Here is a 54,224-nt window from a genome sequence, read left to right as displayed (position 1 = left end):
CGGCACCACACCCAACCCCGGGCCCTCCGCCACCTCCACCGCACCGGCCTCCCGCTCCGGCGCCTCCTCCACGATCACATGCGCATTCGTCCCGCTGATCCCGAACGACGACACGCCCGCCCGCCGCGGGCGCCCGTTCCGTTCCCACGCCACCGGCTCGGTCAGCAACTCCACCGCGCCCGCCGACCAGTCGATCCGTGGCGACGGCTCGTCCACATGCAGCGTCTTGGGCAGCAGGCCATGGCGTATGGCCATCACCATCTTGATGACGCCCGCCACACCCGCGGCCGCCTGCGTATGCCCGATGTTCGACTTGATGGAGCCCAGCCACAACGGCCGGCTCTCGCCTCGGTCCTGCCCATAGGTCGCCAGCAACGCCTGCGCCTCGATCGGATCGCCCAGCGCCGTCCCCGTACCGTGCGCCTCCACCGCGTCCACGTCCCCCACCGACAGCCGCGCGTTCGCCAGCGCCTGCCGGATCACCCGCTGCTGCGACGGACCATTCGGCGCCGTCAAACCATTCGACGCACCGTCCTGGTTGGTAGCGCTGCCCCGCACCACCGCCAGCACACGGTGACCATTCCGCTGAGCATCCGACAGCCGCTCCACCAGCAGCATGCCCACGCCCTCGGACATGGCGAGGCCGTCCGCGGCTGCTGAGAACGCCTTGCTCCGCCCGTCGGGAGCGAGTCCGCGTTGGCGGCTGAAGGTGACGAACTCCCCCGGGCTGGACATGACGGTGACGCCGCCGACCAGGGCGAGCGAGCAGTCGCCGTTGCGCAGCGCCTGCACCGCAAGGTGCAGCGCCACCAGCGACGAGGAACAGGCGGTGTCGACGGAGACGGCGGGGCCTTCGAGGCCAAGGGTGTAAGCCACGCGCCCGGAGAGCACGCTGGCCGAACTGCCCGTCGAGAAGTGGCCTTCGAGCTCGTCAGGGATCTTCGGGAGGGTGGAGCCGTGGTCCACGAGGTTGAATCCGATGAAGGAACCGGTCTTGGTGCCCTTCAGCGTGGCCGGGTCGATGCCGGCGCTTTCGAGCACCTCCCAGGAGGATTCCAGGATGAGCCGCTGCTGCGGATCCATCGCCAACGCCTCGCGCGGCGAAATCTCGAAGAAGTCGGCGTCGAATTCGCCCGCGTTCTTGAGGAAGCCGCCTTCCCTGGTGTACGAGGTCCCGGGACGGTCGGGATCCGGGTCGAAGAGACTCGCCATATCCCAGCCACGATCGTCGGGGAACGACGAAATCGCGTCCCGCCCGTCGTGCACGAGTTGCCACAGTTCCTCGGGAGATTCCACACCACCCGGAAAACGGCATGCCATTCCCACGATGGCAATCGGCTCGCGTGCCGACTCCTCCACTTCCTGGAGACGCTGGCGGGTTTCGTACAGTTCCGCAGAAGCCCACTTCAGGTAATCGCGAAGAGTCTTTTCGTTCGAAACGGGATCGTTCGACATGGCGGCTGGGCTCCTCCGTCGTCACATCCTCTATGCCAGCGGACCCTATAAGGGACTTGGCGTCGTGGACGACACCCCTGGCCGCGATCAGGGGTCCAATAGAGGAATTCCCCAGCCCCTCCGGAGCGCTATAGGGGTTGACCGATGCACCCTAGGGGTTGACGGCTACGAGGGGTAACGAGTAATGCCTTGACCGGGGGAGGTGAAACCGCAATCGCGAGAATCTCGCACCTCGGCGAAGCGCAGGGAGCGGCCATCGACTCCGCCTCGGAGGAAAGCGCCACAATGCACTGGAGGATTCAGCCACTCACCCGTCTCGAATCTTCCGCTTCTTCACCTTATCCCAATTCTCTGGCGTCGATGGTGAGGGGCGGCGGCCCTCGCCCGGATATGGGACGTGAGGCCCGCCGCCCCGTGTCGCCGTCCAGCGGGCGGCGGAAGCAGTGGCTGAGGCGGGTCGGCGGTTCCTCGCGGAGCCCGCGAGGAACCGCGTCGCGTCAGGCGGGCAGATCCCGACGCCGGACTCCGGCGAGCCCCACCGCGATGAGCGCCGCGGCGATAAGGGTGAGCGTGCCCAACGTCAGCGCGCTTGGCGGGCCGAAGAAGGGCAGTACGTGGGCGAAGGGGGAGAACGTCTCGAACACCCAGTCCGGCATGCCCGCGTGCCGACCGAGCTCGACGGTCAGGGCGACCACCAGCGCGCCCCAGCCCACGATCACGCCGCCGCGGCCGATCAGGCCGTAGGCCGCCATGGCGATCCCCACGATCACCCATACAGCAGGAATCAGGCCGGCGTTGGTGGTCACCATGTCGCCGACGTCATCGCTGCCGACGCCGAAGCACAGGCCGACGGCGAGCAGCAAGACCGCCGGCATGGCCAGGGCGACCAGCAGGTGGCCCACGACCCAGCGGACGCGGCTGACCGGGGTGCTCAGCAACAGTTCGGCATGTCCGTCGGTCTCCTCTTCACTCAGCCGCAGCAGCGTCATGAGGGCGTAGGCGGCGATGGGGAAGCACATCATGAAGGCGATGTAGGCGAAGAACGCCTCACCTGTGTTGTTCGCGCCCATCGCGTCGGCCCATGCGCGGAACTGCTCGCTGTCGGAGTACTCCTCCATGGCGTCCGCGCCGACGAATCCCGTGGGCAGGCTGATGGCGATGGCACCCACCAGCCAGACCGCCGCCATACCGCGGTGGAGCCGCCAGGTCAGCGCGCTCGAACTGCGCAGTCCGGGGGCGGCCCGGGCCGGGCCGGGCCGGGCGGACATCATGCCGGCACCCAGGTCGCGGCGGGCGGCGAGGCGTCCGGCGGTCCACAGCAGTGCGCCGACGAGCAACGCCACGAGCAGGAAGGGCCACCAGCGCTCCTCGGCGAAGGGGCGGGAGCGTTGCAGCCAGCCGTTGGGGGTCAGCCAGCCCAGCCACCTCACGAAGCCGTCACCCATGTCGGCCGCGCCCCGGGCGAAGTGAAGGCCGATGAAGAGCGCGAACGCGCCGATGGTGGCGGCCCGCGCGTTCTCTGTCAGCTGGGCGGCGACGGCCGCCATGCCGGCCGCTAGCCAGACCGCGCCCATCATGACCAGGCCGAAGGCGAGCGACCCGGCGCCCGGCATGCCCGCGCTGGACATCCCGGCGGCCGAGAAGAGCGCGATGATCACGCCGGAGCCGAGCACGACGGTAAGGGCGGCGCCGAGCTGAGCATGCCGACCCACCGCCGTGGATCCCACCAGTTCGCTCCGGCCGGCCTGTTCCTCGCCCCGGGTGTGCCGGACGACGAAGATCACCGCGCCGAGGGCTGCGATCAGGGTGGCGCCACCGATCGCCTCCTGGGCGACCAGGGCGTTGATGTCCATCCCATACGCCGGCCCCTGGAAGAGCTTGAACATGGGGACGTCGTGCATGACCTCGTTGTACCGGTCCTGGACCGCCTGAGCGTCGGGGAAAGTGGTCTCCCTGGCGTTCGCCCGGCTCGTCACGATGCCGAGGGTCACCACCAGCCACACGGGCAGCCAGACCCGGTCACGGCGCAGGATGAGGCGGATCAGCCGCGGCACGCCGGTCAGAGGGCCCGACGCCACGGCCTTCGCCGGAGCCGGCCTGGGCAGCGTGGCGGCCGGGGCGCTCATCGCGCCACCGCCGCGGAGTCGCCGGCACCGACGTCCGTGGTCCGGTAGTGCCGGATGAACAGCTCCTCCAGGGTCGGCGGCTGGGTGGTGATGTCGCGCAGACCGAGCGTGCCGAGATACCCGACGACGTCGCCGATGTTCTCGGAGTCGACCTGGCACCGCACCCGGTCGCCGTCGGTGGTGAGGTCGTGCACTCCTGGCCGGGAGGCCAGGTCGGCGGAGGAGGAGGTCACCAGGGCGGTGACGGAGACCCGGGTGAGGTGACGCAACTCGGCCAGGGAGCCGGTCTCCACGATCCGGCCGGCCCGGATGATGCTCACGCGGTCGCAGAGCGCCTCGACCTCGGAGAGGATGTGACTGGAGAGCAGGATGGTGCGCCCTTTGGCCTTCTCGTCCGCGATGCACTCGCGGAAGACGGCGTCCATCAGCGGATCGAGCCCTGAGGTGGGCTCGTCCAGCAGCAGCAATTCGACGTCGGAGACGAGGGTCGCGATCAGTACGACCTTCTGCCGGTTGCCCTTGGAGTAGGTGCGGGACTTCTTGGTCGGGTCCAGCTGGAAGCGCTCGATCAGGGCGTCCTTGCGCTGACGCTGCTCGGCGGTGCCGCGCAGGCGGCCCAGCAGGTCGATGACCTCGCCGCCGGTGAGATTGGGCCACAGGGTCACGTCGCCGGGCACGTAGGCCAGCCGGCGGTGCAACTCGACCGCCTTCTCCCACGGATCATCGCCGAGCAGCCGGACCGTCCCGGCGTCCGAGTTCATCAGACCCAGCAGGACCCGGAGGGTCGTCGTCTTCCCGGCGCCATTCGGCCCGAGGAAGCCGTGGACTTCACCGGTTCGCACGGTCATATCGAGGCCGTCGAGCGCTCGGGTACGCCCGAACGTCTTGATCAGGCCCTCGATTTGAATCGCCTCACTCATCATCTCGTCCATTCGTCGAGGAGGGGGATGACTGGTTACTGCGCTTCTCGTGGCTGTCCACCGCGCTGCGAATGCCGTCACCGACGCTCGACGCGGCGAACTCGGCCATGGCCGTGTAGATGTCGAGCATGGCCACGCCGATGCGGTGCGAGCTCTGCGGGGCGAGGATGTCGTCGCCCATCCGGCGGGAGAGGTGGTCGTGCAGCACGAGCGTCGCCATGTGCATCGCGGCCATGACGGCCGCGGCGTCGCTCGCCTGGGACGACCCGGCGGGAAACCTCTCGGGTGCGATACCGGTGAGGAACTCCTCGGCGACCGTCGCGCCGGTGTCGAACAACGCGGACGCCACGGGGGAACCGTCGACCATGGCGCGGGCCATGTAGCGAATGACGAGCGAGCTCTTCGCCAGGAGCTCCTCCATGAAGTCCGACTTGGTGATCTCGCCGCTGTTCAGACCGAACCGGTCCAGCCCGTCGAACGCCTCGACCACGTACGCGTCACACGCCTCTTGCAGCGCGCTCTTCGACCCGAAGTGATGCTGAAGCAGCCCTGGGGACACCCCAGCCGCCTCGGCGATGCCCTTGATCGTCGCTCCCTTGGTGCCGTGTTCGGCGAACTGCGCCAAGGCCGCGTCTCTGATCCGTGCCCGGCTGGTCAGATCCTCAGCCGGCCGGTCACGCCACTCGGAACCTGGATGCATGACCAGGATGCTATACATCCGCATCGGAAGCTGAAAGGCCGTATGGTGCCGTCTTATCGCGATCCTGACGTGCGGTCAGTGGGCCCCAGCTACCGTCGCGCGGTGCCCTGTTCACCCCACTGAGCTCGGCGCCAACCGCCCCGAGGGGCGGGTCGGTTGCTGTGGATGTGCGCACATCTGACCACCGCCGCCCACGCGGCTGAGGTCGTGCCGGAACTGACGCGCGCCGCAGCGGCGCGTGGAGTCACCAGCCCCGACTGGACCGTCACCGGCAGGCCCCGGCACAGCCGCCTCCCGGAAAGACCGTCATCGTCGACCATCAGGGACCGCCAACACAGCACGAGGCGGCCCAGGAGCCACCGCGCCCCGGCCGGGGCCGTACTCCGGCCGGGCACGCGCGAGATGTCGCGTCTTCGTTCAGGTCTCGCTGGCCTCGACCCAGCCGTGAGCCAGGGCCGCCTCGGCGAGGCGCGTCCGCACCCGGTGGATCTGCGCGGCCGTCAGCGTCCCGTCCGCGTTGATGAGGATCTCGGTCACCTCGCCGCGGAAGTCGGCGAGAGACAGGACATCACAGGTGGGTTCGTCGTCCTGTCCATCCTGCGAGGCCGCCGGGGTCGCCGGTGCCGGGGCCGAGGGGGGCGGCACCTCTTCCAGATAGCGGCGGGCGGGCGGTGAGGGGTCCGATGCCGCGGCCGGCGTGACGAGACGGATCTCCGACGCTTTCGGCCCCTTGCCGCCCTCCTCGATGAAGAACTCCACACGCCGCCCCGCCTGGTAGAGGTATTCCTCGGCCAGCAGGTCGTTGGCATGCATGAAGACATCCTCCTGCCCCTCGTCGGGGGCGATGAACCCATAGCCCCGGGACTCGTCGAACCGCAGAATCCTGCCCGTCATCAACACCTTGAAGCTCCCATCAACACCGCAGGCCACGCGTGCCCCTGTGCACGCGCTGTCATCATCCTGGTCATCGTCCTACGCTTCCATCCATGCCCAAGGCCGCTTGCCCGGCCCTGCCTGCCGCTGCCGAACGGGTGCCGGCCGAAGGCACTCCGCCGTCACGCTATGTCCTCGACTTCGAATTGCAGTTCCAGCGGCAGCTGCTCACGGCCGCAGATCTTGAACTTCCGGTAGACGCCGGTGAGGTGCTGCTCAACGGTGCTGATCGTGACGGAGAGGCGGGAGGAGATGTCGCGGTTCGTGTATCCGCACGCGGCCAGCACGGCCACCCGCCTCTCGGAGCTGCTGAGCCGCACCGTGCTGACATCGACGGCGGTGCTCCCCATCCCGCCGCTGTTCCTATGGTCTTCACCGTGTTCGAGGTGCCCTCCGGAGCAGAGCGGCTCGGCTCCGCACTCCCTGGCCAGCTGCCAGGCACGGCGGGAGGCCATCGCGGCCTGGGCCGTCTCGCCGAGTCGCCTGTACACGTCGGCGAGGTCGTACAACGTGCGGGCCAGTTCAAGTCGGTCACCGGCGCCGTGCAGTAACGACATCGAGCGTGCCAGGATCGGAAGACGCCTGTCCGGCGGAGCGGTTGCCGCGAGCAGGCGCAAGGTCATGCCCCGGGCTCTGCCGCAGTTGTCGGCGATCCTGGCCTCCTGCTCCACGACCAGCCGCTCGGCCTCCTCCCGCTGTCCGAGCCGGAGCAGCACTTCGGCCGTGTCACCCCGCCAGGGCAGCCAGGCCGGAATGTCGGTGCCCCAGCGGCGTGCCAACTGTCCGACGGACATGAAGTCGTCGAGCGCGTCGTCGAGCCGGTCGGTGGCCAGGTGATAGTGGCCTCGTGCCCGGATGTACGTCAGCCCGTGGGTGCTACCGAGCAGGGACTCGGGCGTTGGCTGGTTCAACATGCGTGCGCCTGCCTCATAGTCACCCATGACCGTCTCGCTCATGATCTGGGCGGCCAGCAGCGAGCAGGCGAGAAGGCTCCTGTTGGGCCCGGATATCCGCTCGAGACCGAGTCGGGCCAGATCCCTCGCTCGCCGTATGTCGCCCTGGTGGTAGGCGCCTTCCGCTTGGAGTCCCGCGAAATGCGCGGACCAGCCCGATGCGCCGCGGCGGTCCGCCTCCTTCAGAAGGACCCCGCTCCAGTACTGGGCCCTGTCGGCTCCTCCCCCGTATGTCAGGCACTTGATGGCGCTGCTGATGGCTTCCACCGTCGAATCCGTGAGGACGCACCGCTGGAGCAGTTCCTGAGCCGCGGCGGTGATCTCGTCCCCGGCGGCGGGGACGGGCCCGGCCCAGGGCACCACCTCGTACCCCGTCGTCGTGCCCGGTCCGGGGACCGAGCCCTGGTACGAGGATCCGTCGTCGCCGGGCCTCTCGCCCACGTCTTCGCTCACCCAGGGGTGGTGCCGCCCGCCGACCAGGGCCCGCGGGCCGGCCGCCCAGTCGACGGGAACGGGAGACTCTCCCTCGCCCAGCCTTCGCAGCGTGCCGAAGACCTCCCCGGCATCCTCGATCCGGCCTTGCCCGGTGAGGACATTGGCCAGCTTCGCGCGGTGCTGTGCGGTGAGCTCCCCGGTCCGCAGACTCAGCAGCAGTTCATCGCCCAGCCTCTCCGCGGCCCAAGGATCGCCGCGCTGGAGGATGACGGCGGACCTGAGGCGGATCTCGACGCGCTGCCGCGCATCGGGGCAGAAGCGGTAGGCCAGGTCCAGATAGGCGATCGCCAACGTGTCCCGGTCGTCGGCCAGCACCTCTTCCGCGGCCTCCTGGAGCACGGGCACCCCCCACGGTTCCTCGACACGTTCCGCGTTCCGCAGATGCGCTGCGATGCTCACCACGGAGGCGCCGTCCGCGTACAGGAGTGCCGCTGCACGGCTGTGCAGTTCCCGTCGGCGTCCCGGGTCCATACCGTCGAGGACGGCTGTCCGTGCGGCGGAATGCCGGAACCCGAAGTCCTCGGTCACGCCCGTGGCCCGGAGTACGCGGGTGCCGAGCTCGGCCACGGCCAGAGGAAGCCGGCAGAGCCGCCGGAGGAGGTCCAGGCCGGCGGCGTCGCCCAGGACGGCGAGCCCCTCGGCCACGCGTGCGGCCACGGGCCCGCTGCGGTCCACGCAGGTCAGAATGGCGTGGGCGAACACCTCGCCCCCCGTGAGCACTTTCAGCCGCTCCGACGGATCGGGCACCGCGCTCGCCGTCAGATGGTCTTCCAGGAGCGCTCGGATCAGCAGGGGATTCCCGCCGGTGGCGGCGTGGAGACCGTCCACCAGCAGGTCGTCGACGGCCATGCGAGCGTGCTCGTTCACGAGCGACGTGACGCCGTCCGGGTCCAGGCTGGTGAGCCGCATGCGCCGGTACTCGGGCTGCTGAAGGAACACGTCACGGTACGCGGTGCTCCACTGCCGGTGGTGCAGGACCTCGGTGAAGACCATCATGAGTCCCGTCGCCCTGGCACGCGCGGCGATGTACAGCAGGCGTCGCAGGGACCTGTCGTCCGCATGGTGCGCGTCGTCGACGCCGATGACGACGGGGCGCTCATGGGCGACGGCACGCAGATCCGCGCAGGCCCTGAACATTTCTCCCGCGTGGGCCCGTCCAGGAGTCACGGCATCGGGCGGATCGCCTGAACCCATGTCGCCCGCCGATAGGGCAGCCAGACACCGCCCGATGTCGTCCGAGGCCGGCGCGCTCTCGGCCAGTTGTCGCATCACCGACAGGGGCAGGTCCCGCTCCGAGCTCAGCGCGGCCGCCCTGAGGACGACCGCTCCCTCCGCCGACGCCTGCTCCATCAGCGCGTCGAGCAGTGCGGTCTTGCCGCAGCCGGCGGGGCCCTCCAGGACGGTGACGTTGGGTCTTCCCGACAGGCAGTCGGCGAGCGCTGACTTGAGCTTGTAGAGTTCCGCTTCTCTGGCGAATATCGGCATGCAGATCCACCCTCGACCACTGTACGCAATCGGATCAAATCAGCGCTGAATCGCGCGAGTATTTCGCATTCCCCTGCTCACGGCAGCAGCAGACGGATTCCGGCAGTGCCCATCTCCACCCGATCCGGCACACTTCGCGAGTGAAAAGCACAATCGAGGGCACGTCGGTCATCCACCGCGCAGTCCTGCGGCGTCAGGCGACCCCACCTAATTCGAACGGTATGTCGAGCGGGAGCTGCCGGCGGCCCCTGATGTCGAGCTTCCGGTATACGCGGGTGAGGTGCTGCTCCACCGTACTCACGGTGATATGAAGCCTCGCGGAGATGTCTCGGTTGCTGAAGCCGCTGGCCGCCAGCACGGCCACCTTCCTCTCGGAGTCGCTGAGCCTCGTCGCCCAGGCGTCAGCGGCGCCCCGCACCTCGTCCTCCTGCCGCCCCAGCGACTCGTCGTTCTCCTGCCGCAACCGCGCGCACAGCGGCTCGGCTCCGCACTCCCTCGCGAGCTGCCAGGCCCGCCGCGTGGCCACGTCGGCCCGAGTCGTCTCGCCGAGACACCGATGGGCCTCGCCGAGGTCCAGCAGCGCCCGTGCCAGTTCCAGCCGGTCTCCGGCCACTTGCAACTTGCGGACGGCGCGAGTGAGCAGGGACAGCCGTCCCTGTGGTTCGGTGGCCGCGCCGAGCAGCCGGAGGGACATGCCGCGGACTCGCGTCCGTCGGCGCCCGGTCATCGCCAACTGCTCGACCACCAGCCGCTCGGCTTCCGCTCGGTGGCCGAGCAGTAAGCACGCCTCGGCGGCGTCACCGCGCCACGGCAGCCAGGCCGGATCGTCGACGGACCAGCGGATGGCCAGCCTTCCCGCGGTCAGGAAGTCGTCGAGCGCGACGTGCGGACGACGGGTGGCCAGGCTGTGCAGCCCTCGCGCCCGTAGATAGATCAGCCCGTAGCCGCTGCCGAGCAGCGACTCGGCCGGTGGCCGGTTCAGCTCCCTCGCGCTCGCCTCGTAATGGCCCAGAGCGGTCTGGGCCATCACCTGAAGGCCGATCAGTCCGCCCGCGAGAACACCACCTTTGCGCTCGGAAAGGCGGCTCAGGGCGTCTTGGGTGATGGCCTCGGCGTCAGTCGGCTTTCCGAGATGCAAAGCGATGTCGGCCCGCAGCAGGGAGAGCAGGGCATACCAGCCGTCGGCCTTCCGCCGAAGGGATTCACTCAGGAACAGGTCGCACCAGTGCCGCGCCGTTTCGGTTCTCCCGTCATGCAGGAGATATCTGAGTGCGGTGATGATCGGCTCGAGTGTCGAGTCGTTCAGTGCCGAGCGGCGCAGTGTCGCCTCGGATGCGGTCACGACGTCTTCGGTACTCGTCTCCGCGACCGGTGATTCCGGCCGTGCACCGTGGCGATGATGGCGCGCCGGCAGCAGGATGCGTCCGCTGTGAGGTCCTCCGCGGAGCGGGCGCACGACCACGCGCTTGTACGGGAGCGTGGCATGGGCGTCGTAGGAGGCGAGTGTCCGGGCGTCCGCGGTGAGAGCCGGCGCGGAAGCGTCCTCGCCCCTGAGTTCCGACTCCACTCGCATCACCTCGTCCAGCTCCGCGAAGCGGAAATGCCTACGGAACAGGTCGGCGACCGCTTGGCACTGGTCGAGCGCTACCCGGCCGGACCGCAGGTCCCGGAGCAGTTCCTCGGCGACTCGTTCCCCGGCCAGTGGGTTGGTGCGGCACAGAACGATGGCCGTCCGGAGGCGGATCGATGTGCGCTGCCGTTCATCGGAGCTCAGGCGGTGGGCCAGTTCCAGGTACTGGAGCGCCGCGTGGTGCCCACCTTCGACGAGGACTTCCTCGGCCGCCTCTCGCAGAACCGTGACGTCCCACGGCTCCGGGACGCGCCCGGCGGCCACCACGTGCGGAGCGATGGCGGCAGCTGCCGCGCCCTCGGCGCGTAGGAGGACCGCTGCCGACCGGTGCAGTTGCCTTCGGCGCTCCGGATCCATCCACTCCAGGACGCTCTCCCGCGCCATGGGATGACGGAATCGGCCATGAAGGATGATGCCGGCGGCTTCGAGCGCACGCACCCCCCGGTCCGTCGATGCGTAGGAAGTTCCACAGAGTTGGCTCAACGCCCCGACCGAGCCGACCTCGAGAACAGCCAGCCCGTCGGCCGCCACCGACGCGGCCGGGCCGCTGTTGGCCAGACAGGTGAGCACGGCCTCCGGGAAGGCGCCGGTGTGCGAGGCCTGGGGCGGCGTCCCCCGCGAAGACGACATGGACACGGCCGTCTTCTCCGCGAGAAGTGCCCTCAGCAGAAGGGGATTCCCGCCGGTGAGCGCGTGATACCGCCGGACCGTCGTCTCATCGGGCTCCGCGTGGAGATGCTCGGCGATGAGGCCGGCCACCTCCGGGCGTTCGAGACAGCCGACGCGGAGACGCCGTAGGTGCGACAGTCGCAGGAACTCGGTGCGGCAGGCATGGTCCTGCTGGTGACAGTACGGAGTCTCCGTGGCAACCATCATCAACCGGGTGCCTCGCGAGCGGCCGGCGATGTACAGCAGATACCGCAACGAGGTGGCGTCCATGTACTGGAGGCCGTCGACGCAGATCAGCAGGGGTTGCGTCGCCATCAGGTCGCGCAGCGCGGTCCAGAGTCGCTGCATCTCGGAGGTGCCTCCCCGCGGACTCGCAGCGGAGCGGAGGAGGGGGGCTCCCGCCTCGTCCAGCAAGGCGCGAAGTCGCCTTCCGGTCTCCTCGGAGAGCGACGGGTTGTCGAGCAACTGGCGCATGAGACTCAGCGGCAGCGAGGTCTCGGACGGCAGGGCCTGAGCCCAGAGCACGAACACCCCGACCGACGCGGCGTGCTGCGAGAAGTCACAGAGGAGCTCCGTCTTCCCGCATCCTGCTGGACCTTCCAGGATTACTATTCCACCTCTGCTTGAGGCGGATTCATCAAGGGCAAGTTTCAACGTTGTAAGATGCGGGTGCGCCATAGGAAAGTCTCAATCCCCCGTTCCATCTAAGGCTTTGCCGCAGGAACTTGGTAGGCGGCTCACGCCGACTACCGGAGCCCGGGACGGATGAGCTGGTCAAGGTCATCTCGTCACTACGGGCTAGCGATCGCGCTGATGGTCAGCTCCGATGAAACCCGGTGCCAGACCCCATGTCAACAGGTGCCCCGCAGGTACCAACGCGATCGAAACCAGGGGTGTATTTGTTGCGTTAGGGATCTGCGCATCTATTGATGTTCATAATTCCACGCGGTATTCTCCCCTCGGCTGACTGCGGCCCAATGCCCTGCTGTGGCCGGCACAGTTCCCCGCACGACGTTCGGCCACCTCATCAGGGTGATCCAGTACGTTCCATGGGTGCGGTGCGGGGCGCGCCGATCACCCGGAGCGGTCGGCCTGCCTGCGCCAACTCATGACAGTCCCTGCCTGTTCACCGCTGCGCAGCCATGCCGGAAGCCGACTCACGACCTCGGAAGAAGGAGGTCGACCGGTCCGTGCTGGGGAGCACCCACCACCGCCCCAGCAGGTCGGGCAATTCCTGGCCGTCCGGGAGAACAGCGAAGCGTCTCGGGTACAGACGTTGTGGAGCCGTGCGGTGTTCAGGTGCCGAGTGACGTCGCCGTGCCGGATTCGTACCCGCGCGCTCTCAGCATGCTTTCCGTCATGCGCCTCGGTTCACCTTCGAGACTTCACCCGCTGAAGGCGGGAGCCGCGGCCATGAGGGCCAATTCGCCGTGCCGATTCGCGACAAGTATGGACCCGGTCACCGCGTCATCGTCATGGTTACGGCCACTATGACCGGCATAGGAGTGGATCCATTTCCACCTCCGTGATGTCGTTCGGGACGATCCAGCGGAACGTCACCTCGAACAGCACCTGATCCCGGGATTCTCAACACAGCACCAGGAACAACTCACGCCACGGCATACACCTCTCCCACCAACGTGGCGATCTCCTTCGGGGCTTCTTCGAAGAGCAGGTGGCCCCGGCCTCCGAAGACACGCAGGTCACTTCCGAGGTGGCGTCGCGTCGCAGGCCCGAGCCGCGCCGGCGGCAACAGGATGTCGTCACTCCCCGCCGCCACCACGCTGGCGCGTGCGCGCCGACGGTCCAGCATCGCCGACGGGAGCGGTCCGGGTGTGAGGGTGCTGTGACAGAACCGGGCGACCACCGTCATCCACTCGGCCAGTCCGGTGGGCACCGGGCTGTCGGGCCCCACCATGTGTCCGAGAAGGTTCGTCGAGCGGTGGAGGGTTGGCCGTGCGAGCCAGGCGACGGTCGTGGCCACCACAGGGGGACTGGCCACGAGCCGCGAGAGCCCCGCGGGGGAGATGAGGACCTGTCCGGCGATCTGTAAGGACGGGCAGGCCAGAATCGCGGCGCCCCCGAGGGAGTGCCCGACGGCCACCGCCGGTCCCGGAACGGTCTGTTCGATGGCTTCGGCGAGCCACTGGCCGTACCACCAGTTCCTCCCCCGACGCGGTCGCTCGTCGCCGCTGAGGCCGGGCTGCCCGGGAATGTCCAGCACGACGGTCGGCCAGCGCGCCGCCAACTCACCCGCGCTCGCCAGACATACCGCCGCGCTCATGTTCGTGCCGGGCACCAGGACCACGGTCGGTGTGTCGCGACTGGGCCGCGGTCCGGCGATCAACGCACTGGTGAGGCCGGCGCAGGTGAGTATCTGCCAGCGCTCGCTGACGACATCCCAGGCATCGATCCGCTGCAGACACCAGTCACGGATCTCCCGCTGTCCTCGCGCGCTTCTGTAGACCGACGCCATCGTCATTTCCTCCCCCCATCGAGGCACCAGCACGGTCAACACTCACTGCGCGGTTCCGGCAGCTCCGCCGGCGCGCTCCTGATCACCGGAGCGGCGAGCACGATCAGCAGCGTCGTCACCGATGCCCCCGGAGCCCATCAGCCACTTCCTCCCCGGCCGGGGCCCGCACGCTCTCGTCCGCACGGCCACGCTGGTAGATGTCCGGGATGCCGTCGCCATCCTCGTCACGTGTCTCCTCCTCCCACAGGCGGCGGTAGACGCCATTGCGCTGCCTGACCAGCACAGCGGCGACCACCGCGGCAAGCAGGGAGGCGACCAGCACGGCTGCCTTGATCTGCTCGACCACCTCCGGGTCGGCGAAGGCCAGTTCACCCATGAGCAGCGCGACCGTGAACCCGATCCCCGCCAGGACCGCGATAGCCAGCACATCGGCCCAGGCCAGATCGGGGTTCAGCCGGGCGCGCGTGAAACGGGCGGCGAGGTAGGTGGCGGCGAAGATGCCGACCGTCTTCCCCACCACCAGGCCGAGCAGCACCCCCAGTGGCTCGGGACGGGTGAAGACCTCACCCAGCGCCGAACCGGAAATGCTCACCCCCGCGGCGAACAGCGCGAACAGCGGCACGGCGACACCCGCCGACACCGGCCGCAGCACGTGCTCCGTCCGCTCCCCCGGCGAAGCAGCCTCCGCCGCACGCCCGTCACCGCCCTCGTCGCGGCGGGTGCGCAGGATCAGCCCGATCGCCACTCCGGCCACGGTGGCGTGCACCCCGCCGTTGTACATCAGCGCCCACGCCGCCACTCCGAGCGGCACGTACCACCACCAGCCGGTGACCCGGAACCGCTGCAGCACATGGATGACGACGAGGGCCACGAGGGCACCGCCCAGGGCCACGATGTCGAGGCTGCTCGTGAAGAAGACCGCGATGACCAGAATCGCGCCCAGGTCGTCGACGACCGCCAGGGTCAGCAGGAAGGCGCGCAACGCGGCGGGAAGGTGGGTACTGAGCACGGCCAGTACGGCGAGGGCGAAGGCGATGTCGGTCGCCATCGGCACTGCCCAGCCGTCCGGCCTGCCGCCACCCGCCGAGGTCGTCAACAGATAGAGGGCAGCTGGAACGACCATGCCGGAGACCGCCGCCACCACCGGCAGGAGCGCGGTGGCCGGGGTGCGCAGCTCGCCCACCACCAGCTCACGTTTCAGCTCGATGCCGGCGACGAGGAAGAAGAGCGTGAGCAGGCCGTCGGCGGTCCAGTGCTGCACCGACAGATCCAGGCCCAGGGACGGAATTCCGAAGTGGAAGTCCCGCAGCGACTCGTAGGCCTCGCGCGCCGGGCTGTTCGCCCAGACCAGGGCGACCACCGCCGCCGCCAGCAGGACCAGACCGCCGACCGTCTCCGTCCGCAGCGCTCGCGTCACGGCCCTGTGCTCAGGCAGCGGAAGTATCCCGAACAGCGGGGGCCGAGGCCGTGGGGGGACGTACATGTGAACGGCTCCGGGAGATCGACGGAAGGACACAGAGTCCTTTTCTTCGCCGACCAGACTTCCCGGCACACCGCGCGCCATGTTGACGCGTTCTTTACACCCTATCGGCTGAACGCCGGAGCCACCAGGCCTCTGGGAACCCTCGGATCGTCCCCAGCCCCTGGCGGAAGCCGGTGCGCCGCTCGGCCGTCACGACGATCACCAGTCCTCGGGCGCGGGCGTCGCTCGCGGATGGACCTGGGTGCGCAGCCCGCCGCGGGACCTGCCGGGAGCGTGGTCGGGGGCTCGCCCCAGTCAGGCAGACGGCCCAGGACCCCAGGTGGCCAGTTCCGTCGTGCTGTTCGCATGGTGCGCTGTGACGTCGCTCTCGCTAAGGTGGGCGAACGTGCCGTTGGGCACGGGGTGTGCCGGGAAGTCTGGTCGGCGTCGGGGGCAGTTGTGCCCGCTGATACCGCCGTTCCGAAGAGGCACTCATGACACATGATCCTGTTGCTCTGGACCCCGAGGTGCTGGTACGGCTGCTGCGTGCTGTGGAACAGACCGTGAACCGTCTCACGGTCCATGACAGCATTCACTCCCGCCGCGGTTCCATCCTTGCGACGGGCCGCGCGAGCCGGGCCGAGGAAGAAGCCAGTTACCAGCACGTTCGGCAAGCGCTGAGAGAATTGCGTGAGGCCGGGCGAGAACTCCGTGACCACCTTCCACCGGACTTTCCCGAAGCCACGCGGGACGGGGGAAGTCACAGCTGATCGGATCGGAGGGGCGGATGACAGGCCGCGGTGCCTGGCGGTGCCCATCTGGTCGCGGTGCAACACGGGAACTTCCGCACTGCGCATCCTGGGCTGGGCACGGAGGCTGCCGGTCCTCTCGGCCAGATGGATCCGGAGTCGCCGGTTCTCCCCACGCCAAACCGTGTCGCCATGCCCGAAGGCCAGCCACCACGCAGGCCTCCGGCTGGAGCGTGCTGGCCTATGTACCGCTGAGTGGCCGGCTGATCGTCGAGCAGGACCACGACCACCAGGGCAACGTCGGCCAGGGACCCATTCTGGTCTTCGACGCCTGCCATGACCGACCTCATGGACCGCCGCCTCAGATTGCGGCTGCGGCCGGGGGCCGCTGTCTCCGGCCGTTCGGTGGCGAGCGGGCAGGGACACCGAAGCGGCCATGATCGTCCCAGAAGGCAGGGCATCACAGGACTCCCCTGCGGTGAGGGTTGGGGAGGATCCGGGGAGTTTCGGCTGACGACGCCCGCCAACAGGTTCCCCCGCCGAGCAGTGCGTCGATGGCGCTGCGCCCTCTGTCGGCACCCCGATCGACACCCGCATCGGGGACACGGCCGTCCTCTACCTCCCCCCAGGAGACCAGGACGGCTACCTCCCCACCTCGGTCCGCACCACCCTGGGCTGGCCACCCGCCCACTGACCGGCCCGCGGTACCGGAACCACGGAGGGCTGGGTGTGCCGCGCGGCTTCGGCATCGTTCCTTTGACCGGCTCGCGGGAGGTCGGGCAGGCGCCACAGCAGAAGGGCGCTGGCGGACTGGGCGCTGCGCAGTTCGCGCTGGGCGACGGCCCGGTGCGTCAGCGGTACCGGGTCGGCGTGGTCGATGGTGGCGGCCAGGGCAGGCCAGCCGGGTTCGGTCAGGACCCGCTCGGCGCCTTTCGGGTGGGCCGCGCGCAGGGCGGCGGCGTGCGCGCGGAGGTGGACGCCCTGCGCGTGCCAGGTGGCCATCGGCCTCGCGGCGGCGATGCCGTAGGTGGCTCGCAGGTGCTGCGCGGAGTGCTGCTGGTGGGCGCGGGCGGCGTGCCAGCAAGATGAGCGCGGACAGGACCATGGCGGTGGCCGCGCCGTCCTGGCCCCGGCCGAGCGCCGGTCCGGCGCGGGTGCGGGAGGCTCTTTCGAACGCCCGGGCCGCCGCGGCGATCCGCGCGCGGGTGGGTCCGGTGGTGGTGGCGGCGAGGGCGTCGAGGACCTCGTCGGCGACATCCGGCGCTGGGTGAAGAAGAACAAGATCGAGGCGCACCAACCACCGGCCTTGCACGCCTACCTGCGTTGACGCGAGGCCAACGCCCGTCACCGCGACGTCCTGGCCGCGGAGCGCAAGGAACGCGCTCGCATCCGAAGCGAGAGGGGCATCCGCTGGGGCGGACGCCAACGGGCAAGGCATGCGCCGGGAAGGCCGACCGCCCGTCATCATGGCCCTCATTCCGGCGACGTGAGCATCTCCAGAAGGATGCGCCGCAGTTCGGTGCGGTCATGCGGGGTAATCCTCGCCAGCCTGCGGTCGAACTCCGCCGCGAGCGCTGCGAGCGCGCGGTCCCGCGCCGCCTCGCCCTCGGCAGTCACGACGAGCCGATGCCGCCTCAGGTCCTCGTCGTCGATCTCGCGCCGCATGAACCCCTTCGCGACGAGGTTGCGGACGTAGACCGTCACGCTCGCTTTAGGGATCATCAGCGCCGCCGCGAGCTCGGCAGGGTACGGCGACGCGGCCACCTCGGCCAGCACGAAGAACTCCTTCGTCTCCAGCCCGAGTTCGGCCAGTTCAGCGGTGCAGGCATCCATCACGACGCTCAGCAGACGCTGGTTCAGCGTCCACAGCTGCGCCCCATCAACCGCCACGCAAGCCCCTCCATCCGTCCAGGTGGTACAGTTCTGAATTAGTTCCAAAATGTATCAGATGGTTTTCGTACCACACGGTTATGGAACAAAACCTACCCGAAAGGCGCCATCAGATGCTTCAGCACATCACGATCCCGCGCGTACCGATCGATCTCGCGGCCGACCTCTACCTGCCCGACGGCATCGACGATGCGGTGCCGCTGCGCGCCGTGGTGCTCTCCACGCCCGGCAGCAGCGTGAAGGAGCAGATCGGCGCGAACTACGCATCCCGTCTCGCCAAGTGCGGCGTCGCGGCCCTCGTGTTCGACCCCGCCCATCAAGGTCAGAGCGGCGGAGAGCCCCGCGACCTCGAAGACCCCTACCGCCGCGGCGAGGACATCTCCTACGCGATCGACGCGCTCAGCACGATCCCCGGCATCGCCCCGGAACGCATCGGCGTCCTCGGCATCTGCGCCGGCGGAGGCTACGCAGTGCACACCGCCCGCACGGACCATCGCATCAAGGCGGTCGGCACGGTCGTCCCCGGCAACATGGGCACGTCGTTCCGCAGCTTCCAGCCGGATGGCGCCGCCGCCGCACTCGACACCATGGCCGACGCGCGCATCCAAGAGACCCGCTCCGGCGAGCTGACTCGCGTGAACTGGCTGCCCGACACCCTGGAAGAAGCCACAGCAGTCGGGCTGACCGATATCGACACGACCCAGGCAGTCACCTACTACCGCACCGAGCGGGGCAGGAACCCGCACTCCACGAACCGCCGCCTCGCGCGCGGCGACTCGCTACTGCTGGGCTACGACGCCTATCACCTGGTCGACCAGCTCATGACCCAACCGCTGCAGGTCATCCTCGCCGGACGCATCGGCAACACCGGCTCCTACGAGTCCGGCATGCGGTTGTGGAAGCTGGCACCCAACCCGGTCGACCTCATGGTGATCGACGGCGCCGGCCACTACGAGATGTACGACGAGCCCGAGTACGTCGACGCCGCCGTCGACCGGCTCGTCAACTTCTACCTGAACAACCTGTAAATGATCCAACCCGGCGAACCTATGCGGTCACGGCACTGGACACGACCCTCGGGCCGAGGCGCGTTACCCGCCCCGGACGGCGCCCTTCGGGAACGGCGCGCACCGGGTCATCGAGGAGCCGGGCCGGCGCTTGTGGGGGTCCGGGGTCATGGCGCGACCGCCGGGTGGATGATCCGGAAGACCTCCGAAAATTATCGGAGTGGAAAGCTGGGGATCTTGAGGGTTCACGCGAGCTCTACGCGGGAAGCAGGGCGCTGAACTGGTGTGATGGGGTCGAAAGGGGCGTATGACAGGAGCGTTTTTCCCGTAAACCTTGCGGAAACAGTTGACAACTCCGAGGGACCACAACAGCATGGGCATGACATCGGCAGCTCTTCCGCCGCATCCCCACGTCGCACTGTCGATCCGGGCACCCCCGCGCGATCTGGCCCTCCGGTCGTGAGCCGCACGCCGACCGGCCAGCTCCCGCTTTGCTACGACAAAAGCCGGCGATCCGTCGGCGACCTCGCCCTGGTCGTCGACGGAACTGTCGAGTCGTCTCACGCTCTCTGGCCTCCGCCAGCCCTACAAGGAGGAAGCATGACCATGGAAGACAACCCCGCGCCGATGCTCGGCCGCAGGGGTCTGATCGGCGGCGCGCTGGCCCTCGGTGGCGCTGCCTCGCTGATGCTGCCCGGGACCGCCAGGGCCCAGCAGACCATCACCACCAACCAGACCGGCAACCACAACGGGTACTTCTACTCGTTCTGGACCGACAGCCAGGGCCGGGCCTCGATGACGCTCAACTCCGGTGGCGGCTTCAGCACCCAGTTCAACAACCCGAACAACGTCGTCTGTGGCAAGGGCTGGAGCAACGGCAGCCGCCGGACCGTGAACTACAACGGCTGGGTCAACCACGGCAGCAACGGCTACCTGGCGCTCTACGGCTGGACCTCCAACCCGCTGGTGGAGTACTACATCGTGGAGTCCCACGGACCGTACAACCCCAGCAGCGGCGGCGAGACGCGCGGCACGTTCAGCGCCGACGGCAGCAACTACACCATCGTCCATTCCATGCGGTACAACGCCCCGTCGGTGGAGGGCACCAAGACCTTCCCGCAGTTCTGGAGCGTCCGGCAGAACCTCCGGAGCAGCGGCAGCCTCAACACCGGCACCCACTTCGACGCGTGGTCCCGCGCAGGCATGAACCTCGGCAGCTTCAACTACTACATGATCATGGCGGTGGAGGGCTACCAGAGCAGCGGCAGCTCGAACATCAGCATGAGCTGACGACCGCGTCCCCTGCCCCCGCGGGGACAGCAGTCAGTCCAACGTCCAGCGGAACCGGGTAGAAATCCGGGGCTGTGGAGGACCGCCTCTGCCGGCCACCTCCACAGCCCCGGTCCCAGCTCGTACCCGATCCCCCGGCTTCGGACAGCGTTCCGTACGTGATCCCTCGCGCACCACCAGGGTCGGCAGCGTGCTCCGGCGGCAGCGCGGCGAGGATCGCCTTGCCCGCGGCGGTGGCGTGCGCGGGCAGCACCATGCCGACGCGCGGCCCGACGCGGATCACCCGCGGGATCTGAACGCCGTCGACGAATCGGGCACTGTTGCCCTCCACGACCACCAGCGTGCACGGTCTCGCCGGTGTCCTCGGCCGGGGTGCGAAGGTGCGGCCCGGTTGTTTGGCGGATGTCGAGCCGAAAGTTCGCCCGCAAGCCGATGCCGACCAGGATGGGTGCCGAAGCCTGGCGGCGGGGCCGGGGAACCTCGCGCGGCGATCACGACGTCCTTGCCACAAGCGGTTGATCCGCTCGTTGCGTCCGGGATCCGGCGATGGGGTGGGACGGCATGGCCAACAATGGGGAAGAACAGGGCGGTTTACCCGCCTATCCGGGCATGGGGGCTTTCGTCGACGCCCTTCAGGAGCTCATCAGGCAGCCCCGGCGGCGGCGTGGCTGGCTGCCGGTGGTGCTCCTGCGCGATCCGGAGGGCGGCAGCGCGGAGTGCGCGCGCCTCGGGCCCGCGCTGCGTGACTGGCTCGGCGGCCAGGACGCGCCGCTGGCGCGCCATGCCTACCTGGAGCGTGTGCCGGAAGGAGCCGGTTCGCTGGCACCGTTCACGGCTCTGGACCGGCAGCTCAAGGAGACGAGCAGGAGGTGCGGGGAGGGCAGGCTGCGTCTGCCTGCCCTGTGGCTGCTGATGACGGTGGCGCGCGCCCGCCCGGAGCTTCGGACGGATCACTTGCGCCCGCGGGCTCTGCGCGACCACTGCTACGCGGAGTTCCGCACGACGTCCATGCTCGCGCGGATCTTGTGGGACTTGGGTGGCCACGCCCGTGAATCGGACGGCGGCGGCAACGTCCTCGGCCTGATCTGGCACGCGCTCAGCGCCTGGCTCTTCCAATGGCTGCCGCGCTGGTGGTTCGGCGTGGTCATGCGGCGCCGGCTGCGGTGGTTCACCCGCTGGGGGAAGGACCAGCTCGGCAGGGCGCAGCAGGGCCCGTTCAGCCTGTTCGCCTACGCGCAGGAGCTGGTGCCGGGCGAGACGGAAGCGGACGGAGCCCAGGAGCGGCAGAAGGCGTTGTACCGTGTGCTGGCCCAGGCGCTCCTCCAGGATCTCGAACAGGCTGTGGCTCGGCGGCCGTTGAACCCGTGGCGGCGGCGTCGGCGGAACCGGTTCGTGCTGCTGTTCGTCGGGGTGGGGGACAAGGATTCGCGGGAGCAGCAGCTGGTTCGTGAGCTGCGGACCTGGGCCGGGCGGAGGGGCTGCACCTCCGCGCTGGTCGTCGCGACCGGGGTCACCTCGCTGGCGGAGCGCGTCCAGGACCTCACCGTGCCGGACTTCACCGGAGCCGCCACCGCGCTGCGGGATTCGATGCGCCGCGCCCCGGAGGCCAGCGGCATGGTGGTGAGGGTCCCGGCCGGTCCGGCGGCCGATGAAAGCGCCCGTTACGAGCTGGGGCTGCGGCCCAGACTCGTCGTGCCGGTGCCCCGTTACGGGCCGGCGACCGAGCTGGCGGGCGGCATGGCCGGGGCGGCACTGGCCTGCGCGGGGATCGCCGCCGCCGCTGTCCTGGGGCCGCTGCCGCTGGGCGAGGACGACCCATGCCGGGGAAGCACCTTCCTCGGCGCGGACGGCTCGTGCGTCGGCGTTCAGGACACCCAGGTGGTGAAGAACGCGAAGGTGCGCGACGTGCTCGACCAGATCGAGCGGGAGAACGCGGACATCGAAGAGGCCACGGCGGACTGGTCGGGAGACGATCCGCGTCCGTTGCCACGCACCGTCGTCTACGTGGGCACCCTCAGCGGCGCCGAGCACGAGCTGGACCCGGTGCTCGGCGGCACGCTCGCGGAGCTGCGGGGCATCCTGCTGGCCCAGCGGCTCACCAACGACCAGGCACTCGAAGGCGAGGAACGGGTGCCGCTGCGCCTGGTGGTGGCCGACGCGGGCCAGCGGTTCCAGGACGCGCCCGAGGTGGCGCACAGCATCGTCGAGCTGGCGGAACGCGATCCCTCGATCGTCGGCGTGATCGGCATGGGACAGAGCCGGGACACCACGTACGCCGCGCTGGAAACGCTGAGCACCGCGGGACTACCCGTGATCGGCACCTCGGGCACCGCCGACGAGCTGCTGGAACACGGCAACCACTACTACCAGATCGCCCCGACGAACAGCCGGGCCGGTGCGGCGATGGCGGAGTTCGCCGCGAACGCGGAGATGGTCACGGTGGAGGAGGGCAGCGTCCGGGCACGGCAGTCGTTGCTCGTGGTCGATCCCGACGACTCCTACAGCAGCAGCCTGGGCCTGGCCTTCACGAACGGCTACAGCGCCGAACGCACCAGAACACTGCTCTACAGCCCGGTCGACGGGAATCCCGACGACGACGTCCCGCCCATCGAGGGGGAGTCACAGGCCAGTCTGCAGAACCTCGCCCGCGAGGTCTGCTCGGAGCTGTCCCGGGAGCCCCGTACGGCCGTGGTGTGGACGGCACGCGGCAGTGAGATCGTCCCGTTCCTCGACGAGATGGACCGGCTGTCGCGGCAGTGCCCCAGGTTGACCATGCTGGGCGGCGACGAGGTGACCAATGTGCGGATCAGCGAGAGCCATCCATGGGACGCCTTCGACAGGCTGTCCCTGTACTTCGTGGTGGGAGGCGCGGGCCCGCTGCTTGAGAAGATCGCCGGGACCGAGGAGGTCAGCGTCGAGGGCAGGGACTTCTACCAGGCGTATCACAGCGCCTACGACGAGACCGACGACGCGGTCACCCGGGCACTCGCCTCGGACGCGCACCCGGCGCTGGCCTGGGACGCGCTGCGCTACCTGTCCTCGGCGGTCGACCAGGCGTGGGTGACCACCGGGCTCAGCAACCGGCGCCTCGACCGCGACCTCGTGCAAGGCGTGCTGTACCAGGGGCTCGGCGACGGCGGTTTCGAGGGGGCGACGGGCTGGATCGACTCCTCGGGCGTGGAGAACGACCGCCGGACCGGGGACAAGCTGATCGTCATCGTACGGGCCAATCGGGAGGCGCCAACGGAAGAGGTGATGGCCTGTGGCATCCTCACCAGGGACGACAACCGCCAACGCTGGGGCGAGAACGAGGAGTTCCCCTGCCCCGCACCGGACCGTCCCTAGCGCTGTGACCGCATGGGTACGCCGGGACGAGTCAGGCCGTCCGCCTCGCCGCCCTGGCCGGGTGGGTCGCCAACCGGCCGACCGTCGCCGTCATGTGGGGGGACGGGGTCGGTAGGCCGTGACCGTGCCTGGTGCACCGGTGATCTCGCCCCGCAGCAGGGCGATGAAGGTGTCAGCGAACGTCAGCAGGAGGCCCGTTTCCAGGTCTCTGTCGAAGGACTCGCTTTCGCCGCCGGTCCCGAACCCGTTGACGACGTCCTTGGGAATCGCCGGTGCCCACCGCAGCAGCCGCTCGCGGACCCGCTCCGACAGCGCGAGGACGGCGGCCACTCTGTCCGGGGCAACTCCGAGGTGCTGGTCCAGGCATGAGGAGACGCAGCCCATGAAGCCCGTTGTCGCTTGGACGCGCCAGTCCTCCTGTGCCGCGTCGAGCCAGGCAGGACGCTCGGTGACTGAGGCGACGGCTTCCTCGGACAGGAGGTAGAGCCACACCTCGGCCCGGACATCACGAGCCCAGAAGCCGTGCTCGCGGTAGGCCATGTAGGAGCTTCCCATGGGGGCCAGTAGACCAGCTCGCCGCACCGGCGGTCTTCTCGTCGATGCCGAAGGCAAGGGAGAGGCGGAACGGGTCGGGAGCCGTTCCGGGGTGGTACCGGCTGGATCTCGTCGAGACAGGTCCACGCGGTCTGCCGGGCACGGGGCTCGGACCTGGGCCCGCCGTCGAGCGGGGTTCGGGCCCAGGACTCGACCTCGGTGCGGATGCCCGGGCCCGGCACACGTCGCTCCGTCGACTGTCCCTGGGCGGGCCATCGGAGCGGGCCGGGCAGAGGTCAGCCATCCTTGGTGGGGTCGAGATGGCGGGTGTCGCCGAGGCTGACGACCTGGCGGTTGTGGAAGAAGTCGTCCTCGCGCAGCGTGGTGATGCTGCCGGAGGGTGCCCGGAAGCTCGCATAGCCGACCGACTGGATCGGCATCCTGATCCAGGACGCCACGACGAACGTCAGGGAGCCGCCGTGGGTCACGATGATCTGGTGTTCGCACGGGCGTTGAAGGATCTCGTCCATGGCCGCGTAGATGCGCTTCACCCACGCCGCCTTGGTTTCGGCACCCTCCACGCCCTCGTCGTGTTCCAGCCGTTCCCCCACGGCCGGCGGCGGGACGAACCTTCGGTCCAGCCACTCCTGCGGCCTTCCCCCCGCCTTCCCATAGGACTTCTCCCGCAGCCTGCGATCCAGGACCGGTCTCACGCCGAACAGCTCGGCGACCTCCTCGGCCGTCCGCCGGGTGCGCCGCAGATCGGAGGAGAACAGCTCCACCTCGGCGCCGTCCGGGACCTGGGCTCGCAGTGTCTGGGCAATGGAGGCCGCCGCGCGGACGCCGGCGGGTGTCAGCTGCGCATCATGCCATCCGCCGACGACACCCTCGACGTGGTGCGTCGCCTCCGGGTGAGTGACGACGTAAAGAGTGCGCATGAGGGCGTGCCCTTCCTGTAGGTCGCGTCCCGCCTGACGTGGGCTCGGGTGTCACATTCGCGGGCCCGGTGGTGTCTTCATGCCCAACAGGCACACGTCCAAGGAGAACACCATGGCGCTACGCGTACCGAAGGCCGAGCTCCCCGCCGAGCTCCGCGAGAAACTGATCAAGCAGCTCGGTTCCGTGCCCGAGCCCAACGAGGTGCTGTGGAACAACCCCAAGCTCGCCGAGGCCAACCAGGAGTTCTCAGCCAGGGTGGGCGAGTGGGACGCGGCCGACGCGGACCTCAAGACGTTCGCCCACATGGCCGTCGCGGCACAGATCGGCTGCAGCTGGTGCCTCGACGTCAACTACTTCCAGGCGCTGCACCAGAACCTGGACCTGGCCAAGGCGAGCCAGGTGCCACGCTGGCGGGAGTCGGAGGTGTTCACGCCGTTGGAGCGTGAGGTGATGGAGTACGCCGAGGCCATGACGAACACGCCGCCGACCGTCACCGATGAGCTGTCGGCGAGTCTGCTCGGCCGGCTCGGCCCGGCGGCGCTGGTCGAGCTGACCGTGTTCATCGGCTTCGCCAACCTGGCGGCCAGGTGCAACACGGCGCACGGGATCACCTCGCAGGGCTACTCCGATGCCTGCGAGATCCCGCTGGCCGCGCGTCCCGAGACGTCCGGCGTAGCGTCGACGGCATGACCGAGGACCCGTTCGTCGCCCATCGCGGCCTGCTGTTCACGGTCGCCTACGAGATGCTCGGCTCCGCGGCCGACGCGGAGGACGTGCTCCAGGAGTCCTGGCTGCGGTGGGCCGGGGTCGACCAGTCGCGGTTGAGCGACGCGCGGGCGTACCTCGTCAGGACCGTCACGCGGCAGGCGCTCAACCGCCTGCGGACGTTGGCGCGCAGCCGCGAGGACTATGTCGGCGAGTGGTTGCCGGAACCGTTGCTGACCAGCCCTGATGTCGCCGAGGACGTGGAGCTCGCGGAGAGCGTCTCGATCGCGATGCTGACCGTCCTCGAAACGCTCGGGCCGACGGAGCGGGCGGTGTTCGTGCTCCGCGAGGTCTTCGAGCTGCCGTACGGCGAGATCGCCGAGGCCATCGGGAAGTCCGCGGCCGCGGTGCGGCAGATCGCGCGGCGGGCACGCGAGCATGTGGCGGCCCGGCGGCCGCGGGTGCGGGTGAGCCGGGCGGAGCAGCAGGCCGTGGTGGAGCAGTTCCTGGTCGCGTTGCGAACCGGGCGGTTGCGGGAGCTGGTGGAGGTCATGGCGCCGGACGTGGTCCTGATCGCCGATGGTGGCGGACTCGCGGCCGCCGCTCTGGCTCCGATCCACGGGGTCGAGCTCGTGGCGAAGGTGCTCGCACGCACGAACCGGCTGGAAGGGGCCGCGCTCGCGACGACGGCCGTGTGGCTCAATGGCGCACCTGCGGGCCGGATCGACATCGACGGCGAGCTGGCCACGGCGGTGAGCCTCGTGGTGGAGAACGGGCAGGTCACCCGGGTCTACTTGGTGAGAAACCCGCGGAAGCTGACGAGACTGGACGAACCGGCCGAACTCGCCAGGTGAGTCGGCCCGGATCAGCCCAGCGTTCTGTCGCACCGCATCTGGCCCACGCCGAGAACGACTCCAACTTCGGAGGCGGCGTCAACGCGGCGAACAACTGGAACTTCACGGCCGCCGCCGTCTGCCTGCAGGAAGTCGCCGTCGTGCCGGTGCTCGGTGATTGGGCCTCCGATCACACAAACAACTGCTCGAACGGCAACGTGATCGACCACTCCTGCATGTGACGGGCGTGACTCACTCGCTGCGAGAGCCCCGGTCACGCGCGCGCGTGACCGGGGCTGCGTCCGTGGCGCGTGGACCGCCCAGACGGTGGACGTGCCCTCGGCGGCGGTCCGCGGCTCAACCGCGGTTGAGGTCAAACCAACCGAGCGTCCTACGCGTCCGCGTCCGTACATGCGCCCGGGTGAAGACGGTAACCGGGGGAACGGCACCCGGGCTACCCGTCGTTGGGGCTCGCCCCTACGCTCGTGATCATGATAAAGGGATTCAGCGACCAGTTCCTGCTCGAGGCGGAGCGGCACTCCGTCTGGGGCGCCGCTCAGCTCGAGGCGCTCATGGAGTTCCTGCCCGAGGCGCCGTGGAGCGCGGACCTGCCGACGTGTTCGTACCAGCAGGGGGAGGTGCGGCTACGGGTCGGTGTCCTTGGGACGTACGACATGGAGGGGGGTTCTTGGCTGTGGGGCTGGGCGAATCCTGGGCTCGGCGGGAGTGAGGTCGTGGCGTTGTCCGCTGCCGTGGCACGGTACGGGCAGGCGCACGGGATTCCCGAGTTCACCGCTGAGGAAATCGATCTGTCCGGGTTCGACGATCCTCGGCGGGCCGCCGAGATGCTGGCCTTCGCGGGGATGGGGGTGGCCAACGCTCCCGGGTACATCGGGCAGCCCGCCGGGCCCGGCACCCAGGTGTACTTCCTGCCCGACGACCCGAAGGTGCCCAGCGCCCAGCTCGATCCGGTCGCCCTGCCGCGCGTGCTCATGGCCGGGGTCTCCCTCATCGGGCGTTCGCCGCGACAGGCCGTCACGGGGTACTTCGAGCACCACGGGGTGCCGCAGCGCGTGGAGGGCGACCGGCTGATCGCCGATCTGCCGACCGGGAACGCCGCCGTTGTCTCCTTCGACCAGCTGGGGCGGATCGGCAACATCCGGCTCACGCTCACCGGCTGAGACGGCTGCGCTCCCGGTGACTGCTGGCGCGCCGATCCCTCGAAGCCAGCCACTTCGCGTCACCCCCCAACGCGCCACCGCAGCCGACGCCACGGAACTCAGTTCGTTCCTCCCGGGGGGAAGACGACCCGCAGGACCAGGCCGCCGTCCGGGCGTGGTCGTGCGGTGACGGAGATGACCTCGCGGACCACCTCCCCGAGGTCGAAGGGGTGGCGGATGTCCGCGCCGCCACGGTGATCGTGCGCGGCCGACGCAAGACGCGCCCCACCACCCACCCGCCGAGCGCGAGCATCTCCCTGCTGTGGGGCCCGCTCCCGCGGATGAGGAGCGGGCTCCGGCCGCGCGCCGTACCCTTCCGGCATGCCCGAGTGGTTCACCGCCGTCCTGCCCGTCCTCACTCTGATACTCGGCGCCGTCGGCGTCTTCGTCCAGAACGCCTTCACCGAGAGCCGTCAAGACCGCCGGGACGCCCTCGCGCGTCGGCACGAACGAGAAGCCGCCGCGACCGAGCGCCGCGAGGAGTTCGAGTTACGGCACCTCGTCGAGGTCCACCAACTGCTCAGAGCCGCGGAGGAGGAGCTCACCAAACTCCTGGACGTCATGAGCGACTTCTGGCACCAGCTCCATGAGCAGAGAACGAGCGGAGGCGGCGGGCCGGACGACCGCCACATCAGGGAGGCGGACAGCACGATGGACGCGGCACTCGCCGCCATCGACGCCCAGGCCGGCTTCATCCTGGACGACGGGATTCGCCGGCTCGCCCGGAGAGCGCGAAGTGCCGTGCGCTTCACCTCGAAGACCCTTCAACGCGCGAACGACGACCCCGATCCCGATGCGGCGTCCGAGGCGGTACGCGAAGCACAGGAGGCGATCTCCGTGCGCGTGCGGGCGATCTACGAAGGCCGTGCGTCCTCGTCGCCACGATGAGTTCGTCGCCCGCGGCTGGTGTGACCGAGCGCCTCGCTCAGCGGCCTCCGCCCAGAAGCTCGCGGCGGATCGAGAGGGCGAGGGAGTTGTCGGGGGCGAGCCCGATGGCCCGGTCGAGATCGGACAACGCCTGGTCACCGCGCCCGGCGACGCGGTGGAGGTGGCCGCGGAGAACGAGATACGCGACGTTGTCGGGTTCGATGCGTAGCGCCCGGTCGAGGTCGATCAGGGCCTGGTCGCCGCGCTCGGCGGTGTAGTGCAGGAATCCGCGCGTGCCGAGGGCGTAGGCGTTGTCGGGGTCGAGCCCGATGGCCCGGTCGAGGTCGATCAGGGCCTGGCCGTCGCGCCCGGCGAGGCGGTGGACGTGGCCGCGGGCGCCGAGGGCGTAGGTGTTGTCGGGGTCGAGGGCGATGGCCCGGTCGAGATCGGACAACGCCTGGTCACCGCGCCCCGCCACACGATGAAGGTCACCGCGCCGAGCAAGCGCGAAGGCATTGTCGCGATCGAGCTCGACCGCCCGGTCGAGATCGGACAACGCCTGGTCGTCCCGGTCGGCGCCGTAGTGCAGGGCACCGCGGGCGCCGAAGGCGAGGGAGTTGCCGGGATCGAGCTCGATGGCACGGTCGAGATCGGACAACGCCTGGTCACCGCGCCCCGCCACACGATGAAGGTCACCGCGCCGAGCAAGCGCGAAGGCATTGTCGCGGTCGAGCTCGACGGCCCGGTCGAGGTCGGCGAGAGCCTGGTCACCGCGCCCGGCCACCCGGTGGAGATCGCCGCGCGTGCCGAGGGCGTAGGCGTTGTCCGGGTCCAGTCCGATGGCCCGGTCAAGGTCGGACAACGCCTGATCACCGCGCCCCGCCACACGATGAAGGTCACCGCGCCGGCCGAGGGCGAAGACGTTGTCGGGATCGAGCTCGACCGCCCGGTCGAGATCGGACAACGCCTGGTCGTCCCGGTCGGCGCCGTAGTGCAGGGCACCGCGGGCGCCGAAGGCGAGGGAGTTGCCGGGATCGAGCTCGATGGCACGATCCAGGTCGACGAGGGCCTGGGCGCTGCGCCCGGCGATGCGGTGGAAGTCGCCGCGGACAGCGAGCGCCCAGGTGTTGTCGGGTTCGATGCGCAGCGCGTGGTCGAGATCGACCATTCCCCGGTCGTCCTGCTTCGCCAGGAAGCGGGCCGCGCCGCGCCGGGCAAGCGTCCAGCTGTCATCCGGTGCGAGTTCCAGCGCTCGGTTCAGATCCGCGAGGGCCTCCTCCGCTCGCCCGGCGAAGCGGTGCAGGTTCCCCCGCCTGGCGAGCGCCCAGGCGTTGTCGGGTTCGAGGGCGATGGCCCGGTCGAGGTCGGCCAGGGCTTCCCGCATCCGCCCGGCGGTGTAGTGGTCCTGGCCGCGTTCGGCCAACGACCGTGCGGTCTCAACGGTCCCGCCGGTTTCGCCGGTCCCGCCGCCGCGGCTGGTGGGGGACGGTGGCGCGCTGGGAATGGCCGGCGCGGCCTCGGTGGCGGTGGCTGTGGCGGTGCCGGAGCCCGCTTCGATCCGGATGAGGTGGGTGTCGTGGCTGCGCATGTAGAGGACGGGAGTGATCCATTCGAGGGTGTCGGGGTGCCAGCCGGTGACGGCGATGCGGGCCACGCGGACGGCTTCGTCGATGCCCCGGTTGTAGGCGAGGGCCTGGTAGAACGTGCCGCTGAACGCCTTGGCGGCGGCGTCGGTGATCGAGAACTGCATGGCGACCACGGCGGGGATGCGCCGGACGAGGGAGGCGCCGGCACTGGAGAAGACGTCGGTGGCCAGCCCGGTGGCGGTGGCGCAGCTGTTGAGGACGACCAGGTGCGGCATGGGCTGTGCCAGGGTCAGCATCTCCCCCAGGAACGAAGCGGGAACCATGCGGGGGCGGCCGAGGTCGTCGGCGAAGACGATCCCGCCCTCGCCGCGGGCGGGGTCGAACCCGCCGTGCCCGATGAAGTGGAACAGGTGATAGGGCCCGCCGGCCAGCAGCGCGGACGTCAGATCCTGCAACCGGCCGCCCTCCACCCAGTCCAGTTCCACCAGCCCTCGCTGCCGCAGCGGCTCCAGCGCCTGGACCAGCTGCTCGCGTTCGCCCTCGGCGTCCAGGGAGGCGAGGCTTCCCGGCAGGGCGGTCATGCCCAGGGCCCGCAGTGGGCCCTCGACCCGCACCTGCCGCACCGTTTCCGGCGCGTCCACGTAGCGGACCAGGGCGCTGCGCCGGCAGACGTACTCGCCCCGCTGGCTGTCGAAGAGCAACTCCCAGGGCAGCAGCGCGAGTTCGGCGGGGAGCCGCAGGACGATCCGGAAGGTCTGCCCCCGCCGTTCGACCTCGTTGCGGCTGGCCGCGAGCAGCACCCTCGCCTCACCGCCCAGCACGTTCTCGAACAGGTCGGCGCCGATCTCCCGCAGCGGTCGCTCCAGCGCCGACATCACCGGACGCGCCGCCCGCACGCGCGCGCTGGAGGCCAGCACACCTGCCTGGATCGCGTCCAGGTCTCCCAGCAGTCTGGTGGTGTCCAGGCTCACCGGTGAGGAGCACTCCCCGGCCGGAGAACGCACCTCCACCCGGTAACCCTCGCCCTCCCGCGCCAGCTCCACCACGAAATCCCGCTCACCGGACACGTCCCGGCCTCCCTCCCCACGCATGCGGCTCCCCAGGGGCAATCCAACCAGGCGAACGCGCTCGCCGCTGGCCGAACAACCGGGCCGGTCAAACCCACCGCCTCCCCGGCCCGTTCGGCGCGGTGGCGCGACGTTCCGCATGAGCGACGTCGAGTTCGCCGAGGCGATGCGATGCGAGTGAACGTGATCGCGTACGACGCGGGCCACGCGAGCGGCTCAGGGCGAGCGGTGGCCGCGGAGCGAGGTGTCGGCCGCGAGGGCCAGGACGAGCACGGAACCGGTGACGATGTAGCGCGACGCGGTGTCCAGGTCGAGAAGCGTGAGGCCGTTGGAGATCGACGTGATGACGAGCACGCCGACGACCGCCGACCAGGCGTTCCCCCGTCCGCCGAACAGGCTCGTCCCGCCGATCACGGCGGCCGCGATGGCGGTGAGGTAGGTGTCCGCGCCGCCCGTGCCCTGGTTCGCGGCGGCGAGCCTGCCCGCCGCGAGGACACCGCCGAGCGCGGCCAGCGCCGAGCAGGCGATGAAGCAGGACACCGTCGTGCGCCGGACGGCCACCCCCACCAGGAGGGCCGATCGGCGGTTGTCGCCCACCGCGCGCACCGCCCGCCCCCACCGGGTGCGGCGCAGCAGCACGTCGGCCACGGCCACCAGGACGAGGAAGAGGACGACCGGGTAACCGATGCCGCGGGCCAGCCCCAGGTAGGCGACCGTCGCGCAGAGGACCGCGGCGAGCGCGGCCGTGCGCAGGATCAGCCGGGTCATGCTCACCCGGGGCAGGCCGGCCCGGACTCGCCGGGAACGCTCCACGAGCCGCACGGCGGTGACCGTCGTCACCGCGAGAATCACCAGGGTCCACGCCGCGAGCGGGGACAGGAAGCCCTGCTGGGCGAACCGCACCAGCCAGGACTCGAAGGGCAGGTTGATCGATCCCCGGGGGCCGAGCACCCGCAACTGCACGCCGGCGAGCACGAGCAGCCCGGCGAGGGTCAGCACGAAGCTGGGCAGCCCGAGGCGTGTGGCCGCGAAGCCGTAGCAGAAGCCCACGAGGACGCCCACCGCGAGGGCGAGCAGGATGCCGAACGCGATCGGCCAGCCGTGCAGGACGGTCGTGATGGCGACCACGGCGGCGGCGAGTCCGCTGACCGAGCCGACCGAGAGGTCGATCTGCCCCACGAGCAGCACGAGCACGACGCCCAGGGCGATCACGCCGGTGGGGGCGCTCTGGAGCGTCAGGTTGACGAGGTTCTCCGCGGACAGGAACGCGGGGTTGATCAGGCCGAACGCGGCCCAGATCAGCGCGAGGGCGCCGATGGCCGGGACCATTCCCAGTTCCCGGTCGGTGATGCGGCGCAGCAGGGTCGGCAGGGACTCGCCGTGGTCGAAGGCGGCGACGTGTGTGCGCACCGGTGGTGGCGCGGAGGCTCGGGTCATCGGGGTTTCCTGCCGCTGGGGCGGCTCACCCCTGTCATCACGGCGAGGAGATCCTCGTACCCGGCGCTGGCGGCGTCAAGCTCACCGCCGACGCGGCCGAGACGCAACACGACGAATCTGTCGGCGACCGCCTGCAGGTCAGCGGCCTGGTGGCTGATGACGACGACCGCGTGTCCCCGTCCACGCAGCCGCTCGACCAGGTTGAGCACCTCGGCGGTCTGGCGGATCCCGAGCGCGGCGGTCGGCTCGTCGAGGACGACGACCCGGGGCGAGCCGAGCAGGGCCCTGGCCACGGCGACGACCTGCTGCTGCCCGCCGGAGAGGGCGCGGACGGGCAGCCGGACCGAGGGGACGCTCGTGGCCAGTTGGCCGAGCAGTTCCCAGGCCGTGCGTTCCATCGCGACCTCGTCGAGGAACCCGCCGCGCGTGGGCTCGTGCCCCAGGAAGAGGTTCTCGACGACGTCGAGGTTGTCGCACAGGGCGAGGTCCTGGAAGACCGCGGCGATGCCGAGACTCCGGGCCGTGGCGGGAGAGCCGAGCACCACGGGCGTGCCGTCGAGGAGGATCTGACCGGCGTCGGGCCGGTGCACCCCGGCGATCAGTCCGGCGAGCGTCGATTTGCCGGCTCCGTTGTCGCCGATGACGGCCAGGACCTCGTGGGGGCGGACGTCGAGATCGATGCCGCTCAGGGCCCGTACGCCACCGAAGTTCTTCGACACCCCGCGCAGCGAGAGCACGGGCGCGCGGCGAGCCGGGGGCGTGCTCACGGCTCCTCCTCGCGCAGCCCCGCGCGCGCGCACGCCGTTCGGTAGGAGCGGGTGCATATCTCATCCACCGTGTACACCCCTCCCGCGACGAGGACGCGCTCCACATCGTTGACGCCCACCGCGCGGGGGGCCAGCAGCAGGCTCGGGACCCCGTCGATCACCGCGGTGGTGCGGGGCTTCTCACCGCGCAGCACGCGCACGGCGAGCTCGGCGGCCGTGCGGGCCTGCTCCGTGGTGGCCTTGTAGACGGTCATGTACTGGTCTCCGGAGATGATGCGCTGGGCCGCCGCGAGCTCGCCGTCCTGGCCGGTCACGGGTGGGACGGGGTCGAAGCCCGCGGCCTTCATCGCGGCGATGGCGCCGCCCGCGATCCCGTCGTTGGCCGCGTAGACGCCGTCGACCCGGCCGCCGAACTCGGTCAGCCGGCTCTCGACCCAGTCGGTGGCCCGGTCCGGACTCCAGTCCGGGGTGTCGTACTCGGCCAGCACCTCGATGCCCTCTTCCTCCAGCGCACGGTAGACCCCGGCGGTGAGCTCCGCCGAGTTGGGGTCGGTCGGGGAGCCGTGCACGAGAAGGACGCCGGGAGTGCGTCCGTCCGGTCGGGGCCCTCGTTCCTCGATGGCCGCGAGCAGGGCGGTGCCCTGGAGATAACCGATGAGCTCGCTGTCGAAGGAGACGTAGTAGTCCACCTCGGCGTCCGCGATGAAGCGATCGTAGGCGATCACGGGGACCCCGTAGCGCTTCGCCTCCTCGATGATGCTCACCGCGGCCACCGCGTCCACGGCGTCGAGTACCAGGACGTCCGCACCGCGGGCGAGCATCGACTCGGCCTGCTGCTGCTGCGTCGCGGCGTTCTGATCGGCGTTCGCGTAGTACACCTCGCAGCCGGAACAGCGCTCGTCGACGACCCCCGTGAACGCGGGACGGTCCATGGTCTCGTAACGCGCCGTTTTGACCTCGGGCAGCAGCAGCGCGATGGCGCCCTCGGGAGGTTCCCGGTCCGCGGCGCGGGACACCAGCACCGCACCCGTCAGGGCGAGCACCGTGGCACACAGGACGGCCGCCCACGCCGGCAGCCGGCGCCGGGCCCGCGAGACGGGCGAGCCGAACGGGCCGGATCCGGCGGAACGGGTCATGGGCTCACCCTCAGCGCACCGCCGATGCGGGCCGTGTCGAGCGCGACGGCGAGAGCGCCGCGGACCTCGGCCGCGGCGCCGAGCCCGGCGGAGACTATCCGGACGGGGCCGTCGGTGTTGGGCATGGTGCGCTGCTCGACGACGGTCCGCATCGGGGCGAGCAGGATCTCCCCGGCCGCGGCCAGTTGGCCTCCGACCACGACGATCTCCGGATCGACCAGGTTGCAGAGGTTGGCGGCGGCCACCCCGAGGTGCTGCCCGGAGTCGGAGAGCACGCGCCGGCAGCCGGCGTCGCCTTCCCCCGCCCGTGCGATGACATCCTGGAGCGTGAGGCGCCCATGGCTGGCGGCGAGCATGTCCAGGAGAGCCGGGGCCCCGACGAAGGTCTCCAGGCAACCACGGTTGCCGCAGCGGCAGATCGGGCCGTTCGCGTCGACCGTCACATGACCGATCTCCCCGGCGCCCCCGGAGCGGCCGTGCACGAGGCGGCCGCCCATGACGAGCCCGCCGCCCACCCGGTGGGAGACCCGCAGGTACGCGACGGCGTCGTGCCCGGCGGCGGCGCCGAAGCGCGTCTCGGCAAGGGCGCCGAGGTTCGCGTCGTTGTCCACCGTCACCGGTACGCCCAGCTCCTCACCGATCACCTCGGGCACCACCGTCCCGTCCCAGCCCCTCAGCATGCCCACGGTGGTGATGCGGCCGGTGCGGTGGTCGACCGGGGCGGGCAGGCAAATGCCCACCGCGAGCAGTTCCTCGGGGGACGCGTCGAGCGACTCGACCATCTCCATGATCAGGAGTGCGGCGCGGCGCAGCCCGGCGTCGGCCCGGTGGTCGGGCGCGAGCGGCATCGACTGGTCGGTGAGCACCTGCATCGACGTGTCGGCGAGCGCGACCCGCAGGGAACGGGAACCGAAGTGCGCCCCTGCCACCAGCCCGAGATTGCGGGCGAGGGTGACCCGCAGCGCTCTCCGGCCGCTGCGGGTGGACGGGGAGGTGTGGAGGACACCGAGGGACGTGAGCTCTTTCACGATGTTGGAGACGGTCGCCGGGGACAGGCCGGTGACGCCGGCCAGCTCGATCTGCGTCAGGGAACCGCATCGCTGAACGGCGCTCACGATGCGGGCTCGGTTGGCCTCACGCAGTGAAGTCTGCGAGCCCGGTGTCACCCGGTCAGCGCGCACGGCAAGGAGGATACCGCCTGCCGTGCGGCCTGGACATGCCCCCGTTGCGACGGGGCCTGGAGAGCGGCGTGCCCGCGTCCGGTTGCGTACGTGACCCAACTCCAAGGTGCGCTTCCGGTTCGTTATGGATTTACTTCTTGACTTCAACCGTTCGGGAGCCCTTGGATGACTGCCGGACAACGGGGCGCACCACGGCGCCCCTCGGCCGCGCACTCCCCCGCGCGCGCCGATCCCGTGTACGGCAACGAAGGCGTAGGGAACTTGTATGCGTGTCAACCGCAGAATCGGCGCGATGGTGGCGGGCGCCGCCATCACCGCCCTCACACTCTCGGCATGCAGTGGCAACTCGAACGGCGACGGCGGCGACGGCGGTTCGGAGGGCGGTGGCTCCGCCTCCGAGGTCGAGGTCTTCACCTGGTGGGCGGCCGGCTCGGAGAAGGCGGGCCTTGACGCACTGGTCGGGGTGTTCAACGAGCAGCACCCGGACACCGAGTTCGTCAACGGCGCCGTCGCCGGCGGCGCCGGTTCGGCGGCGAAGGACCTGCTCCAGTCCCGTCTCCAGGCCAACGACCCACCGGACACCTTCCAGGCCCACGCGGGCATGGAGCTCCTGGACTACATCAACGCGGGCCAGCTCCAGGACCTCTCCCCGCTCTACGACGAGCTCGGCCTGCGCGACGTCTTCCCCGCCGATCTGCTGGAACGGCTGACGCACGAGGATGAGATCTACTCGATCCCGTCGAACATCCACCGGGCGAACATGATGTGGTCCAACCCGGCCGTGCTGGAGGAGAACGGCCTGGACCCGCAGAGGGCCTACGGCTCGCTCGACGAGTGGTTCGCCGACCTGGACACCCTCCAGGAGGCGGGGGTCACCCCCCTGTCCGTGGCCACCGCGTGGACCCAGGTGCACCTGCTGGAGACGATCCTGCTCGCCGACCTCGGCGCCGATTCCTACAGCGGCCTGTGGGACGGCACGACGGACTGGGAAAGCGCCGAGGTCACCGCGGCCCTGGAGGACTTCGAGCGGGCCATGAGCTACACCAACGACGACCGCGACGGCCTGGACTGGCCCGAGGCCACGCAGATGGTCGTCGACGGCAACGCCGCCTTCAACGTGATGGGCGACTGGGCGATCGCGTCGTTCGAGGAGCAGGGCAAGGCCCTCGGAACGGACTTCATGGCGGCGCCCGTTCCGGGCACGGACGGGGTCTTCGACTTCCTCGCCGACTCCTTCACCCTGCCGGTGGGCGCCCCGCACGAGGGAGGCGCCGAGGCGTGGCTGGAGACGGTCGCCTCGTCGGAGGGACAGACGGCGTTCAACGCGGCCAAGGGCTCCATCCCGGCCCGCACGGACGCGGATCCGGCCGACTTCTCCGAGTACCAGCAGACGGCCATGGAGTCGTTCGGCCAGGACACGATCGTCTCCTCCCTGGCGCACGGCGCCGCGACGCCGGTGGCCACCCTGAACGCCGTCACCGACGCCACCAGCAAGTTCACCTCCGGAGCCTCCGACCTCTCGGCGTTCCAGTCGGAGCTCGCCACCGCGGCGGCCGCCGGCTGACTCGCGGCGATCACCCGGGGGCGGCGGCCGATCCGCGCCGCCGCCCCGGCGCCGGATCCGGACCACGCCGCGGCGCACCGCCGGCCCTCGCCGGCGGCGCACCGCGGCGCAGGGAGACATCAATGACCAGAACCCTCAAACGAGTCGGGGCACCGCTGCTGCTCCTGGCTCCCTCGCTGATTCTCGTGGGCGTGTTCGTCTACGGGCTGATCGCCGTGAACGTGGGGACGTCGACCACCGACATCCACACGGCCGCCCAGACCACGGGTGAGGAACCGTCGAGCTCCGTGGGGTTCGAGAACTACTTCGACCTCCTCGGCAACGAGGCGTTCCAGCACTCCTTGAAGAACCTCCTGCTGTACACGCTGCTCTTCCTCGGCGGCACCCTGCTCATCGGCTTCGTGTGGGCGTGGATGCTGGAGACCCCGATCAGGGGCGAGGGCATCTTCCGCTCGGTCTACCTCTTTCCGATGGCGGTGTCCTTCATCGCCTCGGGCGTGGTGTGGCGGTGGCTGCTGAACTCCGGCCAGGACGAGAGCGCCACCGGGCTCAACCGGCTCTTCCAGATGGTCGGGCTCGACTTCATGCAGAACAACTGGTGGAACAACGTCGACTACGGCATCACCGCGATCGCGATCCCGGCGATCTGGCAGCTGTCGGGCTACGTCATGGCGCTCTTCCTGGCGGGCTTCCGCGGTATCCCGCCCGAGCTGCGCGAGGCCGCCCGGGTGGACGGCACGAGCACCTGGCAGCTCTACCGGCACGTGCTGTTCCCGCAGTTGTCGCCGGTCGCGCTCTCCGCGCTGATCATCATCGGCCACATGTCGCTGAAGTCCTTCGACCTGATCATGTCGATCTCCAAGCCGGCGAACTACCAGACCAAGGTGCCCGCCGTCGACATGTACCTCTTCAAGTCGAGCTTCGACTACGCGAACGCCGCCGCCGTCGGATCGATCCTGCTGGTCCTCGTGGCCGTGGTGGTCGTTCCCTATCTCATCCTCACGAATCGCAAGGAGAAGTGATGGCCACGCTCTCCACCCGGGCGGTCCCGCCGCGGGAGACCGCGGGCATACCCGAACCGCGGGACAGCGGCCGGCGCGCGAAGGGCTTCAGCCTGGCGCGCACGCTGCGCTACGCGGCGCTCCTCTTCTTCCTGCTCATCGTCCTGATCCCGGTCTACGTGCTGCTGGTGACCAGCTTCAAGGGACCGGGGGACGCGGCGCCGCAGCGCGCGTGGAATCTTCCGTCCGACTGGACGCTCGCCAACTGGGAGACCGCCTGGGACACTCTGGCGCCGGCGATCTGGCGCACCACGCAGATGGTCGTGCCCTCGGCGATCATCGCCGCGCTGCTGGGCTCGCTCAACGGCTTCGTGCTCGCGCGCTGGTCCTTCCGGGGAGCGAACCTCGTGTTCACCCTCATCCTGTTCGGGATGTTCATCCCGTACCAGGCGGTGATCATCCCGCTGAACGAGCTGGTCCTGGACCTGTCCCTGCCCAGCGGCATCCCCACGCTGATCCTGCTGCACGTGGTGTTCGGCATCCCGATCACGACGCTGATCTTCCGCAACTACTACCAGAGCGTCCCGCACGAGCTCATCGAGGCGGCGCGCATCGACGGCGCGGGGATGCTGCGGACGTACTGGTCGGTGGTCCTGCCGCTCTCGATGCCGAGCTTCGTGGTCGTGCTCATCTGGCAGTTCACCTCGGCCTGGAACGACTTCCTCTTCGCGGTGTTCTTCTCCTCCAGCCAGAACGGCCCGGTGACCCTCGCGCTGAACAACCTCGCCAACGGTGCCCTGCTCCAGAACTACGGGGTCTCGATGGCGGGAGCGCTCTTCGCGTCGTTGCCGACCCTGCTGGTGTACATCGTCCTCGGCAAGTACTTCATCGGGGGACTCATGTCGGGATCGGTCAAGAGCTAGCTGTAGTGCCCTGTGAGGTCGGAGAGGCGTCGGCCCTACATATCGGACACCCCGCGCACTTCGTCCGATGATCGGGCCGCTAGCCTCCGTACACATGACCGACCCTCAAACTCGCGACCGGCTCGTGGGTGGGCTCGCGAGACCGCCGGCCCCCCGCGTCCTGCGGCTCGCCGCGGGCGCCACCGCGGCCTTACTCCTCGCCGACCTCGCCACGCGCGCCTACAACCGATACGACCCCATCCCGAGCATCCACAGGTTGGTGAACGTCGACGTCGAGGCCAACCTGGCGACCTGGTGGAACAGCACGCTGCTGCTGGCCGTCGCGGGCATGGCGCTGACCGCCGCGCTGCTCAGCGGGCGCGACGCGCGCCCCGGGCGGCTGGCCTGGCTGGGCCTGGCCGCCGCGACCGCGCTGCTCAGCATCGACGAGACGATCTCGCTGCATGAGCGCTTCGGCGAGGTCGGCCGGTCGTGGAAGGAGTGGGCAGGGGTCTCGCTCCCCACCCACGCCTGGGTGCTGCCCGGCGCGGTCCTCGCGGCGGCCGGCACCGTGTGCGCCGTGCTGTGGGCCCGGAAGCTCCCGCGTGACCTTCAGTACGGGCTGCTGGGCGCGCTGGCGGTATATCTGGCCGGGGCACTGCTGACCGAAACGTTCAACGGCTGGGCGCACCACAACGGCTACAGCCTCGTGCTCCTGCTGGGAACGATCGTGGAGGAGGGGCTGGAGATGAGCGGCTGCCTCGTCGCCCTCGCCGTCCTCAGCCGGTACATCACGCTGGAGCACGACCCGGCGACCGGGCGCGCGGTGGTCCGGCTGCGGGACGGCCGGTGACCTGAGTCAGGGACGCGGCGGCAGGGGGCGGCGACCTGCCGGCCCGAGCACGCCGTACGTCACGCAGCGGGTTCGATACGGAGGACGGCGGTGCTGTCCAGGGTCTCGACGACCTCCAAAGACATGGTGTCGTTGATGGTCGCGACGGTTCCCACGTCGCAGGTGAGCCCGACGCCACCGCCGCCGTCCGACGACACGCCGCCGCCACCGGAACAGCCCGCGACGCTGTAGCCCGACCCCGTCAGCGGCGCGGCCATCTCGACGGAACCGCCGGTGATCGCCATCACCTCGATCGGGCCGAGGCCGTACGCGGCCGGCACCGTCACCTCGTCCCCCACCGCGACCTCGATCTCACACGTCCCGTCGGCACACGGCCCCATCGGCGAGGGCGAGGGCGAGGCCGTCTCCGTGGGAGCCGGGGTGGGGTCGGACGCGGGTGACCCGGAGCCGGACGTGCTGGGCCGCCCCTTGTCGGAGGACCCGTCCGAGGAATCCGAGGAATCCGAGGAACACGACGTGACAGCGGCCAGCATGACGGCGGCGACAACGGCGACAACGGCGGCGGATGGCGTTCTACGCATCATGGTCACCATGGAACCCCACCGCGACCGGGACCCCTCCCCGCCCCGCTCCCTCGCCAGCCATTACGGTGACCTCCCGAGCGGCATGGAGGGGACTTTCCGTCTGGCCGCCTAAGGTTCCTCCGGACGCCTTCGAGAAGGGATCTGGCCATGGTGAGTTATTACGGGGACGAACAGCTCGGCCGCTACAACGTTCTCCCCAAGGACCACAAAGGGGACCTCCCCTACACGCCCCCGGATTCCATGTACCTCGACCGTTGTCCGGTGCTCTTCGAAGGGCAGCACAGTGGGCAGTACGTGATTCAGCCCGGGTGGGATGTCTATGTCACCAGCGACGAGATCCAGAAGGAAATGGCCCTGGATGACGCGTGCGGTCGGATCGCGGAAAAGACCGAGGGGCACTGGGCGGAAGGCGTCACGTTCGACAGGAGCAGGGTGAAGGTGGTTCATTCCAGTTGGATGGAGTGGCCGACCGACACGAACGAGTGGATCAAGAGCCAGTTCAATTGGGCCGGAGTCCACGGGCGTGCTTTCGCCGCCCACGCCGCCGGCGCGGCCCACCGCGCCTTCGTCGGGGTGCATGTGGGTTCGGCACCGCTCGTCTGCCGAACGATCCCGGTGCAGGGGCCACTCACCGTGCGATGGTCCTCGGCCGCTGCCGTAGCCGTCACGGAGAAGACCGCCGAGGGGTTCGACCACGGCTTCGGCGCGGAGGCCGGAGTCGAATACAACGGCGTCGGGGGCAAGATCTCGGGACATGTCAGATGGTCCAACAGCCAGGAGAACTCCGTGACCGTCGAGAAGCGACACGCGGACGGAAAGGACCTTTCCGTGGAGGAAGGGGGGCGGCGAAGGATCGATGTGCGTCTGTGCGCGGGGCTCTATTCCGGGTGGATGATCTACCAGGACCACTCCGAGCCGAATGATTTCGCGGCGTACCCCATGCGCGCGCCCGTCCACGTTCCCGGATGCGCCTCCCCCATGACGGAGCACCAGATGGACGCGTCCACGGCTGTTTTCTGCGCGCCGGAGCGCGGGCTCGTCGAGGAGTATTCCCACCTTGCCGCGCATCTGTCGGCCATCAGCCGGGATGGCGGCCTCCGAGCACCGGATGACGTGAAGAAGTACGCGCGAACCGCTCAGATCGGATCGGCGTACGAGGCACTCAGGTAGCCGGAGCACCCGGGAGTGGGGGGCGCCCGGGAGCGCCTTACACTGGCGCCCCGGGTCGGCAGGGGGAGGTCGGATGAGCATCGGCGTCCGGGAGTCGGGCGTTCAGCCGGTGGGCACGCGCGATTCGGAGACCTTTCCGAACGCCGGCGCGCCGCCGCAGCCAGCGTCCGGGGAGTGACGGTGGCGGGGCACGGGGTTAGCCGCGCGGCGTTACTGATCGCCAACGGCGCCTATGACAGCCCGGCGTTCGAGCCGCTGCTCTCCCCGCGTCAGGACTGCGAGGGCCTGGCGGTGGTGCTCGGCGACCCGGCGATCGGGAAGTTCGGCGTCGAGCGGCTGGTGGACGCGACGTCATACGAGGTGAGGAAGGCGCTGGAGCGCTTCCTCAAGGGCCGGGGACGGGACGACACGCTGCTGCTGCACCTGTCGTGCCACGGCATCAGGGACGACGAGGGCCGCCTCCACTTCGCCGCGTCCGACACCGAGAGGGACCTCCCGGCGTCCACGGCCGTCTCGGCGGCGTTCCTCAACGAGCGGATGGAGCAGTGCCGGGCGCGCACGATCATCCTGCTGCTGGACTGCTGCTACAGCGGCGCGATCTTCCCGGGGACCAGAGGCGACGACTACGTCGGCGTGAGGGAGGAGCTGACCGGGCGGGGCCGCGTGATTCTCACGGCGACCAACCGCTTGGAGTACGCCTGGGAAGGTGAGGGCGACGCCATGGGACCGCGTCCGTCCCGCTTCACGGGCGCGCTGATCGAGGGCCTGCGCAGCGGCGCGGCGGACGGGGACGGGGACGGCCGGATCACGGTCACCGAGCTGTACGACTACGTGTACGAGCGGGTGCGGCGGGCGGGGGCGCGCCAGACGCCGAAGATGTGGGCGGACCTGGAGTACCGGGTGTTCATCGCCGACGTCGGCGCGGGCGACAGCCGCCCTGAGCCCGAGCGGCGGGTTCAGGCGCGGGATACCGGAGCGCCGGAGCAACGCCGCCCACGGTCCGGCCATCCCCCCTCGCCGCCCAAACGCCGGGCCTACCAGGGCGAGGACGTCCTGGCCCAGCTGGATGTGAGCCCGGCCGAGGCGGCGTCGGGCACCGCCAAGGAGTTCCAGGCGGAGATCGCCGTCCTCTGCGAGAGCTGCCGAGGCGCCGAGACCGCGCCGGGCACGCAGGCCGTCCGCTGCCGTCGCTGTCTCGGGAGCGGGGAGATCGTCCTCGCCCGGAGCACCGGACCGTGCCCCACCTGCCGCGCCTCCGGCGTCACCATCCCGTCGCCCTGCCCCCGCTGCGGGGGTGACGGCCGCGTGCGCGAGCGCCGGACCCTCACCGTGCGGATCCCGGCCGGCGTGCGGTCCGGAACGCGCATCCGGCTTGCCGGAGAGGGCGACGTGGGGCCGGGCGGCGGACCGCCCGGCGACCTGTACGTCGAGATCCGCTGACGGCCCTTCGGCGAGCAGGCCAGGCTCCGCAGCAGGAATGGCCGACGCCTCGCCCGGATGGGAGCATATGCCCGTATCGCGGGGGAAGCTGATCGGCGAGGGCCACCACGTGGTCCGGGTGAGGCGGCGGGATGACGAACCGTATCCATACGGTGGGGCATTCGACGCGCGGCTTCGACGACATGCTGGAGTTGTTGCGGAACAACGAGGTCGACCACCTGGTCGATGTGCGCTCGTTCCCCTCGTCGAGCACGTTCCCGCAGTGGAACCGGCAGGCGATCGTCGACGCCCTTCCTCCCGATATCGGATACCGGTGGATCCCCGAGCTGGGCGGCCGACGGCACACGCCCAAGGGCGTTCCGAGCGTGAACGGTGCCTGGCGGGTCAGAGCCTTCCGTGACTACGCCGACTACATGGCGGGCGAGGACTTCAGGAGAGGGCTGGACGCACTGCTCGAACTCGCCCAGCACGCACGGCCCGCGATCATGTGCAGCGAGGCGGTGCCCTGGCGCTGTCACCGCAGGCTGATCACCGACGCGCTGATCGTCGAGGGCGCGGAGGTCGTGGACATCCTGTCGCCCACGACGGCACGGCCCGCGGCGCTGAACGAGGACGCGCGGGTCCGGAACGGACACCTGATCTATCCCCCGCGCCCCTGAGGCCGCCACGCCGGCGCCCTTCCCCGACCCGGGAGACGGCCGCGCCGCACATCGGTCAGTCCTGGCGGCGGGCCCGGGGAGGGCGGACGGCGGCGGCGATCGCGTCGGCGAGCGGCTCGATGTCGCCGGGCGCGAGGGTCGAGACGGTCAGCCGCACGCCGGGGGGCGCCTCGATCCGGAACCGCGCGCCGGGCGCGACCGCCCAGCCGGAGTGCAGGAGCCGCGCGACGGCCCCGGTCTCGTCGGGCACGGGCACCCAGACGTTGACGCCGCTGCGGCCGCACGCCCGCACGCCTCTGGCGGCGAGCGCGGCGATCAGCGCGCTCCGGCGTGCGCCGTAGGAACGGGCCACCTCCGCCGTGTCGACGGCGCCCTCGCGCCAGAGGGCGGCCACGGTGGACTGGATCAGGTGGCTGACCCAGCCGGGCCCGAGCCGCAGCCTGCCCTGGACCCGGTCCACGGTGACCGGGTCACCGGTGAGCACGGCCAGCCGCAGGTCGGGGCCGTACGCCTTGGCGGTGGAACGGGCCAGCGCCCAGTGCCGGGTGTGGCCGGAGAGCGGGTGGAGGGGGAGGTCCACGATGGCGCCGCCGTGGTCGTCCTCGACGACCAGCACGTCGGCGTGCGCCGCGAGCACCGCGCGCAGTTCCTCGGCCCGCGCGGGCGAGACGCAGGCACCCGTGGGGTTCTGCGCGCGGGCGGTGACGACCAGGGCGCGCGCGCCGGCGCGCAGCGCGTCGCCGGTCGGCCCCGGCAGCGGCCCGTCCTCGTCCACGGCCACCGGCACGGGACGCAGCCCCAGGGCGGGGATCAGGTCGAGGAGCGAGGACCAGCCGGGGTCCTCGACGGCCACCGGGTCGCCGGGGCGCAGATGGGCGGCGAGGACGCGTTCGACGGCGTCGAGCGCCCCCGAGGTGACGGCCAGCGGCCCGGGGGGAACGCCCTCGCGGTCGAACGCGGCGCGCGCCGCGCGCGCCAGCTCCTCGGTGACCGGCGGTCCCCCGTAGAGGACGGGGGACCGGTCCGCGCGGGCCGCCGCCTCCGCGAGGACCGGGGCGAGCGGCGGGAGCAGCGCCGGATCCGGGTTCCCCTGGGCGAGGTCGCGGACTCCGGGCGGCGCCTCGACCCGGATCTCCTCGCGCGGGGTGCTGGCGGGGCGGGCCCTGACCCTGCTGCCGCGGCGGCCCGCCGTCTCGATGACGCCGCGCTCGCGCAGGATCCGGTAGGCGGCGGCGACGGTGTTGGGGTTGACCCCGAGCGTGACGGCCAGTTCGCGCAGCGGCGGCAGGTGTGCCCCGGGCCGCAACTCCCCCTCACCGACCCCGCGTTCGACGCTGGCCGCGATCTCGGCGGCGCGGCGCCCCTCGATCCGATATTCTTCTAGCACAAAAGGAGTATTGCACTAGTTCAATGCGACGAGCAAGAGCGACCCGAGGAGATCTTCATGCCGACGAGGCCCCGCACGCCGACGCCCGCCACGCCGACGCCCGGCCCGGCCGACTACCCGCCCACCGCGCGCACCACCCCCACCCGCTCCCGCGAACGGATCGCCTACGACCGGGAGCTGGTGCACGCGATCCTGGACGAGGGGTACCTGTGCCACCTCGGTTTCGTCCGCGACGGGCACCCGGTCGTGCTGCCGACGCTCTACGCCCGGGACGGCGAACGGCTCTGGCTCCACGGCTCCACCGGCTCGCCCTCGCTCCGGGCCGATGGCGAGTCCGGCCTTCCGGTCTGCGTGACCGTCACCCTCGTCGACGGCCTGGTGCTGGCGCGGTCGGCGTTCCACCACTCGGTCAACTACCGCTCGGTGGTGGTGCACGGCACCGCCCACCGGGTGACCGGGGAGGCGGAGCGGCGCCGGGCCCTCGACGTGCTGGTCGACGGCGTGGTGCCGGGCCGGGCCGCCGACTGCCGCCCGGCCAGCGCCAAGGAGCTGTCCGCCACCGCCGTCCTGGCGCTCGACCTGGCCGAGGTCTCGGCCAAGGTCCGCGCCGGCGGGCCGAACGACGACGCCGGGGACCTCGACCTGCCGCACTGGTCCGGAGTCCTCCCCGTCGCCACCACCTACGGCGCGCCCGTCCCCGCCGAGGACGGAGGCCACCGGGGCGCCACGCCCGCCTATCTGAGGGACTACGCCAGGGGGTGAAGGCGGGGCGAACGCGGCAGGCGTGCGCGGGGCGGCGCCGGGGAACCCGTTCTGACGTGACCACGTCCAAAGGTCACAGCACTCCTCCGTATCGCCGACTCCCCCACCGGAGGATCCCGATGGCGTCCCACTCCGTACGCTCCGCGGCGCTCGCCGCACTCACGCTGCTCGCCGTCGCCGCCTGCGCGGAGTCCACCGACTCCGCCGGCGACGCCGGCTCCGCGTCGAACCGGACGGCCGAGCGACCCGCCGCCCCCGACAACGACACCGACACCGAGAACGCCCCCGACACCGAGGAGAACGCGCCCGCCGACGAGGCCGACCGGCCGGGCGCGCAGGACCGGGAGGGCGAGGGCACGGCCGGGGCCGGGCAGCCCGCGTGGTGCTCCCCCGACGCGCTGTCCGCCGCGGTGACCCCGCTCAGTCCGGGTGCGGGCAACCGCTACGCGGCGCTGGTGCTCACCAACGACTCGGGCGACACCTGCCGCACCCAGGGCTGGCCAGGTCTCCAGCTGACGGCGGGCGACGGCGACGCCATTCCCACGACGACCGTGCGCGACGACTCCGCCGACCCCGAGCCGTTGACCATCGAGCCGGGCGCCAGCGTCTGGGCGCAGCTCCACTGGACCGTGGTACCGGGCGAGGAGGACCCGGCGAACGGCGCCTGCGGCCCCGAGCCCGCCATGATCGAGGTGATCCCGCCCGACGAGTACAGCGCCACGACGGCCGACTGGTCACTGGGAACGGTCTGCGGCGAGGGCAGGATCGAGACCGCCCCGCTGACCGCGGGCGGGGGCCCGGGATAACGGATCGGGACGCGCCGGGCCCCGGGCCCGGCGCGTCAGGCGGTGGGGAGCCAGTCCACGCGGCCGGCCAGCAGCGCGTACCCGACGAACGCGACGATGTCGATCAGCGCGTGCGCCACGACCAGCGGCATGACCCGCCCCCACCGCCGGTAGAGCCAGACGAAGACGACGCCCATCGCGACATTGCCGAAGAAGCCGCCGATGCCCTGGTAGAGGTGGTACGTGCCGCGCAGCAGCGCGCTGGCGGCCAGGGCGCCCACCGGACTCCAGCCGAGCTGGTCGAGCCGCCGCAGCAGATAGCCGACGACGATGACCTCCTCCAGCAGGGAGTTCTGGATGGCCGAGGCGATCAGCACGGGGATCTTCCACCACACGTCGGGCAGCGACTCGGGCACCACGGTCAGGTTGGCCCCCGCGGCGTGCGCGCCGAGGTAGAGCAGCAGCCCGCTGCCGCCGATGCCCGCCGCGACCAGCGCGCCCCAGCCCAGGTCGGACCCGGGCCGCCCGGCGTCGAATCCGATGGCCCGCGGCCCCGCGCCGCCGGTCTCGGCGCGCTCGCGCAGCAGCAGGTGGGCGACCAGCAGCACGGGCACCAGCGAGGTGCTGATCGAGAACAGCTGCCAGGCCAGGTCGAGCCAGGGGCGGTCGGGGGCGCGGGAGCCGTTGAGCGTGGCGGCCTGGTCGCTCAGCCCGCCGGGGGCGGTGGCGTCGCCGACGAAGCTGATCAGCGCGGCCACCGCGCTGGCGCCCAGCGACAGGGCCAGGACCAGCAGCAGCTCGTGGCGCCTGGTGCGCTGGAGGGACGGGACGGCGCCACCGTCCGGTGGCGGATCCGTCGTCCGATCCGGCATGACCCGCACTCCGCCTCCGCTCCGGCGCGCCCGCGCCGCCGGGGGTCACGTCCCGGTCGGCCAGCTGTGCACGGGGGCGTCCGTCCGTGCCAGTTCACAGTACCGCCGGACCAGGCCGCGCAGCGCCGTCGCCCGGTCCGCCCCGTCGGCCACCGCCCGGTGGTAGGCCCGAGTCTGCCAGGCCGCCCCGGTGACCCCGCGCCGGCACCTCTCCTCGATGATCGACAGGTAGTGGTCCCGGTCGGCCGCGGCGACCCCGCAGGCGTCGAGCCCGTCACCGGCCAGCGGCAGGAGCCGGTCGGCGACCAGCCGGGCCGCGCCCAGCCGGACGGTGCCGGAGCCCGGCGCCTCGCCGGGCCAGGCGAGCTCGGCGTCGATGCCGTGGCGGCAGGCGGCCGTGAAGTTCCGCTCGGCGTCGGCGAACGGCAGCCGCTCCCACACCGGGTGCTCCTGGTCGCTCAGGGCGCGGACCAGCCCGTAGTAGAACGCGGCGTTGGCGACCGTGTCGACGACGGTCGGGCCCGTGGAGAGCACGCGGTTCTCCACGCGCAGGTGGGGAACGCCGTCGGCCACGGCGTAGACCGGGCGGTTCCACCGGTAGACCGTGCCGTTGTGCAGGGTCAGCTCGGCCAGCCTGGGCACGCCACCCGCCTCCAGCACCTCCCGCGGGTCCTCGTCGGCGCACAGCGGCAGCAGCGCGGGGAAGTACCGCAGGTTCTCCTCGAAGAGCTCGCCGACGGAGCCGATCCAGCGCTCCCCGAACCAGCTCCTCGGGCGGACCCCCTGCGCGGCGAACTCGGGCGGGCGGCTGTCGGTGGCCTGGAGGAAGAACGGCGGGCGCGACTCGTGCCACAGCTCGCGCCCGAAGACGAACGGGGCGTTGGCGCCCACGGCTATCTGCGCGCCGGCGGCGGCCTGCGCGGCGTTCCAGGTGGCGGCGAAGCGCTCCGGGGTCACCTGGAGGTGGAACTGCACCGAGGTGCAGGCGGACTCCGGGGCGATGGACTCGAACGTGCCCCGCAGCCGCTCGGCGCCCGAGATGTCCAGGTCGATGTGCTCCCCGCGGGCCGCCATGATCTGATCGTTGAGCAGCGTGTAACGGTCACGTGGCGACAGCGAGGCGGGCACCATCTGCTCGGCCGTGATCGTCGGCAGCACTCCTGTCATCACCAACCGGGCACCGAATTCACCGGCCATTCGGTCGGCGTATCCGATCGCGATGCGCAGCTCTTCGGCCAGATCGTCGAAGACCCTTCCCTCCAGGCCGCGCGGGGCCATATTCAGTTCCAGGGTGAATTGGCCCAGCTCCGTCTGGAAATCCCGCGTGGCCATTCGGGCGAGCACATCGTCATTCACCATGCGCGGCGAACCGTCGGAATCGGCCAGACACAGCTCCACCTCAAGACCGATCACGTCACGGGAGCCCTCGAAACGGCCCTCGCGCAGCAGCGTCGAGAGCGCCTCGCCACACGCCCGGAGCCGGTCCCGGAACCGCCTCCGGGCCTCCAGATCGAACCGATCCGCAACGACCTTCTCTCCCATGGCCGCCTCCCGTGCCGAACGACGTCATGCGGTCGATCCTGCCCACGTGACGGGGGTGGCACGCATGCCCCGGGTGGCGCTCCGCCCTCGCGGCGGCATATCCCAGCGGAATATGTGCGGCTCCCCGGGCGGGCCGGTCGGCCTGTTTTCCCCCTTGCCGTTACCTCGCCGGTCGGCTACTTGAAACGTAGGGAGAACAAAGCTCGTATAAACTCCGCCACGGCGTGTCTCCCTATAAGAGGCGACCTACTCCAAAGCGAGAGGCGACCCATCATGCCCCTGCACATCCCGACGGCTCCTGCTGCCGCAGAGCGCAGCATCCGGACGGCGCTCAACTCCTCCACGGTGACATCACCGCACCCGCTGCACCTGGGCCGGGGATCCCTTGAACCGGTGTCCCCCCTGCCGGTGCACCGGCTGTCCTCGGTGAGCGGCGTCATCGACCCCCCACCCGCCCGGCTCACCGGCTGGCGCTTCCTGCTGACCCGCGACGGTCGTCCCGTCGGGGCGGCGGAGACGATGCTCACGGCGGACGGCTGGGCGTTCTCCCACTTCTGCGAGGGCCCCTACATCGCGTCCACGGAAAGGGCCCTGAGCCTGGCCGAGTCACTGCCCGCCGACCACCAGCCCAGGCTGCTGTCCATTCCCGAGCTGTACATGCTCACGCTGTGGCTGCACTCCGACCCCGAAGCCGACCCCGAGACCGGCAGCCCGCTGCCGCATGACCTGCTGATGCCGCTGGCCCCCGCCCCGCCCGGCATCGCCGCGGACCACGCGGTCCGCACCGACGCGCTGCTGCCTCTGCTGACCAGCAGGCTGGCGCCGGTCGGCCTCGCCAGCTGACCCACGCCCCACCCGTCCGGGGCCGGCACGCAACGGCGCGCACCGGTCCCGGCCGTCGAGCGTCAGTCGGCGTACTCCGCCACCGGCGGACATGAACAGACCAGATTCCGGTCGCCGAAGGCGCCGTCGATGCGCCGCACCGGCGGCCAGTACTTCCCCTCCTGCCCGGTCCCCGCCGGGAAGACCGCCTCCCGGCGGCCGTAGGCGTGGTCCCATGCGTCGCTCAACTGGGCGGCGGTGTGCGGGGCGTTGACCAGCGGGTTGTCGTCCTTCGGCCACTCCCCCGACCCGACCCGGTCAATCTCCGCGCGGATGGCGATCATCGCCTCACAGAAACGGTCGAGCTCGGCAAGGTTCTCGCTCTCCGTGGGCTCGATCATCAGCGTCCCCGCCACCGGGAACGACATGGTCGGCGCGTGGAATCCGTAGTCGATCAGCCGCTTGGCCACGTCGTCGATGGTGACCCCGGTCGCCTTGGTCAGGGGCCTGACGTCGATGACGCACTCGTGCGCGACCAGCCCGCCGGGGCCGGTGTAGAGCACCGGGTAGTGCGGTTCGAGCCGCTTGGCGATGTAGTTCGCCCCCAGCACCGCGACCTGCGTGGCGCGGCGCAGCCCCGCGGCACCCATCAGCCGCAGATAGGCCCAGGCGATCGGCAGGATCCCGGCCGAGCCCCACGGCGCCGAGGCGACCGCGCCCGTGGTGCCGTCGGCGGGCGAGGGCCGCAGCGGGTGCCCCGGCAGATAGGGCGCCAGATGCGCGCGGACGGCCACCGGGCCCACGCCGGGACCGCCGCCGCCGTGCGGGATGCAGAACGTCTTGTGCAGGTTCAGATGGGACACGTCCGCGCCGAACCGGCCCGGCCTGGCCAGCCCCACCAGCGCGTTCAGGTTGGCGCCGTCCACGTACACCTGGCCGCCCGCGTCGTGCACGGCCGCGCAGATCCCGGCGATGTCCTCCTCGAACACCCCGTGTGTCGAGGGGTAGGTGACCATCAGCACGGCCAGTTCGTCCCGGTGCGCCGCGATCTTGGCGCGCAGGTCCTCGGCGTCCACGTCCCCGTTCTCGCCGGTGGCGACCACGACGACCCGCATCCCGGCCATCACGGCGCTGGCCGCGTTGGTGCCGTGGGCGGAGGAGGGGATCAGGCAGACGGTGCGCTGCGGCTGACCCGCCGCCCGGTGGTGGGCGCGCACGGCGAGCAGCCCCGCCAGCTCGCCCTGGGACCCGGCGTTGGGCTGGAGCGAGACGCTGTCGTAGCCGGTGATCTCGGCCAGCCGCTCCTCCAGTTCGCGGATGAGCGCCAGATAGCCCTCGGCCTGGTCGGCGGGGACGAACGGGTGCAGCGAGGCGAACTCCGGCCAGGTGACCGGCTCCATCTCCACGGTGGCGTTCAGCTTCATGGTGCAGGAGCCCAGCGGGATCATGCCCCGGTCCAGCGCGTAGTCCTTGTCGGCGAGGCGCCGCAGGTAGCGCAGCATCGCGGTCTCCGAGCGGTGCCGGTGGAAGACCGGGTGGGTGAGGAACTCGTCGGTGCGCAGGAGCGCCTTCGGCAGCGCGTCCGGAACCCTGGCGTCCAGCATCTCGATGCCGAACGCGTCGCCCGCCACCCCGAACGCCGCCCAGACCGCGGCCAGTTGGGCGCGGCCGGTCAGCTCGTCGCAGGCGATGCCGACGTGATCGGCGTCCGTGAGGCGGAGGTTGACCCCCGCGTCGCGGGCCGCGGCCACCACGGCCGCCGCCCTGCCGGGCACCCGGGCCGTGACCGTGTCGAAGAACGCGCCGTGCGCCACCTCGACCCCGCCGTCCCGCAGCCCGGCGGCCAGCAGGGCGGCGTAACGGTGCACGCGGCGCGCGATGCCGGTCAGCCCCTCGGGCCCGTGGTAGACGGCGTACATCCCCGCCATCACCGCGAGCAGCACCTGCGCGGTGCAGATGTTGCTGGTGGCCTTCTCCCGCCGGATGTGCTGCTCCCGCGTCTGGAGCGCCAGCCGGTAGGCGGGCGCGCCCCCCGCGTCGCGCGAGACGCCGACCAGGCGGCCCGGGAGGCTGCGGGCGTAGGCGTTCCGGACGGCCATGAATCCGGCGTGCGGGCCGCCGAAGCCCATGGGAACGCCGAACCGCTGGCTGGATCCCACCGCGATGTCGGCGCCCAGGTCGCCCGGCGAGGCGAGCAGGGTGAGGGCGAGCAGGTCGGTGGCGACCGTGACGACCGCCCCGAGCCCGTGGGCCCGGTCGATCAGGGCGCGCGGGTCGGTGACCGCGCCGGAGGCGCCCGGGTACTGGAGCAGCACGCCGAAGACGCCGCGCTCGGCGACCTCGGCCGGGATGCCCTCGCTCAGGTCGGCCACCACCACCTCGACGCCGGTCGGCTCGGCCCGGGTCCTGATGACGGCGACGGTCTGCGGCAGGCAGTCCGCGTCGATCAGGAAGACCCCGCCCTTGACCTTGCCGACGCGGCGGGAGAGCGCCATGGCCTCGGCCGCGGCGGTGCCCTCGTCGAGCAGCGAGGCGCCGGCGGTGGGCAGGCCCGTCAGGTCGGAGACGACCGTCTGGAAGGTGAGCAGCGCTTCGAGGCGGCCCTGGGAGATCTCCGGCTGATACGGCGTGTAGGCCGTGTACCAGGACGGGTTCTCCAGGACGTTGCGCTGGATGACCGGCGGGGTGAAGGTGCCGTAGTACCCCAGGCCGATCATGGAGTGCAGGACCGTGTTCCGCGCCGCGAGCGCCCGCAGTTCGGCCAGCACGCCCGCCTCGTCCCGCGCCTCGGGCAGCCGCAGCGCCTCGGTGTCCCTGATCGCCTCGGGGACCGCGGCGGCGGTCAGCTCGTCCAGCGAGCCGAAGCCCGTGTGGGCGAGCATCTTCGCCTGGTCGGCGGCGTCGGGCCCGATGTGCCGGGCGGCGAACGGAACGCCCTGCTCCAGGGCTGCCAGCGGGATGCGGTGATCGGTCATGGGGAGGCTCCTCCTGGTCGCGGCGACCTACGGCGGTGTCAGGCGGCGATGCCTGACGGGCCTCCCCCTCTGTCATGGCGACCTGAGAGCTTCACCGTGTCACTCGCGTGCCACGGCTTGCACCGTCGGTGAGAGCGGCGAGGGAGAACGGGCTCCGCCGTCACTCTGCTTTCCAGAGTGGCCTGCCTCGCGCGGTACGGGAGCCTGAGAGATTCCGGGGAGGAGTTGCTCCTTCGGCGCCCGGCACCCTGCGGCACCGGGACTCTCCCGCGTGAGGTCGTCAACCGCCCCCGAGCCTACCAGCGTGCCCTTCCACGGGAACCCGGCCGCCACTCGACTGGCCAGGCCGCGGAATGTGCTCTTACGTAGGTCATACCGGGCACACGGTAATCAGTGGCGATCAGTTGGAGGAAGCGTGCAGACCGACATCGACCCGCGCAGTCTGATCGGCCGCAAGGTCTTCGACCGCGACGGCAACAAGATCGGCACCGTGGACGAGGTCTACCTCGACGACGCCACCGGGACACCCGAATGGGCGGCGGTGCGCACCGGCCTGTTCAGCCGGGACGCGTTCGTGCCGCTGGAACCCAGCGAGCTGGTGAACGACGCGCTGCGGGTCCCCTTCGCCCGCGCGCTGATCAAGGACGCGCCCGATTTCGGGGTGGGCCGCCACCTCTCGCCCGAGCAGGAGCTCCAGCTCTACCACCACTACGGACTCGACATCCCCCGCGGCGGCCCGGTGGACCCGGCGCTCTCGCCCGACCGCGACTTCGGACGGCTCGCCGCCCCCGAGGAGGACGCCTGAGGGGCCGTGCCCGCCTCCCCCGCCACCAGGGGCAGCGGATCGGCGGGCCCCAGCTCGGGGTCGTCCGTCGGAAAGGTGCGCACCCGCCCCGGCACCGCGTCGCCCGGACGCTCGAACCGCACGGTGACGCGGCCGAGGCCGCTGCCCTGCACCCAGCCCGGCCCGAACCGCTCGTGCGCCACGTCGAGCCCCGGCAGCCACAGCCGCGCGACCGCGGCCTCCCCGTCGCCCCCTCCCCCGCTCC

General features: G+C 70.7%; 44 protein-coding genes, 3 pseudogenes and 1 riboswitch. Of the genes and pseudogenes, 22 read left to right on the top strand and 25 right to left on the bottom strand.

Annotated elements, in window-relative coordinates:
* The 9 genes from ADY01_RS02155 to nhaA form a co-directional block, all read right to left on the bottom strand.
* The coding region (locus ADY01_RS02155; RefSeq protein WP_199826141.1) for a type I polyketide synthase at nt 1-1,455 on the bottom strand (1,455 nt) is incomplete at its 3' end.
* Between the two features lie 497 nt (nt 1,456-1,952).
* Nucleotides 1,953-3,581 (bottom strand): ABC transporter permease, encoded by a 1,629-nt coding sequence (locus tag ADY01_RS02150; RefSeq protein WP_049564605.1) that lies wholly within the window; start codon nt 3,579-3,581, stop codon nt 1,953-1,955.
* The gene (locus ADY01_RS02145; protein WP_049564629.1) at nt 3,578-4,501 is read right to left on the bottom strand and encodes an ABC transporter ATP-binding protein; all 924 of its coding nucleotides are present in this window, start codon (nt 4,499-4,501) and stop codon (nt 3,578-3,580) included. Before ADY01_RS02145 ends, ADY01_RS02150 begins: the two co-directional genes overlap by 4 nt.
* Nucleotides 4,494-5,201 carry a TetR/AcrR family transcriptional regulator gene (locus ADY01_RS02140; protein WP_049564626.1) on the bottom strand — a complete coding sequence of 236 codons (708 nt, stop codon included), beginning with the start codon at nt 5,199-5,201 and terminating at the stop codon, nt 4,494-4,496. Before ADY01_RS02140 ends, ADY01_RS02145 begins: the two co-directional genes overlap by 8 nt.
* Nucleotides 5,202-5,618: 417 nt before the next feature.
* Entirely contained in the window at nt 5,619-6,095 is a 477-nt protein-coding gene (locus ADY01_RS02135) for a cold shock domain-containing protein (protein ID WP_078899918.1), read from the bottom strand.
* A 161-nt stretch (nt 6,096-6,256) separates the two neighbouring features.
* A complete protein-coding gene (locus tag ADY01_RS02130) occupies nt 6,257-9,067 on the bottom strand; it encodes a helix-turn-helix transcriptional regulator (protein WP_049564603.1) in 2,811 nt (936 codons plus the stop codon).
* Between the two features lie 193 nt (nt 9,068-9,260).
* The gene (locus ADY01_RS02125) at nt 9,261-12,044 is read right to left on the bottom strand and encodes an AAA family ATPase (RefSeq protein ID WP_078899917.1); all 2,784 of its coding nucleotides are present in this window, start codon (nt 12,042-12,044) and stop codon (nt 9,261-9,263) included.
* A gap of 931 nt (nt 12,045-12,975) precedes the next feature.
* On the bottom strand, nt 12,976-13,875 hold the full coding sequence (locus ADY01_RS02120) for an alpha/beta fold hydrolase (RefSeq protein WP_234320009.1): 900 nt from the start codon (nt 13,873-13,875) through the stop codon (nt 12,976-12,978).
* An 82-nt stretch (nt 13,876-13,957) separates the two neighbouring features.
* Nucleotides 13,958-15,325: a Na+/H+ antiporter NhaA gene (gene nhaA / locus ADY01_RS02115; protein WP_049564598.1), complete on the bottom strand. Its 1,368-nt coding sequence runs from the start codon at nt 15,323-15,325 to the stop codon at nt 13,958-13,960.
* 931 nt (nt 15,326-16,256) lie between these two features.
* Here nhaA and ADY01_RS36480 point away from each other — a divergent pair.
* A pseudogene (locus ADY01_RS36480) lies at nt 16,257-16,385 on the top strand (superoxide dismutase); the annotation flags it as partial.
* 310 nt (nt 16,386-16,695) lie between these two features.
* Here ADY01_RS36480 and ADY01_RS37860 read toward each other — a convergent pair.
* The gene (locus ADY01_RS37860) at nt 16,696-17,055 is read right to left on the bottom strand and encodes a hypothetical protein (RefSeq protein ID WP_049564596.1); all 360 of its coding nucleotides are present in this window, start codon (nt 17,053-17,055) and stop codon (nt 16,696-16,698) included.
* Nucleotides 17,056-17,305: 250 nt separating this feature from the next.
* Here ADY01_RS37860 and ADY01_RS40200 point away from each other — a divergent pair.
* A pseudogene (locus ADY01_RS40200) lies at nt 17,306-17,476 on the top strand (IS630 family transposase); the annotation flags it as partial.
* A 50-nt stretch (nt 17,477-17,526) separates the two neighbouring features.
* Here ADY01_RS40200 and ADY01_RS02105 read toward each other — a convergent pair.
* Nucleotides 17,527-17,943 carry a MarR family winged helix-turn-helix transcriptional regulator gene (locus tag ADY01_RS02105; RefSeq protein ID WP_049564594.1) on the bottom strand — a complete coding sequence of 139 codons (417 nt, stop codon included), beginning with the start codon at nt 17,941-17,943 and terminating at the stop codon, nt 17,527-17,529.
* A gap of 113 nt (nt 17,944-18,056) precedes the next feature.
* Between ADY01_RS02105 and ADY01_RS02100 the strand changes: the two genes are divergently transcribed.
* Both ADY01_RS02100 and ADY01_RS02095 read left to right on the top strand, forming a co-directional pair.
* Complete coding sequence (locus tag ADY01_RS02100) at nt 18,057-18,971, top strand: alpha/beta hydrolase (protein ID WP_049564592.1); 915 nt, start codon at nt 18,057-18,059, stop codon at nt 18,969-18,971.
* A 585-nt stretch (nt 18,972-19,556) separates the two neighbouring features.
* On the top strand, nt 19,557-20,240 hold the full coding sequence (locus ADY01_RS02095; RefSeq protein ID WP_053170426.1) for a glycoside hydrolase family 11 protein: 684 nt from the start codon (nt 19,557-19,559) through the stop codon (nt 20,238-20,240).
* Here ADY01_RS02095 and ADY01_RS41705 read toward each other — a convergent pair.
* Nucleotides 20,227-20,577, bottom strand: a complete 351-nt coding sequence (locus ADY01_RS41705) for an IclR family transcriptional regulator domain-containing protein (protein ID WP_107081606.1) — start codon at nt 20,575-20,577, stop codon at nt 20,227-20,229. The two genes, ADY01_RS02095 and ADY01_RS41705, sit on opposite strands and share 14 nt — an antisense overlap.
* A gap of 224 nt (nt 20,578-20,801) precedes the next feature.
* Between ADY01_RS41705 and ADY01_RS02090 the strand changes: the two genes are divergently transcribed.
* Nucleotides 20,802-23,585, top strand: a complete 2,784-nt coding sequence (locus tag ADY01_RS02090) for an ABC transporter substrate-binding protein (RefSeq protein ID WP_063784083.1) — start codon at nt 20,802-20,804, stop codon at nt 23,583-23,585.
* A 90-nt stretch (nt 23,586-23,675) separates the two neighbouring features.
* Here the strand turns inward: ADY01_RS02090 and ADY01_RS02085 are convergent, their stop codons facing one another.
* Together ADY01_RS02085 and ADY01_RS02080 are read right to left on the bottom strand one after the other, a co-directional pair.
* Nucleotides 23,676-24,140, bottom strand: a complete 465-nt coding sequence (locus ADY01_RS02085; protein ID WP_049564586.1) for a hypothetical protein — start codon at nt 24,138-24,140, stop codon at nt 23,676-23,678.
* A 275-nt stretch (nt 24,141-24,415) separates the two neighbouring features.
* Nucleotides 24,416-25,057 (bottom strand): histidine phosphatase family protein, encoded by a 642-nt coding sequence (locus ADY01_RS02080; RefSeq protein ID WP_049564583.1) that lies wholly within the window; start codon nt 25,055-25,057, stop codon nt 24,416-24,418.
* Nucleotides 25,058-25,169: 112 nt separating this feature from the next.
* Between ADY01_RS02080 and ADY01_RS02075 the strand changes: the two genes are divergently transcribed.
* From ADY01_RS02075 to ADY01_RS02055, 5 genes are all read left to right on the top strand, one after another.
* Nucleotides 25,170-25,748 (top strand): carboxymuconolactone decarboxylase family protein, encoded by a 579-nt coding sequence (locus ADY01_RS02075; protein WP_049564580.1) that lies wholly within the window; start codon nt 25,170-25,172, stop codon nt 25,746-25,748.
* On the top strand, nt 25,745-26,617 hold the full coding sequence (locus ADY01_RS02070) for an RNA polymerase sigma-70 factor (RefSeq protein ID WP_049564579.1): 873 nt from the start codon (nt 25,745-25,747) through the stop codon (nt 26,615-26,617). Before ADY01_RS02075 ends, ADY01_RS02070 begins: the two co-directional genes overlap by 4 nt.
* A complete protein-coding gene (locus tag ADY01_RS02065; RefSeq protein WP_049564576.1) occupies nt 26,614-26,838 on the top strand; it encodes a hypothetical protein in 225 nt (74 codons plus the stop codon). The genes ADY01_RS02070 and ADY01_RS02065 overlap by 4 nt, the downstream gene beginning before the upstream one ends.
* 249 nt (nt 26,839-27,087) lie before the next feature.
* On the top strand, nt 27,088-27,777 hold the full coding sequence (locus ADY01_RS02060; protein ID WP_049564621.1) for a DUF6882 domain-containing protein: 690 nt from the start codon (nt 27,088-27,090) through the stop codon (nt 27,775-27,777).
* A gap of 360 nt (nt 27,778-28,137) precedes the next feature.
* Nucleotides 28,138-28,704, top strand: a complete 567-nt coding sequence (locus tag ADY01_RS02055; RefSeq protein ID WP_049564575.1) for a hypothetical protein — start codon at nt 28,138-28,140, stop codon at nt 28,702-28,704.
* Nucleotides 28,705-28,741: 37 nt separating this feature from the next.
* Here the strand turns inward: ADY01_RS02055 and ADY01_RS36470 are convergent, their stop codons facing one another.
* From ADY01_RS36470 to ADY01_RS02030, 5 genes are all read right to left on the bottom strand, one after another.
* Nucleotides 28,742-31,336: a tetratricopeptide repeat protein gene (locus ADY01_RS36470; RefSeq protein WP_049564573.1), complete on the bottom strand. Its 2,595-nt coding sequence runs from the start codon at nt 31,334-31,336 to the stop codon at nt 28,742-28,744.
* Between the two features lie 216 nt (nt 31,337-31,552).
* Nucleotides 31,553-32,773, bottom strand: coding sequence for a sugar ABC transporter permease (locus ADY01_RS02045; RefSeq protein ID WP_049564571.1), 1,221 nt, complete (start codon nt 32,771-32,773; stop codon nt 31,553-31,555).
* Nucleotides 32,770-33,540, bottom strand: a complete 771-nt coding sequence (locus ADY01_RS02040; RefSeq protein ID WP_049564569.1) for an ATP-binding cassette domain-containing protein — start codon at nt 33,538-33,540, stop codon at nt 32,770-32,772. The genes ADY01_RS02045 and ADY01_RS02040 overlap by 4 nt, the downstream gene beginning before the upstream one ends.
* Complete coding sequence (locus ADY01_RS02035) at nt 33,537-34,676, bottom strand: sugar ABC transporter substrate-binding protein (protein WP_078899913.1); 1,140 nt, start codon at nt 34,674-34,676, stop codon at nt 33,537-33,539. Before ADY01_RS02035 ends, ADY01_RS02040 begins: the two co-directional genes overlap by 4 nt.
* Complete coding sequence (locus ADY01_RS02030; protein WP_199826140.1) at nt 34,673-35,791, bottom strand: ROK family transcriptional regulator; 1,119 nt, start codon at nt 35,789-35,791, stop codon at nt 34,673-34,675. Before ADY01_RS02030 ends, ADY01_RS02035 begins: the two co-directional genes overlap by 4 nt.
* Before the next feature lie 331 nt (nt 35,792-36,122).
* Between ADY01_RS02030 and ADY01_RS02025 the strand changes: the two genes are divergently transcribed.
* The 4 genes from ADY01_RS02025 to ADY01_RS02010 all read left to right on the top strand — a co-directional run bounded on the left by ADY01_RS02025 (nt 36,123) and on the right by ADY01_RS02010 (nt 40,177).
* Nucleotides 36,123-37,421, top strand: coding sequence for an ABC transporter substrate-binding protein (locus ADY01_RS02025; protein ID WP_049564567.1), 1,299 nt, complete (start codon nt 36,123-36,125; stop codon nt 37,419-37,421).
* A gap of 122 nt (nt 37,422-37,543) precedes the next feature.
* Nucleotides 37,544-38,443: a carbohydrate ABC transporter permease gene (locus tag ADY01_RS02020; protein WP_049564565.1), complete on the top strand. Its 900-nt coding sequence runs from the start codon at nt 37,544-37,546 to the stop codon at nt 38,441-38,443.
* Nucleotides 38,443-39,345, top strand: coding sequence for a carbohydrate ABC transporter permease (locus tag ADY01_RS02015; protein ID WP_049564563.1), 903 nt, complete (start codon nt 38,443-38,445; stop codon nt 39,343-39,345). Before ADY01_RS02020 ends, ADY01_RS02015 begins: the two co-directional genes overlap by 1 nt.
* 94 nt (nt 39,346-39,439) lie before the next feature.
* Nucleotides 39,440-40,177 (top strand): hypothetical protein, encoded by a 738-nt coding sequence (locus tag ADY01_RS02010; protein ID WP_053170422.1) that lies wholly within the window; start codon nt 39,440-39,442, stop codon nt 40,175-40,177.
* Between the two features lie 59 nt (nt 40,178-40,236).
* Here ADY01_RS02010 and ADY01_RS02005 read toward each other — a convergent pair whose 3' ends face one another.
* Entirely contained in the window at nt 40,237-40,461 is a 225-nt protein-coding gene (locus ADY01_RS02005; RefSeq protein WP_234320005.1) for a hypothetical protein, read from the bottom strand.
* Here ADY01_RS02005 and ADY01_RS39620 point away from each other — a divergent pair.
* The 4 genes from ADY01_RS39620 (at nt 40,451) to ADY01_RS01985 (ending at nt 44,030) form a co-directional block, all read left to right on the top strand.
* Nucleotides 40,451-40,873 (top strand): hypothetical protein, encoded by a 423-nt coding sequence (locus tag ADY01_RS39620; protein WP_199826143.1) that lies wholly within the window; start codon nt 40,451-40,453, stop codon nt 40,871-40,873. The two genes, ADY01_RS02005 and ADY01_RS39620, sit on opposite strands and share 11 nt — an antisense overlap.
* Before the next feature lie 35 nt (nt 40,874-40,908).
* Entirely contained in the window at nt 40,909-41,931 is a 1,023-nt protein-coding gene (locus ADY01_RS01995) for a hypothetical protein (protein WP_049564559.1), read from the top strand.
* Nucleotides 41,932-42,105: 174 nt separating this feature from the next.
* Nucleotides 42,106-43,371, top strand: a complete 1,266-nt coding sequence (locus ADY01_RS01990; RefSeq protein WP_159000900.1) for a caspase, EACC1-associated type — start codon at nt 42,106-42,108, stop codon at nt 43,369-43,371.
* A gap of 131 nt (nt 43,372-43,502) precedes the next feature.
* Nucleotides 43,503-44,030 (top strand): DUF488 family protein, encoded by a 528-nt coding sequence (locus ADY01_RS01985; RefSeq protein ID WP_049564557.1) that lies wholly within the window; start codon nt 43,503-43,505, stop codon nt 44,028-44,030.
* A 55-nt stretch (nt 44,031-44,085) separates the two neighbouring features.
* On the opposite strand, the gene ADY01_RS01980 is transcribed toward ADY01_RS01985, so the two are convergent.
* Entirely contained in the window at nt 44,086-45,417 is a 1,332-nt protein-coding gene (locus ADY01_RS01980) for an aminotransferase class I/II-fold pyridoxal phosphate-dependent enzyme (RefSeq protein WP_049564555.1), read from the bottom strand.
* A gap of 57 nt (nt 45,418-45,474) precedes the next feature.
* Here ADY01_RS01980 and ADY01_RS01975 point away from each other — a divergent pair, with 57 nt between their 5' ends.
* Nucleotides 45,475-46,179: a pyridoxamine 5'-phosphate oxidase family protein gene (locus ADY01_RS01975; protein ID WP_049564552.1), complete on the top strand. Its 705-nt coding sequence runs from the start codon at nt 45,475-45,477 to the stop codon at nt 46,177-46,179.
* A gap of 119 nt (nt 46,180-46,298) precedes the next feature.
* Nucleotides 46,299-46,985 carry a DUF4232 domain-containing protein gene (locus tag ADY01_RS01970; protein WP_049564551.1) on the top strand — a complete coding sequence of 229 codons (687 nt, stop codon included), beginning with the start codon at nt 46,299-46,301 and terminating at the stop codon, nt 46,983-46,985.
* 35 nt (nt 46,986-47,020) lie between these two features.
* Here ADY01_RS01970 and ADY01_RS01965 read toward each other — a convergent pair whose 3' ends face one another.
* Both ADY01_RS01965 and ADY01_RS01960 read right to left on the bottom strand, forming a co-directional pair.
* A complete protein-coding gene (locus ADY01_RS01965) occupies nt 47,021-47,836 on the bottom strand; it encodes a CPBP family intramembrane glutamic endopeptidase (RefSeq protein WP_049564610.1) in 816 nt (271 codons plus the stop codon).
* A 45-nt stretch (nt 47,837-47,881) separates the two neighbouring features.
* Complete coding sequence (locus ADY01_RS01960) at nt 47,882-49,378, bottom strand: glutamate--cysteine ligase (protein ID WP_049564549.1); 1,497 nt, start codon at nt 49,376-49,378, stop codon at nt 47,882-47,884.
* A 273-nt stretch (nt 49,379-49,651) separates the two neighbouring features.
* Here ADY01_RS01960 and ADY01_RS01955 point away from each other — a divergent pair, with 273 nt between their 5' ends.
* Nucleotides 49,652-50,221: a hypothetical protein gene (locus ADY01_RS01955; RefSeq protein WP_049564546.1), complete on the top strand. Its 570-nt coding sequence runs from the start codon at nt 49,652-49,654 to the stop codon at nt 50,219-50,221.
* Nucleotides 50,222-50,283: 62 nt separating this feature from the next.
* Here the strand turns inward: ADY01_RS01955 and gcvP are convergent, their stop codons facing one another.
* On the bottom strand, nt 50,284-53,175 hold the full coding sequence (gcvP, locus tag ADY01_RS01950; protein ID WP_049564544.1) for an aminomethyl-transferring glycine dehydrogenase: 2,892 nt from the start codon (nt 53,173-53,175) through the stop codon (nt 50,284-50,286).
* A gap of 182 nt (nt 53,176-53,357) precedes the next feature.
* Nucleotides 53,358-53,455, bottom strand: a riboswitch (glycine riboswitch).
* Between the two features lie 135 nt (nt 53,456-53,590).
* Here gcvP and ADY01_RS01945 point away from each other — a divergent pair.
* Complete coding sequence (locus ADY01_RS01945; protein ID WP_049564543.1) at nt 53,591-53,980, top strand: PRC-barrel domain-containing protein; 390 nt, start codon at nt 53,591-53,593, stop codon at nt 53,978-53,980.
* On the opposite strand, the pseudogene ADY01_RS40195 reads toward ADY01_RS01945, so the two are convergent.
* Nucleotides 53,884-54,224, bottom strand: a pseudogene (locus ADY01_RS40195) (DNA polymerase IV); the annotation flags it as partial. The gene ADY01_RS01945 and the pseudogene ADY01_RS40195 sit on opposite strands and share 97 nt — an antisense overlap.

The organism is Streptomyces sp. SBT349 (assembly GCF_001083795.1).
In the GTDB taxonomy this organism is placed as follows: Bacteria; Actinomycetota; Actinomycetes; order Streptomycetales; family Streptomycetaceae; genus Streptomyces.
This window is presented reverse-complemented; position numbering and strand designations above follow the sequence as displayed.

Excerpts from the sequence above, each read along its gene's own strand:
- ADY01_RS02150 (WP_049564605.1), bottom strand. The coding sequence starts at position 3,581 with ATGAGCGCCCCGGCCGCCACGCTGCCCAGGCCGGCTCCGGCGAAGGCC.
- ADY01_RS02145 (WP_049564629.1), bottom strand. The coding sequence starts at position 4,501 with ATGAGTGAGGCGATTCAAATCGAGGGCCTGATCAAGACGTTCGGGCGT.
- ADY01_RS02140 (WP_049564626.1), bottom strand. The coding sequence starts at position 5,201 with ATGCATCCAGGTTCCGAGTGGCGTGACCGGCCGGCTGAGGATCTGACC.
- ADY01_RS02135 (WP_078899918.1), bottom strand. The coding sequence starts at position 6,095 with ATGACGGGCAGGATTCTGCGGTTCGACGAGTCCCGGGGCTATGGGTTC.
- ADY01_RS02130 (WP_049564603.1), bottom strand. The coding sequence starts at position 9,067 with ATGCCGATATTCGCCAGAGAAGCGGAACTCTACAAGCTCAAGTCAGCG.
- ADY01_RS02125 (WP_078899917.1), bottom strand. The coding sequence starts at position 12,044 with ATGGCGCACCCGCATCTTACAACGTTGAAACTTGCCCTTGATGAATCC.
- nhaA (WP_049564598.1), bottom strand. The coding sequence starts at position 15,325 with ATGTACGTCCCCCCACGGCCTCGGCCCCCGCTGTTCGGGATACTTCCG.
- ADY01_RS37860 (WP_049564596.1), bottom strand. The coding sequence starts at position 17,055 with ATGGCCACCTGGCACGCGCAGGGCGTCCACCTCCGCGCGCACGCCGCC.
- ADY01_RS02100 (WP_049564592.1), top strand. The coding sequence starts at position 18,057 with ATGCTTCAGCACATCACGATCCCGCGCGTACCGATCGATCTCGCGGCC.
- ADY01_RS02095 (WP_053170426.1), top strand. The coding sequence starts at position 19,557 with ATGGAAGACAACCCCGCGCCGATGCTCGGCCGCAGGGGTCTGATCGGC.
- ADY01_RS02090 (WP_063784083.1), top strand. The coding sequence starts at position 20,802 with ATGGCCAACAATGGGGAAGAACAGGGCGGTTTACCCGCCTATCCGGGC.
- ADY01_RS02085 (WP_049564586.1), bottom strand. The coding sequence starts at position 24,140 with ATGGGAAGCTCCTACATGGCCTACCGCGAGCACGGCTTCTGGGCTCGT.
- ADY01_RS02080 (WP_049564583.1), bottom strand. The coding sequence starts at position 25,057 with ATGCGCACTCTTTACGTCGTCACTCACCCGGAGGCGACGCACCACGTC.
- ADY01_RS02075 (WP_049564580.1), top strand. The coding sequence starts at position 25,170 with ATGGCGCTACGCGTACCGAAGGCCGAGCTCCCCGCCGAGCTCCGCGAG.
- ADY01_RS02070 (WP_049564579.1), top strand. The coding sequence starts at position 25,745 with ATGACCGAGGACCCGTTCGTCGCCCATCGCGGCCTGCTGTTCACGGTC.
- ADY01_RS02060 (WP_049564621.1), top strand. The coding sequence starts at position 27,088 with ATGATAAAGGGATTCAGCGACCAGTTCCTGCTCGAGGCGGAGCGGCAC.
- ADY01_RS02055 (WP_049564575.1), top strand. The coding sequence starts at position 28,138 with ATGCCCGAGTGGTTCACCGCCGTCCTGCCCGTCCTCACTCTGATACTC.
- ADY01_RS02045 (WP_049564571.1), bottom strand. The coding sequence starts at position 32,773 with ATGACCCGAGCCTCCGCGCCACCACCGGTGCGCACACACGTCGCCGCC.
- ADY01_RS02035 (WP_078899913.1), bottom strand. The coding sequence starts at position 34,676 with ATGACCCGTTCCGCCGGATCCGGCCCGTTCGGCTCGCCCGTCTCGCGG.
- ADY01_RS02025 (WP_049564567.1), top strand. The coding sequence starts at position 36,123 with ATGCGTGTCAACCGCAGAATCGGCGCGATGGTGGCGGGCGCCGCCATC.
- ADY01_RS02020 (WP_049564565.1), top strand. The coding sequence starts at position 37,544 with ATGACCAGAACCCTCAAACGAGTCGGGGCACCGCTGCTGCTCCTGGCT.
- ADY01_RS02015 (WP_049564563.1), top strand. The coding sequence starts at position 38,443 with ATGGCCACGCTCTCCACCCGGGCGGTCCCGCCGCGGGAGACCGCGGGC.
- ADY01_RS02010 (WP_053170422.1), top strand. The coding sequence starts at position 39,440 with ATGACCGACCCTCAAACTCGCGACCGGCTCGTGGGTGGGCTCGCGAGA.
- ADY01_RS02005 (WP_234320005.1), bottom strand. The coding sequence starts at position 40,461 with ATGGCGATCACCGGCGGTTCCGTCGAGATGGCCGCGCCGCTGACGGGG.
- ADY01_RS01995 (WP_049564559.1), top strand. The coding sequence starts at position 40,909 with ATGGTGAGTTATTACGGGGACGAACAGCTCGGCCGCTACAACGTTCTC.
- ADY01_RS01985 (WP_049564557.1), top strand. The coding sequence starts at position 43,503 with ATGACGAACCGTATCCATACGGTGGGGCATTCGACGCGCGGCTTCGAC.
- ADY01_RS01975 (WP_049564552.1), top strand. The coding sequence starts at position 45,475 with ATGCCGACGAGGCCCCGCACGCCGACGCCCGCCACGCCGACGCCCGGC.
- ADY01_RS01970 (WP_049564551.1), top strand. The coding sequence starts at position 46,299 with ATGGCGTCCCACTCCGTACGCTCCGCGGCGCTCGCCGCACTCACGCTG.
- ADY01_RS01965 (WP_049564610.1), bottom strand. The coding sequence starts at position 47,836 with ATGCCGGATCGGACGACGGATCCGCCACCGGACGGTGGCGCCGTCCCG.
- ADY01_RS01960 (WP_049564549.1), bottom strand. The coding sequence starts at position 49,378 with ATGGGAGAGAAGGTCGTTGCGGATCGGTTCGATCTGGAGGCCCGGAGG.
- ADY01_RS01955 (WP_049564546.1), top strand. The coding sequence starts at position 49,652 with ATGCCCCTGCACATCCCGACGGCTCCTGCTGCCGCAGAGCGCAGCATC.
- gcvP (WP_049564544.1), bottom strand. The coding sequence starts at position 53,175 with ATGACCGATCACCGCATCCCGCTGGCAGCCCTGGAGCAGGGCGTTCCG.